We start from the raw sequence: 55,837 nt of genomic DNA, 5'->3' as shown, positions 1-55,837 counted from the left end.
CGTACAACGGCCGGGCGTAGCGCACCAGTTGCGAGCCGTTGCTGGTCATGCACAGTTCGCGCAACCCCGGCAGTGCCGCCAGGCGCTCGCACAGGCCGACGATGCCGGGCCGCACCAGCGGCTCGCCGCCGGTCAGGCGCAGCTTGCGCACACCGCCGGCGACGAACAGCCGGGCGACCCGCTCGATCTCCTCCAGGGTCAGCACCTGCTGGCGCGGCAGGAAGCGCATGTCCTCGGCCATGCAGTAGACACAGCGGAAGTCGCAACGGTCGGTGACCGACAGGCGCAGGTAGTCGATCTGTCGGCCTTGGCCATCGATCCAGTCGGTCATGTCCTGGGTACTCCGATTGATGTGCGGGAGGGAGAGGGAAACATCGGCACCGAAGGCTATTGCACCAGCGCCCCATCCGCACCCTCGAAGGCGAAGCCCTCGATGCAGGCGTCTCCCGCCAGCACGCCGATGTACTGTCCCACCGCTCGCTGCAACACCTGCGCTTGCAGGTGCGCGGCGATCTGTGCGCGGGCCGCGTCGAAGTCGAGCGGCTCGCCGCCTTCGCGCGCCAGCAGTTCCACCACATGCAGGCCATAGCGGCTTTCCAGCGGATGCTCGAGCAGCCCGGGCGCGCGGCGCAGCAGGCGCTTCTCGAATTCGGGGACGGTCTGCCCCGGCTCGATCCAGCCAAGGTCGCCACCCGACTCCTTCGACGGGCAGGCGGAGAAACGCCGGGCCAGGTCGACGAAGCGCTCGGGATGCCCGCGCAACTCGTCGAGCAGCTCCGCGGCCTGCTTGCGCGCCGTCTCGCGGCCTTCCAGGTCGTCCGGCGCGCAGGCCAGCAGCACATGGCGCAATTGCAGGCGCCAGGGGCCGAGCAGGCGCCCCGGATTGGCCGCGTACCAGGTCCGGCAGGCGTCTTCGTCGGCTTCCGGGACCTGCACCTCTTCCTCCAGCAATTGGCGGATGCGCGCTTCCTCCGGCGTCTCGCCGTCTTCGCAGCGGGCCTCGATGCCCAGCGCGTCGGCCCGTTGCAGGAGCAACTGGCGGACGATCAGCGCACGGCAGGCGGCCTCCAGCGCCAGCGCATAGCTGTCCGCCGGGTGGTATTGCAGTTCGCGGGCCAGCAGGTCTTCGCCGATGGCCATGCCGTTGACCTTCAGTTGCGGCAGTTCGACCTTCTCGACGCGTTCTTCGTAGTGGGAGCAACTCATGATCGATCACCTCGGTTCGGCGGGCCGGCGCCGGATGCGCCGGCCGCCCAGGGTTCAGGCAGGACGTTTCTGACGCACGATCTGGTAGCGCCGGCCCAGGTACCACACCGGCGCGCTGACGATGTGCACCAGGCGGGTGAAGGGGAACAGCACGAACAGGGTAAGGCCCAGGCCGACGTGCAGCTTGTAGACCAGGCCCACCGGCGCGATGGCCTCGGCCGCCGCCAGCGGACGCAGGGTGACGATGGCCTGGGCCCAGTCGGCGAGCATCACCATCACCGAGCCATCCATGTGATGGGTCGAGGCGACGATGGTGGAGAGGCCGAGGATCAGCTGGGCGTAGAGCACCAGCAGGATCATCAGGTCGGAGGCGTTGCCAGTGGCGCGCACCCGTGCGTCGGTCAGGCGGCGCAGGATCAGTCCGCTCAGGCCGATGAAGCAGAGCACGCCGAAGAAGCCGCCGGAGACCATCGCCAGCAGTTGCTTGTTCTCGGTGCTGATCAGGTGGTGGTAGACCGAGGCCGGGGTCAGCAGGCCGACGAAGTGGCCGGCGAGGATGAACAGCACGCCGACGTGGAACAGGTTGCTGTATACCCGCATGCCCTTCTTGCTGAGCATCTGGCTGGAACCGGCCTTCCAGGTGTACTGCGAGAGGTCGAAGCGCGCCCAGCTGCCGACCAGGCAGATCAGCAGCGCGACATAGGGATAGATCCCGAAGAACAGAAGATTGGTCGACATGCTCAGACTCCTTCGCGGGCCGCGCGGTACTGCATCTGCGGTACCGGCTGGGCGACCCATTGCAATGGTTGTTCGGTGGACGCCGTTGGACGGCGGCCGCTGCTCGACGGGCAACCGCCGGCGGGGTCGGTGAAGCTCACCGGGGTTTCCTCCCAGGCCCGGTCGATGGCCTCCAGGCTGTCGTCGCGCTGTTCCTGGGCCTGGTCGCGACGCAACGCGCCGAGGTCCGGGCGCTCGCCGCCGAGTTCCAGCAACGCCTCGAAAATCGCCGCATAGGCGCTGCCGCGTTCCTCCAGGCGCAGCGCCAGCAGGCCGAGGATGTGCGCCACTTCGGCGAGCCCTTCGCTGGCCGCCGCGAACGGCAGCAGCGACAGGTATTCGAGGTACAGCGGCAGGTAGTCCGGCAGCTCCGGTACGTCGATTTGCAGGCCGGCCCCGGTATAGCGGTCGAGCAGGTCGACCATCGCCTGGCCACGGTCGCGGCTCTCGCCGTGGACGTGCTCGAAGAGCAGCAGCGAGACCGAGCGGCCGCGCTCGAAGAGACCGTCGTAGCGCGCCTGGACGTCCAGCAGGTCGCCCTGGCAGAGCTCGTTGAGCAGCGCCGCGAGGCCGTCGCGCAGCGCTTCCGGCAGTTCGCAGGTGCGGATCAGCGCATGCAGGCCGAGGCTCTCCTCGCGCAGCTCGGCGCGTGGATAGTCGAGTAGCAGGGCGAGCAGGCGGAACAGTTGGCTGTGATCGTTCATGGCGCTCACTCCTGGATCTGCACGACCTGGATCACGTCGCGGCGGTTGGTCGGCTTGCCGCCGAACAGGTTGACGGCGGAGTTGCTGCCGCCGGAACAGCCGTTGCCGAAGCTGAAGCCGCAGCCGGAACGCTCGGCGAAGGCATCGGAAAGCGCTTCCTCGCGGTGCGCGCTGGGGATCACGAAGCGATCCTCGTAGTTGGCGATGGCCAGGTAGCGGTACATCTCCTCCACCTGCTCCACGCTCAACCCGACCTTGGCCAGCACCTCCAGGTCCTGGCGGCCTTCGACGTGCTCGGCGCGCTTGTAGGCGCGCATCGCCAGCAGGCGCTTGAGCGCCAGCAGCACCGGCGCGGTGTCGCCGGCGGTGAGCAGGTTGGCCAGGTACTGCACGGGGATGCGCAGCGACTCGACGTCCGGGATCACCCCGTCGCTGCCGATGTGCCCCTCGGCGGCGGCGTTCTGGATCGGCGACAGCGGCGGCACGTACCAGACCATCGGCAGCGTGCGGTATTCCGGGTGCAGCGGCAGGGCCAGCTTCCAGTCCATCGCCAGCTTGTACACCGGCGACTTCTGCGCCGCCTCGATGACGCTGTCGGCCACCCCATCCTTGCGCGCCTGGGCGATCACCGCCGGGTCGAACGGATCGAGGAAGATCTCCAGTTGCTTCTCGTACAGCTCGCGCTCGTTCTCGCAACTGGCCACTTCGTGGATACGGTCGGCGTCGTAGAGCAGCACGCCGAGGTAGCGGATGCGCCCGACGCAGGTCTCCGAGCAGACGGTGGGCTGGCCGGCCTCGATGCGCGGGTAGCAGAAGATGCACTTCTCGGACTTGCCGCTCTTCCAGTTGAAGTAGATCTTCTTGTACGGGCAGCCGGAGATGCACATCCGCCAGCCGCGGCACTTGTCCTGGTCGATCAGGACGATGCCGTCCTCCTCGCGCTTGTAGATCGCCCCGCTCGGGCAGGACGCCACGCACGCCGGGTTCAGGCAGTGCTCGCAGAGGCGCGGCAGGTACATCATGAAGGTGTTCTCGTACTCACCGTAGATGTCCGCCTGGACCTGGTCGAAGTTCTTGTCCTTGCGCCGCTTGGCGAACTCGGTGCCGAGGATCTCCTCCCAGTTCGGGCCCCACTCGATCTTCTCCATGCGCTGCCCGGAGACCAGCGAGCGCGGGCGCGCCACCGGCTGGTGCTCGGCCTTGGGCGCGGTATGCAGGTGCTGGTAGTCGAAGTCGAACGGTTCGTAGTAGTCGTCGATCTCGGGCAGGTCCGGGTTGGCGAAGATGTTCGCCAGCACGCGGAACTTGCCGCCGATGCGCGGGCGGATCGAACCGTCTGCCGCGCGCACCCAGCCGCCCTTCCACTTCTCCTGGTTTTCCCATTCCTTCGGGTAGCCGATCCCAGGCTTGGTCTCGACGTTGTTGAACCAGGCGTACTCCATGCCTTCGCGGCTGGTCCAGACGTTCTTGCAGGTGATCGAGCAGGTGTGGCAACCGATGCATTTGTCGAGGTTCAGCACCATGCCGACTTGCGAACGAATTTTCATGGCGTCTCTCCTCAAATGTCCTGGGGCAGCGGTTGCGGCAGGGCGTCGCCGCCGAGTCCGCCGTGGCGGGGTTCGTCCAGCCAGTCGACCTTGCTCATCTTGCGCACCACGACGAACTCGTCGCGGTTGCAGCCGACCGTGCCGTAGTAGTTGAAGCCCCAGGCCTGCTGGGCGTAGCCGCCGATCATGTGGGTCGGCTTGAGCACCACGCGGGTCACCGAGTTGTGGTGGCCGCCACGGGTGCCGGTGGTCTCGCTGCCGGGTACGTTCACGATGCGTTCCTGGGCGTGGTACATCATCACCATGCCGTCCTTGACCCGCTGGCTGACCACCGCGCGGCAGGTCGCCGCGCCGTTGGCGTTGAACACCTCGACCCAGTCGTTATCGACGATCCCGGCCTTGGCCGCGTCGTGCTCGCTGAGCCAGATGATCGGACCACCGCGCGACAGGGTGAGCATCAGCAGGTTGTCGCTGTAGGTGGAGTGGATGCCCCATTTCTGGTGCGGGGTGATCCAGTTCAGGGTGATCTCCGGGTTGCCGTTGGGCTTCCTGTTCAACAGTTTCTCGGTGGTCCGGGTGTTGACCGGCGGCCGGTAGCTGACGAAGCCTTCGCCGAACGCCTGCATCCACGGGTGATCCTGGTAGAACTGCTGGCGACCGGTGATGGTGCGCCACGGGATCAGCTCGTGGACGTTGGTGTAGCCGGCGTTGTAGCTGACGTGCTCGTCCTCGAGGCCGGACCAGGTCGGGCTGGAGATGATCTTGCGCGGCTGCACCTGGATGTCGCGGAAGCGGATCTTCTCGTCTTCCTTGGGCAGCGCCAGGTGGGCGTGCTCGCGGCCGGTGATCTTCGACAGCGCTTCCCAGGCCTTGACCGCGACCTGGCCGTTGGTTTCCGGAGCCAGGGCGAGGACCACCTCGGCGGCGTCGATGGCGCTGTCGATACGCGGCCGGCCCTGGCTGACGCCGCTCTCGACCACGCGATGGTTGAGGTCGCCGACCAGCTTCACTTCCTTCTCGGTGTTCCAGCCGATGCCCTTGCCGCCGTTGCCCAGCTTGTCCAGCAGCGGACCGAGCGAGGTGAACTTGCGGTAGACGTTCGGGTAGTCGCGCTCGACCAGGTGCAGCGTCGGCAGGTTGCGTCCCGGCACCGGCTCGCACTCGCCCTTCTTCCAGTCATGGCCGTCGCCGCCGAACGGCTGCGCCAGCTCGGTGGGGGTGTCATGCAGCAGCGGCACCGTGACCAGGTCCTGCTCCACGCCGAGGTGGCCTTCGGCGACGGCGGAGAACTTCTTGGCGATGGCCTTGTAGATCTCCCAGTCGCTCTTGGCTTCCCAGGCCGGATCGGTGGCCGCCGACAGCGGATGGATGAAGGGGTGCATGTCGGAGGTGTTGAGGTCGTCCTTCTCGTACCAGGTAGCGGTCGGCAGGACGATGTCCGAGTACATGCAGGTGGAGGACATGCGGAAGTCCAGGGTGGTGACCAGGTCGAGCTTGCCCTCGGCACCGTCGTCGACCCAGTCGACCTCGGTGGGACGCGGACCGCCGGCCTTGCCGAGGTCATCGTTCATCACCCCGTTCTTCGCCCCGAGCAGGTACTTGAGCATGTACTCGTGCCCCTTGCCGGAGGAGCCCAGCAGGTTGGAGCGCCAGATGAACATGTTGCGCGGGAAGTTCTGCGGATCGTCCGGCGATTCGCTGGCGAAGCGCAAGCCGCCGCTCTTCAGTTCGCGCACCACATAGTCGGCGACCAGCAGGCCGGCGGCCTCGGCCTCGGCGGCGATGCGCAGCGGGTTGCGGTTCAGTTGCGGCGCCGACGGCAGCCAGCCGAGGCGTTCGGCCTGGATGTTGTAGTCCAGGGCGTGTTCGGCGAAGCGGCTGGCGTCGGCCAGCGGCGACAGCACCTCGTGCATCGACAGCTTCTCGTGGCGCCATTGCGAGCTGTGCAGGTAGAAGAAGCTGGTGCCGTTCATCTGCCGCGGCGGCCGGCTCCAGTCCAGGCCGAAGGCCAGCGGCGCCCAGCCGGTCTGCGGGCGCAGCTTCTCCTGGCCGACATAGTGCGCCCAGCCGCCGCCGCTCTGGCCGATGCAGCCGCACATCATCAGCATGTTGATGACCGCGCGGTAGTTCATGTCCATGTGGTACCAGTGGTTCATCGCCGCGCCGATGATCACCATCGCCTTGCCGCGGGTCTTGTCGGCGCTGTCGGCGAACTCGCGGGCGACCTGCGTCGCGCGCGCCGCCGGGACGCCGGTGATGCGCTCCTGCCAGGCCGGGGTATAGGGCGTGTCGGCGTCCTCGTAGGAGGTCGCCACGTTGTCGCCGCCCAGGCCGCGGTCGATGCTGTAGTTGGCCATCTGCAAGTCATAGACGGTGGCCACCCGCAGGCGCTTGCCGTCCGCCGCGACGATCTCGCGGAACGGCACCCGGCGCAGCAGTACCTCGTCGTTGGCGACGCCCTTGAAGTGCGGGTGCTCCTGCCCGGCGAAGTACGGGAAGGCCACCTCGCAGGCATGTTCCGGGCCATCGAGCAGCGACAGTTGCAGGCGCGTCTGGTCACCGCTCCTGCCGTCCAGCTCGGCGATGTTCCACTTGCCAGACTCGCCCCAGCGGTAGCCGATGGCGCCGGTGGGCGAGACCAGCCCGCCGCTGCGCTCGTCGTAGGCGATGGTCTTCCACTCGGGGTTGTTGTCCTGGCCGAGGTTGTCCGCCAGGTCGGCGGCGCGCAGGTAGCGGGTCGGCTTGAACGCGCCGCCGGCGTGTTCTTCCAGCAACACCAGCATCGGCATGTCGGTGTACTGGCGGCAGTAGTCGACGAAGTAGGCGCTCGGCCGGTCGAGGTGGAACTCCTTCAGGATCACGTGACCGAAGGCCATGCCCAGCGCGGCGTCGGTGCCCTGCTTGGGGTTGAGCCAGAGGTCGGTGAGCTTGGCCACCTCGGAATAGTCCGGGGTGATGGAGACGGTCTTGGTGCCCTTGTAGCGCACCTCGGTGAAGAAGTGCGCGTCCGGGGTCCGCGTCTGCGGCACGTTGGAGCCCCAGGCGATGATGTAGCTGGAGTTGTACCAGTCGGCCGACTCCGGCACGTCGGTCTGCTCGCCCCAGATCTGCGGGCTGGCCGGCGGCAGGTCGCAGTACCAGTCGTAGAAGCTCAGGCAGACCCCGCCGATCAGCGACAGGTAGCGGGCGCCGGCGGCGTAGCTGACCATCGACATGGCCGGGATCGGCGAGAAGCCGATCACCCGGTCCGGACCGTAGGTCTTGGCGGTGTAGACGTTGGCCGCGGCGATGATCTCGGTGACCTCGTCCCAGCTGGAACGGACGAAGCCGCCCAGGCCGCGCTGGCTCTTGTAGCTCTTCGCCTTGGGGGCGTCCTCGACGATGCTGGCCCAGGCGTTCACCGGGTCGCCGTGCTGCGCCCGCGCCTCGCGCCAGAGCTTGAGCAACGGCTTGCGCACCTTCGGGTACTTCAGGCGGTTGGCGCTGTAGATGTACCAGGAATAGCTGGCCCCGCGCGGGCAGCCGCGCGGCTCGTGGTTGGGCAGGTCCGGACGGGTGCGCGGGTAGTCGGTCTGCTGGGTTTCCCAGGTGATCAGGCCGTTCTTCACGTAGATCTTCCAGGAGCAGGAGCCGGTGCAGTTCACCCCGTGGGTGGAGCGCACGATCTTGTCGTGCTGCCAGCGCTGCCGGTAGGCACCTTCCCAGGCGCGGCTCTCGTTGCTGGTCTCGCCGTGGCCATCGGCGAATTCGCCCTGCTTCTTCTTGAAGAACTGCAGGCGGTCGAGCAGGTGACTCATCTTGATCTCCTCACCCGGTCTGTGCCGGGCGTTACAACGCTAATCAGGGGTTGCCGCGGGCTGCTGCCGACGGACTCAACAGGGACTCTCCGCACCCTTGCGCGCGTACCACCACCAGGTGGCGACGATGCAGCTCAGGTAGTAGGCGATGAACACGTAGAGGGCGCCCTCGGCGCTGCCGGTCATGTGCAGCGAGGTGCCGAACGCCTTCGGGATGAAGAACCCGCCGAAGGCGCCGATGGCGGCGGAGAAGCCGATCACCGCGGCCGACTCCATGCTCGCGTTGCGCGCCGCGCCGGCTTCGTCGGCCTGGCCGTCGCGCACCCGCCGGGCCCACTCGTTGCGGAAGATCACCGGGATCATGCGGAAGGTGGAGCCGTTGCCGATGCCGGCGAAGAAGAACAGCAGGATGAAGGCGCCAAGGAAGCCGAAGAAGTTGCCCTGGCCGCCGTCGCCCGGCAGGAAGGCGATCACCGCGAACACCCCGCCGATCATCAGCGCGTAGTTCCACAGGGTGATCCGCGCGCCGCCGAACTTGTCCGCCAGCCAGCCGCCCAGGGGCCGGCTGAGGGCGCCCACCAGCGGACCGAGGAAGGCGTATTGCAGCGGGTTGACGTCGGGGAACTGGGTCTTGCTGAGCATCGCGAAGCCGGCCGAGAAGCCGATGAACGAGCCGAAGGTGGCCACGTACAGCCAGCACATCAGCCAGTTGTGCTTGCGCTTGAAGATCACCGCCTGGTCGCGGAACGAGGCCTTGGCGTCGGCGATGTCGTTCATCCCGAACCAGGCCGCGACCGATACCACGGCGATGAACGGCACCCAGATCCAGCCGGCGTTCTGCAGCCACAGGCGACCGCCGTCGCCGAGCTGCTGCGGCTCGCCGCCGAAGGCGCCGAACAGGCCGCCGGCCACCGCCAGCGGCACGGCGAACTGCATCACCGAGACGCCGAGGTTGCCGAGCCCGGCATTCAGGCCGAGGGCGGTGCCCTGCTGGCTCTTCGGATAGAAGAAGCTGATATTGGACATGCTCGAGGCGAAGTTGCCGCCGCCGAAGCCGCAGAGCAGCGCGATCAGGGCGAACACCCAGTACGGGGTGCTCGGGTCCTGCACGGCGAAGCCCAGCCAGATGCACGGGATCAGCATCGAGGCGGTGCTCAGGGCGGTCCAGCGACGACCGCCGAAGATCGGCACCATGAACGAATAGAACACCCGCAGGGTGGCGCCGGAGATCGACGGCAGCGCCGCGAGCAGGAACAGCTGGTCGTTGCTGAAGGCGAAGCCGGCGCTGTTCAGGCGCACAGTCACCGTGCTCCAGATCATCCACACGGCGAAGGCGAGCAGCAGCGCGGGGATCGAGATCCACAGGTTGCGGCTGGCGATGCGCTTGCCGTTGCGCGCCCAGAACTCGGGGTCCTCGGGGCGCCAGTCGAGCAGCAGCGGTCCCCGTGCGGCTTTCAGTTGGGTATTGGCGATCATGCCCATGACGGCATTCCTCAGGAGTGGGTGGGAAGGGTGGGAGGAAGGTCGACGTCGGCCGAGGCGGCCTGGCCGTCGATGCGGCGTTGCTGCTTGATCGCGTAGTGCATCCAGACCATGCAGACCACGGTCAGGCCGAACAGCAACATGAAGCAGGAGGAGCGCACGCCGATGTGGTCGGCGGCGTAGCCGAACAGGATCGGCAGGCAGAAGCCGCCGAGGCCGCCGATCACCCCGACCATGCCGCCGACGGTGCCCATGTTGCTCGGGTAGTAGTCGTGGATGATCCGGTACACGCTGGCCTTGCCGAAGCCCTGGGCAATGCCGACGACGAACACCAGGAAGGTGAACAGCCAGACGTTCAGGCCGATGCCCAGGCTGAGGTCGCCCTGGATGCCGTGGATGGTCATGGTGGTCTGCGGGTAGGAGAGGAAGAACAGGCACACCAGGCAGACCCAGAACACGCCCCAGTTCACCGAGCGCGCGCCGTAGTGGTCGCTGAACCAGCCACCGAGGGCGCGGATCAGGCCGGACGGCAGGGTGAACAGCATGGTGATGAAGGACGCGGTCTTCAGGTCCAGGCCGTATTCGGCGATGTAGTACTTCGGCAGCCACAGGGCCAGGGCGACGAAGCCGCCGAAGACGAAGAAGTAGTACAGGCCGAAGCGCCAGACGCGCAGCTCGGCGAGCGGCGCCAGTTGCTTGGCCAGGGTCGGCCGCTGGCTGGCCTCGGCGGCACCCTTGAGGTGCGCCGGATCGGTCCAGGTGAACAGCCAGAACAGCACGGCGGTGACCAGCATGGCTACCGAGTAGACCTGCGGCACCATGCGCCAGCCGAAGGCGACCACGATCATCGGCGCCACCAGGTTGGTGATCGCCGCGCCGGCATTGCCAGCACCGAAGATGCCCATCGCGGTGCCCTGGCGCTCCTTCTCGAACCAGGCCGAGGTGTAGGCGATGCCGACCGCGAAGGAGCCGCCGGCCAGGCCGACGAACAGGCCGAGCACCAGGTAGTGCCAGTACTGGCTGGCGAAGGCCAGGCCGTAGATCGGGATGGCCACCAGCAGCATGTGGATGAAGAACACGATGCGGCCGCCGAAGCGGTCGGTGATCAGGCCCAGCGGCAGGCGCACCAGGGAGCCGGTGAGGATCGGCAGGGCGACCATCAGGCCGAACTGGGATTCGCTCAGGCCAAGCTCGTCCTTGATACGGATGCCGATGATCGAAAACATCGTCCACACGGCGAAATTCACCGCGAAGGACAAGGTACTCATACCGAGGACGGAGTACTGTTTCTGACGTAGGGAAGCCATGGCTAAACTCTCTGCACGGACAGCGTTCAGCGAGAGCCTAGGGAAGGTGTTCCTATGCAAATTTGATAGGAATCAATGAAATACCGGCCGTTCCGTGCCTAGATGCGCGCCCCTACCTCGAAAGAGGTACGGCTGAAATTATTGCGCAACTCACTGTTTTAAAAGGCTTTTCTCATGAACAAGGCGACCGCGCCGGACGCTGACCAGCGGGACAGATTCTTTGGAGGTAGTGACAGGGCCGGAAAGCCGATCCTGCGCCGCTCCCTGGTAGTCCGCTTCGGCTGCTACCTCACCCTGCTGGTATCGCTGGCGCTGATCGGGATGTTCAGCGCCCTGCTCTTCGCCGACTACACGCACCAGGACGCCGCGGTGATCAACCACGCCGGCTCGTTGCGCATGCTCACCTACCGGGTCGCCCTGGAGCCCAGCCTGGAAGGCCGCCAGGCGCTGCTCGGGACCCTCGGCGAACGCCTCGACAGCGGCGACATCCGCCGCCTGCTGCAACGCCAGGACGCCGACGACCCGATCCGCCAGTTGCACCAGGAGCTGCGCGAGGGCCTCGCGCGCCTGGACCCGCGCGCGCTGCCCGGACGCGCCGTGCTGGACGCCTACGTCGGCGACATCGACCGTTTCGTCGGCATCCTCCAGGCCAAGGCCGAGCGCCGCTCGCAACTGCTCAGCACGGTGCAGGGCCTGTGCCTGTTCCTCAGCCTGCTGGTGGTGTTCGTCACCCTCTACGACCTCAGCTATCACGTCATCGGCCCGCTGCGCGAACTCACCAGCACCGCCCGCCGCCTGGGCCGCGGCGAGCTGGACGCGCGGGTCACCTACAGCGGCGAGGACGAACTGGCGCAACTGGGCGAGCGCTTCAACCAGATGGCCGGCGAGCTGAAGAGCATCTACGGCGACCTGGAAGAGCGCGTGGAGGACAAGACCCGCGCCCTCTCGCAGAGCCACCAGCGCCTCGAACTGCTCTACGCCAGCGCCCGCCGGCTAGGCGAGAACCCCTACGACAGCCGCACCCTGCAACCGCTGCTGAACCAGTTGGAGAAAGTGCTCGACGCCGGCCGCGTGACCCTCTGCCTGAACAAGGACGGGGTCGAGCGCGCCTACAGTTCGCTGACCACCACCGAGCGCCCGGCGGACTTCTGCCTGCAGGGCGACTGCGGTAGCTGCCGCGAGCAGGCCAGCGCCTGCGACCAACCCTCGTCCCTGGCCCAGCCATTGCTGATGCAGCCCTTGTCCATCGCCGGCCACCGTTTCGGCGAACTGTTCATCGAAAGCCGCAGCGGCCGCCTGGAGAACTGGCAGCAGCAACTGATCGAGACCTTCTGCGACAACATCGCCCGCACCTTCGCCCTGTCCCTGCAACAGGAACAGGAAAGCCGCCTGGCCCTGTTCGCCGAGCGCGGCACCATCGCCCGCGAACTGCACGACTCGCTGGCACAGTCGCTGTCCTACCTGAAGATCCAGGTCAGCCGCCTGGGCACCCTGCTCAAGCGCGAGGCGCCGGCGGAGAAGATCGAGGACACCCTCGACGAACTGCGCGAAGGCCTCAACGGCGCCTACCGGCAACTGCGCGAACTGCTCACCACCTTCCGCCTCAGCCTCGACGAGCCGAGTCTGGAAGCCGCGCTGGGGAACGCCGTGGCCGAGTTCGGCGAGCGCGGCGAGGTGACGATCGAACTGGACAACCGCCTGCAACACGTGCCGCTGAGCCCCAACGAGGAAATCCACGTCCTGCAGATCGTCCGCGAGGCGCTTTCCAACGTGGTTCGCCATTCGCAGGCGCAACGGGCCTGGGTGCGCCTGAGCAGCCAGGCCGACGGCCAGGTGAGCATCGCCGTCGAGGACGATGGCGTCGGCTTTGATCCGCAGCAGAACCGCAGCGGCCATTATGGGCTTACCATCATGCAGGAGCGCGGCCAGACCCTCGGCAGCCAGTTGCGCTTCGAAGCGCGCGCACCTCACGGCACGCGAGTGCTCTTCAGCTTCGTGCCGACCGCCCTGCAACCCTCCGCCGCCAAGGAGCCGACCCCATGACGGACATGCCAGCCACCGCCGACGAACCGGTTCGCCTGCTGCTGGTGGACGACCATCCGATGATGCGCAAGGGCGTCGCCCAGTTGCTCGAACTGGAAGACGACCTCAGCGTGGTCGGCGAGGCCGGCAGCGGCGAGGAAGCCCTGCGCCTGGCCGCCGAGCTGGACCCGGACATGATCCTGCTGGACCTGAACATGAAGGGCATGAACGGCCTGGACACCCTGCGCGCGTTGCGCGAGGCCGGAGTCGACGCGCGCATCGTGGTGTTCACCGTGTCCGACGACAAGGGCGACGTGGTCAACGTCCTGCGCGCCGGCGCCGACGGCTACCTGCTCAAGGACATGGAGCCGGAGCGCCTGCTCGAGCACATCCGCCAAGCCGCCACCGGACAGATGACCCTCAGCCCGCAGTTGACCCAGATCCTCGCCCAGGCCCTGCGGGGCGACGACCGCTCGAAGAGCCTCGACGAGCTGACCGAGCGCGAACGGCAGATCCTCCGCCAGATCGCCCACGGCTACAGCAACAAGATGATCGCGCGAAAGCTGGACATCACCGAAGGCACGGTGAAGGTCCATGTCAAGCGGGTGCTGCACAAGCTCGGCATGCGTTCGCGGGTCGAGGCCGCGGTGTGGGCGGTGGAGAACGACCTGGTGTGAGCCGCGCGCGGGCTTGATTCCGGTCAAGAAATCCACCGCGGCGCTGCGTCGATACTGGCGGCTTCCTTCCACGAGGCGCCCGTCATGATGTTCGAACGCAGCCCCGACGATCCCCTTCCCCTGGTCTACGCCTGCTCCGGCTGCTCCAACGTGGCGCAACTGGCCAACGATCTCGCGCTGCGCCTGGATCGCGCCCGGCTGGCGGAGATGTCCTGCATCGCCGGAGTCGGCGGCGACGTCCCGCTGCTGGTCCGCCGGGCCCGCTCCGGGCGACCGATCCTGGCCCTCGACGGTTGCCCGCTGCATTGCGTGAAAGGCTGCCTGGCGCGCCACGAGGTAGTCCCGACCCTGCACCTGACCCTCAGCGAACACGGCCTGAAGAAGCGCTACGGCGAGGACTGCGAGGCGCAGGACGCCGAGCGCCTGTTCGTCGAGCTGGAGCGTCTGCTGACGCCGGGCGGCAAGCGCCGCTGCGAATGACGGCGAGGCCGGGGGCGGCGGCTATCCCCAGCCTGCCGAAACCCGCATCCCCGCCTTTCGGCCTCCCTCGCGCATATCGCGGCGCCTCCGCCGCGTAAGCGTGCCCGTACCGCCTGCGATACGCAGCAGTGCGCTAGGATGTCCCCTCGGCTTCGAAGAAAGGACATTTCAATGCTGATCGGTGCGCTGCTGGTTCTCACCTGGGTCATCCTCCTCGTCCGATACCCGGCCAAGGCCCTGCCGGTCTCCCTGGCGGCTCTCGCCGGGCTGGGCCTGGTGGCGGCCTGGGTGATCTGGCAGGACAACGACGAAAGCCGCCACCTGCAACGCCAGGAACTGCGCCTGAGCTATGCGCCGGAACGCTGTCCGGTGGACCGGCCGCTGGCGGTCGAACTGAAGAACGGCAGCGACCGTCCGTTGCTGGAGCTACGCTGGAGGATCGCCGCCTACCGCCCCGGCGACAGCGTCAACCTGGCCGACACCAACTTCGACAGCCCGCGCTACCGGGCGCCGAACGCCCTGCTCGGCGGCGACAGCTGGCACGATTGCCTGCCGCTGCCGCCGCTGCGTCCGGGCTATCGCGCCAGCACCCTAGAATTCCGCGCCGAACGCCTGGACGGGCGTTTCGGCAACTGACCGAGGGAGGACCCGATGGAAACCCGCCCTCTGTTCGACCAGGGCTCCGCTGCCTACGCCAGCGCCCGCCCGCGTTATCCCGATGCGCTCTACCGCCATCTCGCCGGGCTCTGCGGCCAGCGCCGGCGCGCCTGGGACTGCGCCACCGGTACCGGCCAGGCCGCGCTCGGCCTGGCGCAGTACTTCGGCGAAGTCCTCGCCAGCGACACCAGCACGCAGCAGATCGAACACGCCGTTGTCCATCCGGGTATCCGCTACAGCGTGCAGGACGCCGAAGCCACCGACTATCCCGACGCCGCCTTCGACCTGGTCTGCGTAGCCCAGGCCTGGCACTGGTTCGACCATTCGCGCTTCAACCGCGAGCTGCTGCGCGTGCTGCGTCCCGGCGGCGTGTTCGCCGCCTGGGGCTACGGCTGGTTCAGCATCGACGCGCAGATCGATGCCGCCATCGACGAGGAATACCTGCGCCCGATCGGCCCGTACTGGGCGCAACAGAACCGCCTGCTGTGGAACGCCTACCGGGATGTCGAGCTGCCGCTGGGCGAACTCCCCGCGCCGGCCTTCGTCATCGAGCAACAATGGAGCCTGGCCCGGTTGTTCGACTACATGGCCACCTGGTCGGCCAGCCGCCTGTGCCGCGAGGCGCAGGGCAACGCTTTCGTGCGCCAGGCCCTGCAACGGGTCGCCGCGCTCTGGGGCGAGCCGACCTCGACACGCAGGGTTCGCATGCCGCTGGCGCTGCGGATCGCGCGCAAGGACGCCTGACCGAGCCTTCGAGCGGTTTTCCGCGGCCGGCGAATCCAGTACGGTAGGCCGCCCTCCTTCCAACTCCCAGCCAAGGAACGCTGCCCATGAGCCAACCCGTCGCCTTCGTCACCGGCTGCTCCAGCGGCATCGGCCGCGCCCTCGCCGACGCCTTCCAGCGCGCCGGCTACCGGGTCTGGGCCAGCGCGCGCAAGGAGGACGACGTGCGTGCCCTGGCCGAGGCCGGCTTCCAGGCGGTGCAACTGGACGTCAACGACGCCGCCGCGCTGGCCCGTCTGGCCGAGGAACTGGAAGTCGAAGCCGCCGGCCTCGACGTGCTGGTCAACAACGCCGGCTACGGCGCCATGGGTCCGCTGCTGGACGGCGGCGTCGACGCCATGCGCCGGCAGTTCGAGACCAACGTGTTCGCCGTGGTCGGCGTGACCCGCGCGCTGTTCCCGCTACTGAGGCGCAAGTCCGGCCTGGTGGTGAACGTCGGCAGCGTCTCCGGCGTGCTGGTCACGCCCTTCGCCGGCGCCTACTGCGCCTCCAAGGCCGCGGTGCATGCGCTGAGCGATGCCCTGCGCCTGGAGCTGGCACCGTTCGGCGTCGAGGTGCTGGAAGTGCAGCCGGGCGCCATCGCCTCGAACTTCGGCGCCAGCGCCAGCCGCGAGATGGACAGCGTGGTCGACGAACGCTCGCCCTGGTGGCCGTTGCGCCGGCAGATCCAGGCGCGCGCCGCGGCATCCCAGGACAATCCCACGTCCGCCGAAGACTTCGCCCGCCAGTTGCTCGCCGCCGTGCAGCGCCGTCCGCGCCCGCCGCTGGTGCGCATCGGCAATGGCAGCCGGGCCCTGCCGGCGCTGGCCCGCTGGCTACCGCGCGGCCTGCTGGAGCGGCTGCTGAAGAAGCGCTTCGGTCTCGACACGCGCCTCTGAAACCGCCAGGAGATACCGCCATGGGCGACCGCCTTGCCGTACCCATCCGCTACTACGCCCTGGCCGGGATCGCCGCGGCGATCCTGCTCAACGTGCTGCTGCGCGGGGTGGTCCGCTTCGGCGGCCTGCCGGCCAGCCTGCTGATCGCCGCGCTGGTCGCCGGCGGCCTGGCCTGGTGGTTCGCCCGCGCGCAGCGGCGCTGGCCGACCTGGGGCGAGCGCTTGCGCCTGGTCGCCCTGTATGGCGGAGTGCTCGGGGTCCTTTACCTGCTGCTGGTCGGCCTCGCCTCGCTGAAAGGCGATCCCAGCCCGGCGGCACTGCTCATCGTGGTGCTGCACTACCTGTGCTATCCGGCGCTGTTGCTGGTGTTCTTCTCCGGCAGGGTCTATGGATTCTTCCTGCGCTGACAGGTGAGGCTGCCTCAACGAATTCTTCACATTCTCTTCAGCTCGGCTTGACCCGCCCTCGCCTAGTGTTGGCCACCCACCGCACGAGGCCGACATGCACCGTTCACCGCTCGCCTGGCTCCGCCTGCTCCTCGCCGCCGTGCTCGGCGCCTTCCTGCTCGGCGGCCCGCTGCATGCCGCCGAGACTGCCGCCACGCGTTCGCCAGCCTGGGCGCAAGCGGTCGACCCGTCGATCAACCTCTACCGCATGAGCCCCACCCTCTATCGCAGCGCGCTGCCCAACGCACAGAGCGTCGCGCTGCTGCAACGCCTGCAGGTGAAGACGGTGGTCAGCTTCATCAAGGACGACGACCGCGCCTGGCTGGGCCAGGCTCCGGTGCGGGTGCTCAGCCTGCCAACCCACGCCGACCGGGTCGACGACGCCGAGGTGCTCAGCGTCCTCCGCCAGTTGCAGGCCGCCGAGCGCGAAGGCCCGGTACTGATGCACTGCAAGCACGGCAACAACCGCACCGGACTGTTCGCCGCCATGTACCGCATCGTCGTGCAGGGCTGGGACAAGCAGGCCGCGCTGGAGGAAATGCAGCACGGCGGTTTCGGCGACGAGGACGACATGCGCGACGCCAGCGCCTATGTGCGCGGCGCCGACGTCGACGGCCTGCGCCTGGCGATGGCCAACGGCGAATGCAGCCCGTCGCGCTTCGCCGTCTGCCATGTGCGCGAGTGGATGGCCCAGGCGCTCGACCGGCCGTAAACACGCGCAGGGCCGAAAGGCTTGGTCCCGTCACGCAAGTTTGGCACCCTTGGGACTCGCCGCCGCACGCGGCGGCCCACTTCGACAGCCGCGACGAGACTCCCATGAGCGATGCCCCGACCTCCCCGCGCTTCAGCGCCGCCACCAGCACCCGCCTGCTCGACCATGCGCAACTGGAGGCGCTCTGCGCCGACTATGACGGCTTCCTTCTCGATCTCTGGGGCGTAGTGATGGACGGCGCCGAGGCGTTCCCCGGCGCCCTTGCCTGGCTCGCCCAGCGGCACGCCGAAGGCCGCCCGGTCTGGTTCCTCAGCAACTCGTCCAGCAGCGTGGTGGAAATGAGCGCCGGGCTCGAGCGCCTGGGCATCCGGCGCGACTGGTTCGCCGGCATCACCACGTCCGGCCAGTTGACCATCGACGCCCTGCTGCAAACCGCCGAATACCGGCGTGGCGGTATCTACCTGGCCGGCGTCGGCCTGGCCCAGCAGAGCTGGCCGGCGGAAATCCGCGAGCGCTTCGTCGAGGACATCGCCCAGGCGGCGCTGATCGTCGGCGTCGGCAGCTTTCCCCAGGATGAACTGGAACAGCGCTTCGCGCCCCTGCGCGGCGCCACCGACCTACCGTTCCTCTGCGCCAACCCGGACCGCGTGGTGGTTTCCGGCGGCCGCACGGTATACGGCGCGGGCATGCTCGCCGAGCTGTTCAGCGAGGAAGGCGGCCAGGTCAGCTGGTACGGCAAGCCCGACCCGGCGGCCTTCCGCATCGCCCAGCGGCAACTGGAAGCGCGCGGCGCGCGGCACATCCTGTTCGTCGGCGACTCGCTGGTGACCGACGTCCCCGGCGCCCTCGCCGCGCGCATCGATACGCTCTGGCTGGGCGCCACCGGCATCCACCGCGAAGCCCTGGGCGCCGAGTTCAACGGAGCACTCGACGAGGAGCGGGTCAGGTCGCTGCTGCACGGCTATCCGATCCGACCGCACTTTGCCGCGCCAGGGCTGGTCTGACCCTCAAAGGTCGGAAAAAGGATGCACGCATGCACTGGCTGGACTACCTGCAATGGCCCGCCATGCTGGTCACGGTGGTGGCCGCCTGGCTGGTGGCGTCGGCGCATCGGCGAAGACGCAAGGTCGGCTTCTGGGTGTTCCTCGCCAGCAACCTGCTGTGGATCGCCTGGGGCCTGTACGCCCAGGCCTATGCGCTGATCCTGCTGCAGGTCTGCCTGGCGGCGATGAACCTGCGCGGCACCCATCGCAACGAAGCGCCACAGGACAGCGCCTGATGGCCGCCAACGAAAACGCCCGCCATGACGGCGGGCGCTCGCTTTGCGAAGGCTGCGCTCAGTGCGCCCCCTCGCTTTTCTCCAGCGGCTGGCCGGCGTAGATACGACGCACCAGCGGGCCGATGGAAAGCCCCTGGAGCAGGATCGATACCAGCACCACGATGTAGGTCAGGCTGAGGATCAGGTCGCGCTCCGGCCCCAACGGCAGGGACAGCGCCAGCGCCACCGAGACGCCGCCGCGCAGCCCACCCCAGACCAGGATGCGGATGGTGCCCGCCGGTACCTGCCGGTTGGCGCCACGGAAACGGCGCAGGACCAGGATCGCCGGGCCCACCGTGAGCAGGCGCGAGACCAGCACCGCGCCGCCTAGGGCGAAGGCCGCCGCCACGTGCAGCCAGGAGAACGGCAACAGCAGCAGCTCCAGGCCGATCAGGGCGAACAGCAGGGCGTTGAGGATCTCGTCGATCAGTTCCCAGAACTTGTCCACGTAGCGCCGGGTCTCGTCCGACATCGCGTAGTGGCGTCCGTGGTTGCCGATGATCAGCCCGGCCACCACCATCGCGATCGGCGCCGATACGTGCAGGCGCGCGGCCAGCGCGGCACCGCCGATGACCAGGGCGAGGGTCAGCATGACCTCCACCTGGTACTGGTCGATGCCGCGCATCATCACGAACACGCCGTAGCCGAGCACCGCACCGAAGACCACGCCGCCGATGGCTTCCTGGACGAAGAGGATCGCCGTGGCGCTGACCGTGGGCGCCTCGCCGAGCTGGAGGATGCCGAGGATGATGGCGAACACCACCACCGCGGTGCCGTCGTTGAACAGCGACTCGCCGACGATGGTGGTCGCCAGCGGTTTCGGCGCGCCGGCGGACTTGAGGATGCCGAGCACGGCAATGGGGTCGGTCGGCGAGATCAGCGCGCCGAACAGCAGGCAGTAGATGAAATCCACCTGCCAGCCGAACAGCGGGAAGGTGTAGTAGGCCAGGCCACCGATGACGAAGGTGGCGATCAGCACCCCGGCGGTGGCCAGCAGGCCGATCGGCCACTTGTAGCTGCGCAGGTCGGAGAGGTCGACGTGCAGTGCGCCGGCGAACAGCAGCGCGGGCAGGAACCAGGTCATCAGCACTTCGGAGAAGTCGATGCGGCGGATGATTTCCTGCATCTCCACCTCGAGGATCGGATAGCCCAGTTCCGACAGCCCCTGGACGATCAGCGAGAACACCAGCGCCGTGGCCATCACGCCGATGGTCGGCGGCAGGCGGATAAAGCGGTAGTTCACGTAGGTGAGCAAGGTGGTCAAGGCAATGAATGCCGCGACGAGATCGAGCATGACGCGGGGTACTCCCTTAGCAGAAGGTAAAACACCTACCCCAAAAGGCCGATCCGTGAACCGTGGGGTGCGAATGTCTGGAAAAGCCCGAGAAAATTTCGGAACCCGCATCATAACCGCAGAAAAGCCCTGGACGTCCAGCGCACCGATACGGTGCATGGCGCGCCGCCGACACGGCAGCGCCATTATCGACCGCTTCCCCGGGAAAATTTCTTCGTTCGCCGCCAGCCCAGGCGAGACGGCGGCTGCGGCCGCTTGCCCAGGCCCGGTCATGGCACAAGCATGGCCGTTTCGTTGAACCTCCGCGAACGACGAACGGTCAACCCTTTCAGGGTCGGGAATTCGGTGCCCATCCGAAGCCTTTGATTTCCGGCCTGTTTCCGCGCTTCGACGAAGCGCCCGACAGCGTAGCCAACGCTCATTCCGAAGGGAGTCCCGACCATGGTGAAAACCTGTGGCAAGGCCCTGCTCGGCCTCTGCGCCGCAGCCGCCGTACTGGCCTTGCTGATCCACTGGATCACCCCCGCGACCATCCTCCACTACCGCGAGGACCTGCTGTTCTACTTGCAGGCCCACCTGGTGCTGGTCTTCAGTTCGATGGCGGCCGCCCTGCTGGTCGGCGTGCCGGCCGGCATCCTGCTCAGCCGTCCCGGCATGCAGGCCCAGGCCGAACGCCTGATGCAGGTGTTCAACGTCGGCAACACCATCCCGCCGCTGGCGGTGCTGGCCATCGCCCTGGCGATCATCGGCATCGGCAACGGCCCGGCAATCCTCGCCCTGTTCCTCGCCTCGCTGCTGCCGATCGTGCGCAACACCTACGAGGGCCTGCGCAATGTCTCGCCGGCGCTGAAGGAAGCCGCCACCGGCATCGGCATGACGCCCAACCAGGTGCTGCTGCGGGTGGAACTGCCGAACGCGGTGCCGATCATCGTCGGCGGCGTGCGCGTGGCCCTGGCGCTGAACGTCGGCTCCGCGCCGCTGGCGTTCCTGATCGGCGCCAACAGCCTGGGCAGCCTGATCTTCCCCGGCATCTACCTGAACAACCACCAGCAACTGCTGCTCGGCGCCGCCTGCACGGCGCTCCTCGCCCTGCTGCTGGACGCCCTGGTGGTGCTGTTCAGCCGCATGTTCCTGGAACGCGGCCTGACCGCCAAGGAGGCCTGATGAACCGACTGATCCGCTCACTCTGCCTGGCCTGCGCCGGCCTGTTCGCCGCCGGCCTGGCGCAGGCGGAAACCCTGCGCATCGGCGGCAAGACCTTCACCGAGCAGCGCATCCTCACCGCCATCACCGCGCAGTTCCTGCAGAAGCGCGGCTACGACGTGACGGTCACCACCGGCCTGGGCAGCACCCTGGCCCGCGCCGCCCAGGAAAGCGGTCAACTGGATATCGTCTGGGAGTACACCGGCTCGTCGCTGATCGTCTACAACCACATCGACGAGAAGCTCGACGCCGCGGCTTCCTACCGCCGGGTCAAGCAACTCGACGAAGCCCAGGGCCTGGTCTGGCTGAAGCCGACCCGCTTCAACAACACCTATGCCCTGGCCATGCCCGAGGAACAGGCCGAGCACCTGGGCATCCAGAGCGTCAGCGATCTCGCGCGGGTGCTCGCCGAACAGCAGGAGGCCGAGCCCGGGAGCACCCACCTGTTCGCCATGGACCCGGAGTTCGCCGGCCGCCCCGACGGCCTCGGCCCCATGAGCGAGCTGTACGGCCTGCACTTCACCCGCAACGACATCCGCCAGATGGACGCCGGGCTGGTCTACACCGCGCTGAAGAACCGCCAGGTGTTCCTCGGCCTCGTCTACACCACCGACGGCCGCCTGAAGGATTTCAAGCTGCGCGTGCTGAAGGACGACAAGCAGTACTTCCCCTTCTACAACGCCGCCCCGGTGGTGCGTAAGGAGGTCATGCAGCGCCATCCGGAGTTCGCCACGCTGTTCGATCCGATCATCGAGCGGCTCGACGACGCCACCATGCAGGCGCTCAACGCGCGGGTCGATATCGAGCAGCAGACGCCACAGAAGGTCGCCGCCGACTTCCTCCGCGAACACCACCTGCTCGACGACGGCCAGGCCGGCCAGGGAGGTAGCCAGTAATGGACTTCTTCAGCGTGCTTTCCCATCTCGACTGGTCCCAGGTCGGCCAGCTCACCCTCCAGCACCTGCTGCTGGTACTGGTCGCCGTAGGCCTGGCGATCCTCGTCGGCGTGCCGCTGGGCGTGCTGATGACCCGCTTCACGTGGCTGGCCGGCCCGTTGCAGGGCGCCGCCACGGTGATGCTGACCATCCCCTCGATCGCCCTGTTCGGCCTGCTGATGCCGGTCTACTCGGTATTCGGCCAGGGCCTCGGGCCGCTGCCGGCGATCACCGCGGTGTTCCTCTATTCGCTGCTGCCGATCCTGCGCAACACCTACCTCGCCCTGACCGGCGTCGAAGCGGGCATCCGCGAGGCCGGCAAGGGCATCGGCATGACCTTCTGGCAACGCCTGCGGATGGTCGACATTCCCCTCGCGGTGCCGGTGATCCTCGCCGGCGTACGCACCGCCGTGGTGATGAACATCGGCGTGATGACCATCGCCGCGGTGATCGGCGCCGGCGGCCTGGGCGTGCTGATCCTCACTTCCATCAGCCAGAGCAACATGCCGATGCTGGTGGTCGGCGCGGTACTGGTCAGCCTCCTGGCCATCGCCGCCGACCTGCTGCTGCAATGGCTGCAACGCATCCTCACCCCCAAGGGACTGCGCGCCAGCGCGCACTGACAGGAGCCGAACATGATCGAACTGGACAAGCTCAGCAAGACCTTCACCCAGAAGAACGGCAAGGAGTTCCGCGCCGTCGATTCCGTCAGCCTGACCGTGGAGAAAGGCGAGATCTGCGTCTTCCTCGGCCCCTCCGGCTGCGGCAAGACCACCACCCTGAAGATGATCAACCGGATCATCCCGCCGACCTCCGGCCGCGTGCTGATCGACGGCCAGGACACCGCGGACCTCGACGAAGTCACCCTGCGCCGCCACATCGGCTACGTGATCCAGCAGATCGGCCTGTTCCCGAACATGACCATCGAGGAAAACATCATGGTCGTGCCGCGCCTGCTCGGCTGGGACAAGGCGCGCTGCAAGGAGAAGGCCCGCGAGCTGATGAGCATGGTCAAGCTGGAGCCCAAGCAGTACCTGCAACGCTACCCGCGCGAACTCTCCGGCGGCCAGCAGCAGCGCGTCGGGGTAATCCGCGCGCTGGCGGCGGACGCGCCGCTGCTGCTGATGGACGAGCCGTTCGGCGCGGTCGATCCGATCAACCGCGAGTCGATCCAGAACGAGTTCTTCGAAATGCAGCGCAAGCTCGGCATGACCGTGATCATGGTCAGCCACGACATCGACGAAGCCATCAAGCTGGGTGACAAGGTGGCGGTGTTCAAGAGCGGCCGGCTGCTCCAGTACGACCACCCGGATACCCTGCTGGCGCACCCGGCGGACGAGTTCGTCAGCGCCTTCACCGGCCAGGACAGCACGCTCAAGCGCCTGCTCCTGGTGCGCGCCGAGGACGCCGCCGACAGCAGCCTGGTCACCGCCCGGCCGCAGACCCCGGTGGCCGAGGCGCTGGAACTGATGGACGAGAACGACCGGCGCTACCTGATCGTGGTGGATGACCAGGGCAAGGGCCTGGGCTACGTGCGACGCAAGGACCTGCGCCGCCAGGAGGGCACCTGCGCGCCGTTCGTCACCCCGTTCCGGGTCACCGCCAGCCACGACGAGCACCTGCGCATCCTGTTGTCGCGGATGTACGAGTTCAACAGCTCCTGGCTGCCGGTGCTCGACCCCGACCAGCAGTTCCTCGGCGAGGTCACCCAGGAATCCATCGCCGACTACCTCAGCTCCGGCCGCTCGCGCGGCGGCAAGGGCCTGATCGTGTCGCCGGCCGAACAGGTCGGGGCCTAGGCCGCCGGGTGGATATTCACCGCCGGCAGCCGCCAACCGCAGCGTATTCCTGGCGAGTGGCGCCCTCTTCCGCCCCGCCGAAACGAAAAAGCCCGGCATCCGCCGGGCTTCTCCCTGCCCCTTCCACTCAACCGGCCCGCCCCGGCGCCTGCGCCGCCGAGGCCTGGTCGTCGCGCCCTTGCGGCTTGACGATCACCGTGCAGGTGATCCCCGCCGAGAGCAGCACGCCGTCCGGCACTTCGTCGATGTGTACCCGCACCGGCACGCGCTGGGCCAGGCGCACCCAGTTGAAAGTGGGGTTGACGTCGGCGGTCAGCTCGCGGCTTTCCGGGTTGTCGCGGTCGTAGATGCCGCGGGCGATGCTTTCCACGTGGCCCTTGAGGTGTTCGCCGCTCATCAGCTGCATGTCCACCGGGTCGCCTTCGCGGATGTACGGCAGCTTGGTTTCCTCGAAGTAGCCGTAGACCCAGTAGGAGTTCTTGTCGATCACCGCCATCTTCGCCTCGCCGACCCGCGCGTAGTCGCCACGGTGCACGTTGAGGTTGGTGACGTAGCCGTCGACCTGCGCCACCACCCGGGTGCGCTCCAGGTTCAGGCGCGCGGCGTCGAGCTGGGCCTTGGCCTGCTCGTAGTCGGCCATCGCCGCGGCGGCGGTGTTGTGGGCGTCGTCGCGGCTTTCGCGGGAGACCACCATCTCATCCATTTCCGCGCGCCGCCGGGCGTTCAACTGGCGCATCTCCAGGGTCGCCTTGCGCGAGGCAACCAGCGACTCGGCCTGCTTCACCGCAATACGGTAGTGGTCGGGGTCGATCTGCATCAGCAGGTCGCCTTTCTTCACCAACTGGTTGTCGCGCACCGGGACGTCGACGACGATCCCGGAAACGTCGGCGGCGACATTGATCACGTCGGCGCGCACGCGACCGTCACGGGTCCAGGGGGTGTCCATGTAGTTGACCCACAGGGTCCGCCCGATGAATACGGCGACCAGCAGGATCAGCAGGGTCGCCAGCAGGCTGATTACGGATTTCAAGGTCATGGTCGGCTCACGATAACGAAGAGGTGCGCTACCGCCTCAGCGGTAGATGGTCAGGGACAGGCCGCCGTACAGGCAGGCGAACAGGCTGACCCGGAACAGCGCCGGGTGCCAGGTGAAGCGATACAGGCCAACCGAGGCGAAGATCCGGTCGAGCCCCCAGGTGAGCGCCGCGGCGATCACGAACAACAGCGTCAGGGTCGGCATGTAGACCCCATGGATGGCGATTTCACGAGGCATGGACGGTACCTTGGCCGCTCGTCCGGCCGGCCAGTTCGGTCAGTGGCGAGGTCGGCGCGAGCAGGGAAGAACGGATGAAGTGCAGGTAGCTGCGCACCCGCCGTAGCGGCGAGCTGTCGAAGTGCGGCGCGCAGGGTTCGTCGGTGTGCCTGGCCGCGTGGATGGCCTGGTCGACAGCCGCCAGGGCGCGCTCCAGGTTCTCCGCACCGGGGCGCACGAACAGCCGGATCAGGGCCCGCCCCATGGCGCGGATCGCCTGGCGCCAGGGCATGGCCTCGGCGTAGCAGGGTTCGTCCGGCAGGCGCTCCTGCTCGCGACGCAGCTCGATGATCGCGTGGCCGACCTCGAGCACCAGGAACATCCAGCGCAGCAGCCCGCGCTGCACGTCCGGGCGCCCGGCGGCGACGCCATAGGCCTGGTTCAGCAGGTCGCGGGTACCGCTTTCGAAGGCCGAGCCAAGCCCCCTGCTCCTGCCGCTGATGGCGAACACCACGCGCATCCGCAGGTCGCGCTCGAGGCGCTTCCACAGCCAGGCGCTGTTGGGCGGCAGAATGACCGCGGCGGCCGCGGCCGAGAGCAGCATCGAGAGGATCAGGGCGATGTACTCGTTGATCACGTGGGCCGGGTCGTAGACGGTCAGGTTCGCCGGCACCGAACCGAAGCAGAAGAACACCAGCAGGCCGAGACCGTAGCCGGCCCACTGCGGCCGCGAGGAGATGAACGCGCCGAGGGCGAACACCGGCGCCAGTACCAGGCATAGCAGCGGGAAACCGTCGATATGCGGGTAGACGAAGAACATCTCGCTGAAGCCGAGCAGCGCCGCCGCCATGGTGCCGATGGCCATCTGCATGGCGACCTTCTTCGGGTTCGGCGCCGCCGAGGCCAGCGCCGAGACCGCCACCGCGTTGAGGGCGAAGGTGCCGCCGCTGGGCCAGGTGCTGTAAATCCAGAAACAGCCGAACAGCAGGATCATCAACCCGGTGCGCATCCCCGCCACTGCCGCCGCCACCGCGTTGGCCTTGGCGGTGAAGGCGTCCTTCCACTGCTCGCGCTCGTGGCGGTGGGCGGCCAGCGAGGCATGGGTCAGGGCGTAGTCGTGCATTTCCTCGGCGAAACGGTAGAGCAGCTCGGCGGCGGTATTGAAGTCCAGCCGCGCCTCTTCGCCCGGCTCCCGCGCCAGCAGCTCGCCGCGCGCCTGGCGGATACGCGCCATCAGGCGTTCGCGGCAGTCGGCGAGGCGCTGGGCGAAGCGCTCGGCGTCATGGTCGGTGACGGCGCGGCCACGGATCTCCTCGAGCAGCCCGGTGATTTCCTCCAGGCACGGCTCGAACGCATCCAGCACCTGGGTGGAGCCCTGCGCGCGCAAGCGTTCGAGCAACTGGTGGAGGGCGTGGAAACGGGTATTCATGGCCATGAACTCGCTGCTCAGGCGAATCAGCCGGCCATTGCGCAGGCGCATGTGCGGATCCTCGAAGGCGCTCGCCGCGCGCATCGTCTCCAGGCCCACGGCCTGGGCGGCGAAGGCCACGTTGCTGCTTTCGAAGCGCTCGCGCCCGCCGACCCCGCGCAGGCTGTCGAGGACGAACGCGGCGAACAGGCCGAAGCGCACGTACAGCGCATTGCGCATCGCCGCGCTGGTGGTCTGCGGCATGATCACCGCGCTGACCACCCCCGAGCAGAGGATCGCCAGGCTGATTTCCAGGACCCGCCAGATCGCCTGCATGAAGGCGCCTTCCGGATGGCTGGTGGCGGGGATGCCGATCAGCGTCGCGGTGTAGCCGGCGAGCACGCAGGCGTAGGAGCGGAAGTCACGGTAGCGGGCGGCCCCGGCGGTGCAGAGGCCGATCCAGATCGCCGAGCTGAGCAGGAACAGCACTCGCTCCTGGGCGAACAGGGCGATCAGGGTGACCATCACGCTGAGGCCGACCAGGGTGCCGAGGATGCGGTAGAAGCTCTTGGCGAACACCTGGCCGCTCTGCGGCTGCATGACGATGAACACGGTGATGGTCGCCGTGCTCGGCTGCGGCAATTCCAGGCGCATCGCCAGCCAGAGGGTCAGGAAGGCCGCGCAGAGCACCTTGAACACGTAGATCCAGGTCGCCCCGTCGCTGCGCGCCCACTCGGCCAGCGCGCGCCGCCACTCGTCGCGGCTGGGCAGGGCGAAACCAGCGGAGCGGCCGCTCATCGCGAAGACACCGCTCTGACCGGGACGTTCTCCGGCGCCAGCTTCCGCTGCACCGGCGTATCGGCGCCGGCCCCGACGCCGCCGCCGAGGGCGGTGAGCAGGCTGGCATGGGCGGCCAGCCGGGCGGCCTGCACCTGCTCCTGGACCAGTTGCTGCTGGAACAGCCGGGTCTGCGCGTTGAGCACGTTGAGGTAATCGGTGAGGCCGCGCTGGTAGGCCAGGGTGGCGATATCGTAGGTCTTCTGCGCGGAAGCCACCGATTGCGCGGCGAAGTCCTTCTGGATGTCCACCGAATGCAGGCGGATCAACTGGTCGGAAATGTTCTTCAGCGCATCCACCAGGGTCTGGTTGTATTGCTCCACCGCCGCGTCGTAGCCGGCCGCCGCCTCGCCCAACTGCGAACGCAGGCGGCCGCCGTCGAAGATCGGCAGGGTCACCGCCGGGCCGGCGCTGTAGGTGTACTTGGCGCTGCGGAAGAACTCCAGCATGCCGCCGCCGACGGCACTGAAGCCGACCGAGGCCATCAGGTCGACGTTGGGGTAGAAGTCGGCGCGCGCCACGTCCACGCCCTTGGCCAGGGCGGCGACCTGCCAGCGGCGGGCGACCACATCCGGGCGGCGACCGAGCAGTTCGGCCGGCAAGGCGCTGGGCAGGCTCGGCTGCGCCGCCAGGTTCAGGCTTGGCCGGCGGATCGTGCGGCCTTCGCCCGGGCCCTTGCCGGCCAGGGCGGCGAGCAGGTTGCGGGTGAGCTGGATTTCTTCGTCGATCACCTCGATGCGGCGCTCGGTCTCGGGCAGCGGCACTTCCGCCTGGCTGACCTCGAAATGCGTGCCGATGCCGCCGCGCAGGCGACGCTGGGCCAGGGCGAGGATGTCGCGCTGCTGTTGCAGCATGGCCTTGGCGATGTCCATCTCGGCGTACTGCAACGAGAGCTGGACGTAGGCGCGGACGATGTTGCCCTCCAGCTCGAGCTGCGCCTGGCGCGCCTCGGCGGCGGCCATGTGGGCCAGGTCGACGGCGCGCTCGCTGTCGCTGCGGTCGCGCCCCCAGAGATCGAGCTTGTAGTTCAGGCCGATCTCGGTGGAGTTGTTCCAGGAAGTGGTCCGCGCCAGGTCGCCGGGGCCGTAGAAATAGTCGTCCGGCCAGCGGTGGCGGACCAGCGAGCCCTTGCCCTCGATCTGCGGCGACTCGATGGACTCCACCAGCCCGGCCATGGACTTCGCCTGGCGTACCCGCGCATGGGCTACCGCCAGGCCTGGATTGCCGTCCAGCGCCTTCTCGATCCAGGCGTCCAGCTGCGGATCGGCATACACCTTCCACCACTGCGCCTGCGGCCAGCCGGCCTCGCGGGCGGCAGCCTGGATCGCATGGTCGGTGGCCAGGGCGTTGGCGTCGAGCGTGGCGGCCTCGGGGGCGATATCGCCTGTACTGACACAACCGGATATTGCGGAGAAAACGACGAGAAAACCGACGAAGGAGCCGACCAAGGTCAGTTCCTTCCTGAGAGCACGCGGCACGTTGTCTGATCCTGGAGGGGCGAAGCACGGAATTTGAACGGTACGGGCGCCGTTCAACCCGCTCGAGCGTTCGTGCGCTCGGGGGCCGATGAATTTTAAGAGGCTGGCGGCTGCTGATAAGCTGGCTCAAGTGCGATTGTTTATTGCGTAATGTGAAATAATCCGCCCTCGCAACAATCTGACACACTTCTGCGCGTGCCTAGGAGGCCCCGTCGATGGACACCCTGCAAAACATGCGAGCCTTCGTCTGCGTGGCGGAAACCGGAAGCTTCACCGCGGCGTCCCAGCAGCTCAACACCACCACCGCCTATGTTTCGCGGGCGGTGGCCAACCTCGAGACGCACCTGCGCACCCGCCTGCTCAACCGTACCACTCGTCGCATCGCCCTCACCGAGGCCGGCCAGCGCTACCTGCTGCGCTGCGAGCAGATCCTCGCCTACGTCGAGGAAGCCGAGGCCGAAGCCAGCGACGCCCATGCCCGACCCGCCGGCAAGCTGAAGCTGCATTCGATGACCGGCATCGGCCAGCACTACGTGATCCGCGCCATCGCCGGCTACCGCCAGCAGTACCGCGACGTGACCTTCGACCTGACCATGGCCAACCGCGTGCCGAACCTGCTCGACGAGGGCTTCGACGTGGCCATCGTGGTGGCCTCCGAGCTGCCCGATTCCGGCTTCATTTCCCAGCGCATCGGCGAGACCTACAGCATTCTTTGCGCCTCGCCGGAGTACCTGCGCCTGAACGGCACGCCGAGCGAGCCTTCGGAGCTGGCCAGCCACGACTGCCTGCGCCTGGTCAGCCCGGTGGTGCCGCTGGATCGCTGGCTGTTCGACGGTCCCAACGGCCAGGAAATGGTCTCCATCGGCGCCTCGCCGTTCCAGGTCAATGTCGGCGACGCCATGACCGAGGCAATCCGCTCCGGGCTGGGCATCGGCATCCTGCCGGTGTATTCGGCCATCGAGGACCTGGGCAAGGGCACCCTGGTGCGGGTCCTGCCGCAACACCGCCTGCAACAGCTCAACGTCTATGCGCTGTACCCTTCGCGGCAGTATCTCGACGCGAAGATCAAGACCTGGGTGGAATACCTCAAGGAAAGCCTGCCCCGCCTGCTCCAGCGCGACGAAGCGGCGCTGGTGGAGCTGGGCCTGGAACTCGGAAGACCCTCCTGAGCCGATAATCGCCCGCCCAGTGGCGGGCCCCTGCCCGCCGCTTCGATGGCGGTGGTATGGTCGGCGCTTTCGCTCCCGCTTGCAGAGTCCCGTCATGAAAAAGAACGTCTTCGTCTTCAGTCGCCTCGCCCCCGAGCATCTCGAACGCCTGCAATGCCAGTTCAACGTCCGCGTGCTCGAACCGAAACAGGGCGACATCGACGCCCAGTACGCCGCCGCCCTGCCCGATACCCACGGCATGATCGGCGTCGGCCGGCCGCTCGGCGCCAGGCAACTGGAACAGGCGATGCAGCTGGAAGTCATCTCCAGCGTCTCGGTCGGCTACGACAACTATGACCTGGACTACCTGAACCGCCGCGGCATCGCTCTCACCAACACGCCCGACGTCCTCACCGAGACCACCGCCGACCTCGGCTTCGCCCTGCTGATCAGCGCCGCGCGACGGGTCGCCGAGCTGGACGCCTGGGTCAAGGCCGGGAACTGGAAGCGCACCGTCGACGCCCCGCAGTTCGGCACCGACGTGCATGGCAAGAAACTCGGCATCCTCGGCCTCGGCCGGATCGGCGCGGCCATCGCCCGGCGCGGCCGTTTCGGCTTCGGCATGCAGGTGCTCTACCACGGCAACAACCGCAAGCCGGAACTGGAACAGGAACTCGGCGCGCGCTTCCTCGGCTTCGACGAACTGCTCGGCGAGGCCGACTTCGTCTGCGTGGTGGTGCCGCTGGGAGCGCAGACCCGGCAGTTGATCGGTGCGCGCGAACTGGGCCTGATGAAACCCTCGGCGATACTGGTCAACGTCGCCCGCGGCCAGGTGGTCGATGAGGCCGCGCTGGTCGCCGCCCTGCGGGAGAAGCGCATCCTCGGCGCCGGCCTGGATGTCTACGAGAAGGAACCGCTGGCCGAATCGCCGCTGTTCGCCCTGGACAACGTGGTGACCCTGCCGCACATCGGCTCGGCCACCCACGAGACCCGCCGGGCCATGGCCGAGCGGGCGCTGCAGAACTTCGAGGCGGCCTTGCGCGGCGAGCGGCCGCTGGACCTGGTCAATCCGCAGGTGTGGCGACGCGGCTGAGCGCGCCTCCCTCTCCGCTAGGTCGAGCGCGCCGGCCCGGCCAGCGCCGGCGCCTTCGGCTTGCGGAACACCAAGACGTTGCCGAGCATCACCAGGACCAGCCCGGCCAGCGCCGGTGCGGTCCAGCGGTAGCCCTCGGCGAAGGCCGAGATGTTCAGCGCCACCACCGGGAACAGCACGGTGCAGTAGGCGGCGCGATCCGGGCCCATGCGCCCGACCAGGGTCAGGTAGGCGGTGAAGCCGATCACCGAGCCGGGGATCGCCAGGTACAGCAGCGAGCCGACGTAGCGCGCGCTCCAGTCGAAATTCAGCGGCACGCCCTGGAACAGGCACAGCGCCAGGAGGATCAGGGTGCCGTAGAGCATGCTCCAGGCATTGCCGGTGAGCGGGCGGATGCCGGCCTTCTGTTGCAGGCTGGAAAGCATGTTGCCGGTGGAGAAGCACAGCGTGCCTAGCAGGGCCAGGCCGAGGCCGTAGAAGGTTTCCGGGGTGGCCTGGTGACCCACCAATTCCGGCCAGAACAGCAGCCCCAGGCCGAGCAGGCCGAGACCGCCACCGGCCATCACGTTCGACGCGATGCGCTGGCCGAACCACAGGCGGGCGTTCAGCGCATTCCACAGGGTGGCGGTGGAGAACACCACGGCCACCAGGCCGCTGGGAATCCACTGGCTGGCGGTATAGAAGCAGATGAAATTCAGGCAGAACAGGCATACGCCCTGGGCCATGCACAGGCGTTGGCCCCGTGCGTCCAGCCTTTGCAGGCGGCGGCCGAGCAGCAGCACGGCGAACAGCACCAGCGCCGCCAGGGCGAAGCGGTAGGCGATCGACAGGGTGATCGCCACCGGGCCCATCTGCAGCTTGATGGCGATCCAGGTGGTGCCCCAGATGAGCACGGTGAGCAGGTACAGCGAAAGATTCATGGCGACTCCGCAACGACAGGATGCCGTCAGTCTGCGGGCGAGGCCGGGCGCGACCATTGTCCATTCTTGCGCTTTTCATCCGCCGCCTCTCGCGGCAGCGTCCGGGCGCGGGTAGCATGGCCGGCATGCACCAACCCAGTGATTTCCAGGTATTCCGCACCCTCGACCGGACCTCCAATGCGCGCCTGCTGCGCAGCAGCACGCTCAGCGACGGCCTGGCGCTCGCCCATTGGTACCGCGACGAAGCGGAGATCCTCGGCTACAGCGACCCCGGCCATCACACCCTGTCGCTCTACCTGCAGGGCGGCTGGCAGACCTTCCGCCGCGATCGTCCCGGGCTCTATGGCGGCCCCGACCGCTTCTGCGTGATGCCGGCCGAACACCACTCCGACTGGGCGGTGACACGCGGCCTGGGCTTCATGCACCTGTACATCAGCCCGGAACGCCTGGCCGGCGCGGCGGTACGCACCCTCGATTGCGAACCACGCAGCCTGCAACTGGAGGAGCGCACCTACATCCAGGACGAGCCGCTGGCCGCCCTGTGCCGGACCCTGGAACGACAGGACTGGAACGAACCCGGCGAGCGCCTGCTATGCACCAGCCTCGCCCACCAGGCGGTGGACCACCTGCTGCTCACCGGGTGCGGCAGGCGTACCGACGTACGCTGGCAGGGCGGGCTGGCCGCGCACGTGCGGCGGCGCCTGGCCGACTACATCGAAAGCCACCTGGAGCAGCCGCTGGAACTGGGGTCGCTGGCGGAGCTGGCGGCGCTCTCCGAGTACCACTTCGCGCGCATGTTCCGCGTATCCTTCGGCCTGCCGCCGCACCGCTACGTGCTGGAACGACGCCTGGCGCGGGCCCGCGACCTGCTGGCGTACTCCGCGCAGCCGCTCCAGGAGGTCTCGCTGGCCTGCGGCTTCGCCAGTCCGAGCCATTTCAACCGGCGCTTCCGCGAAGCCCATGGCGCCACCCCGGGGCAGTACCGCGCCGCCCTGAAAGCCTCCTGAAAGCCAGGCGCCGACAGCCTGCGGTTGTAGGCAGGCATTCCCGCAGCATAAAATGATAACTATTATCATTCGTTAATCCTTCTGCTCCGGGAATGTCCAGGTGTCGAGCGCCGACCTCGCCCATGCGGCCGCGTTGCATACCCTCTACAGCGACCACCACCACTGGCTCACGGGCTGGCTGCGGCGCCGCCTCGGCTGCCCGCAGAACGCCGCCGACCTGGCCCAGGACACCTTCGTCAAGGTCCTGGTTTCGCGCCAGGCCGCGCGCATCGACGAACCGCGCGCCTTCCTCACCACCATCGCCCGCCGCGTGCTGTGCAACCACTACCGCCGCCAGGACGTCGAGCGCGCCTACCTGGAAGCCCTGGCCAGCCTGCCCGAGCGGGAAGTCCCCAGCGAAGAGACCCGCGCCATCGTCCTGGAGACCCTGGTCGAGCTGGACCGTCTGCTCGACGGTCTGCCGCCGCTGGCCAAGGAGACCTTCCTGCTGGCCCAACTCGACGGCCTGGGCTACGCCGAGATCGCCACGCAGCTGGGCATCTCCCTGAGCAGCGTCAAGCGCTACATGCTCAAGGCTGCGCAACGCTGCTACTTCGCCGAGCTGCCATGAGCCTGCCCGCCGCACCCAAGGTGCCGCCGCAGGTGGCTGAACAGGCCGTGCGCTGGCTGGTCGAGCTGCAGGGCGGCGCCGACGACGAACGCCTGCGCCAGGCCTGGCAGCGCTGGCGCCAGGCGGCCCCGGAACACGAGCAGGCCTGGCGCCACATCGAGGCGGTCAACCAGCGCCTGGCCGGGATAGGCACGCCACTGGCCCTGGCCGCCATCAACGCACCGCATTCGCCGCAACGCCGGCGCGCGCTGAAGACCCTGCTGCTGGTCCTGGCCGCCGGCGGCAGCGCCTGGGGCCTGCGCGAGAGCGGCAGCCTGCAGCGCTGGAGCGCCGACTATGCCACCGGCGTCGGCGAACGCCGGCGCCTGGCCCTGGCCGACGGCAGTCGCCTCGAGCTGAACAGCGACACGGCGGTGGATGTCCGCTTCGATGCCGGCGAACGGCGCCTGCTCCTGCTGCGCGGGGAAATCCAGCTCAGCACCGGCCACGACCCGCGCCCGCTGCACGTGTACAGCGCGGAAGGCCGGCTGCGACCGGTGGGCACCCGGTTCGACGTGCGCCAGTTCGCCGGACGCACCCGCGTCGCCGTCCACGAAGGCGCGGTACAGGTGGAGAACCGCGCCGGCCAGGGCCTGCTGTTGCCCAGCGGCCGGCAACTGGACTTCGACCGCGAGCGACTCGGCGCTCCGCAGCCGCTGCCGGTCGGCAGCGGCGCCTGGACCGACGGCATGCTGGTGGCCGCCGGCATGCGCCTGGACGAATTCCTCGCCGAAGTCGCGCGCTACCGCCCCGGCCGGCTGGGCTGCGACCCGCGCATCGGCGGCCTGCGGATTTCCGGCAGCTATCCGCTGGACGATAGCGAGCGGATCCTCGCCACCCTGCCGGCGGTGCTGCCCGTGGAGGTACGGCGCGTCACCCGCTACTGGGTCGGCGTGCACCCGCGCGAATGAGCGGAAAGATATTTCCGCGCACCTGAGCCTTTTTCCCCACCTCGCGTGACAGAGGAGGAAAGCCAACCTCGAAAGATCCACTGGAGTGTCCCTCATGTCCCCGTCACGCGCCCTGTCGCCGCTCAGCCGCGCCCTGCTCCTCGCCTGCCTCGGCGGTCCCGTCCTGGTTTCCGCCGGCAGCGCCTGCGCCGCCGAGATCCGCACCGATGCCCGCCAGTACTACCGCCTGCCTGCCGAGCCGCTGGAGCAGGCGTTGAACCACCTAGGCCGCCAGGCCGGCGTGCTGATCGCCTTCAGCCCGGAACAGACCGCCGCGCGACGCAGCCAGGCGCTGGACGGCGAGTACACCCTGGAGGAAGCCCTGGCCGCCCTGCTCGCCGGCTCCGGCCTGGAGGCGCGCGCCCGCGGCGACGGCGCCTACACCCTGGAAGCGCTGCCGGTGGAAGACCCGGCCAACCTGCAGGCGCTCACCGTGGTCGGCGACTGGCTGGCCGACGCCAGCGCCGCCGACGTCTTCGAGCATCCCGGTGCGCGCGACGTGGTCCGCCGCGAGCAGTTCCAGGCCCAAGGCGCGTCCAGCACCCGCGAAGTGCTGGAGCGCATTCCCGGGGTCAGCGCGCCGCTCAACAACGGCACCGGCAGCCACGACCTGGCATTGAACTTCGGCATTCGCGGCCTCAACCCGCGCCTGGCGTCGCGCTCGACGGTGCTGATGGACGGCATACCGGTGCCCTTCGCCCCCTACGGCCAGCCACAGTTGTCGCTGGCGCCGGTGTCCATCGGCAACATGGACGCGGTGGACGTGGTCCGCGGCGGCGGCGCGGTGCGCTACGGGCCGCAAAACGTCGGCGGCATCGTCAACTTCGTGACCCGGGCGATCCCCGAGGACTTCGCCACCAAGCTCGACGTGCACAGCGAACTCAGCCCCAGCTCCAGCCAGGACGGCCTGAAGACCACCCACAACGTGCTGATCGGCGGCACCGGCGCCAACGGCCTCGGCGGCGCCCTGCTCTACTCCGGCACCCGCGGCGGCGATTGGCGCGAGCACAGCGATACGCGAATCGACGACCTGATCCTCAAGGGCCGCTTCCAGCCCAGCGACGAACACGCGTTTTCGGCGATGACCCAGTACTACGACGGCGAGGCCGACATGCCCGGCGGCCTCGGCACCGCGGCCTACCGCGACGACCCGTACCAGTCGACCCGTCCCTACGACAAGTTCTGGGGCCGCCGTACCCTGGCCAGCGCCAGCTACGAATACACCCCCAACGCCAGCCAGAAGCTCAACGTCACCGGCTTCTTCACCAAGACCCTGCGCAGCGGCTACCTCGACCAGGGCCGCAACCTCACCCTGTCGCCGCGCGAATACTGGGTGCGAGGCCTGGAAACCCGCTTCAGCCAGGGCTTCGAGCTGGGCGAAAGTCGCCACGAAGTGGGCATCGGCCACCGCTACGTCAACGAAGCCAGCCACGAGCTGCGCTACTGGACCCGCGCCGACAGCGGCCAGCTACCCAGCACCGGCAGCCGCAACGACCGCGACACCCGCGGCAGCACCGAAGCCAACGCGTTCTACATCGACGATCGCATCGACATCGGCAACTGGACCATCACCCCCGGCATCCGCTACGAGAAGATCGATTCCGAACAGAAGAACCTGCTGAAGAACAGCAAGGACAGCGGCCGCTACAACGCCTCGCTGCCGGCGCTCAACGTGATCTACCACCTCACGCCGAGCTGGAACCTCTACGCCAACACCGAGGGCTCGTTCGGCACCGTGCAGTACAGCCAGATGGGCAAGGCGGTGCGCAGCGGCGACATCGAGCCGGAGAAGGCCCGCACCTGGGAACTCGGCAGCCGCTACGACGACGGCATCCTGCGCGCCGAACTGGGCGCCTTCCTGATCAACTTCGACAACCAGTACGAGAGCAACCAGCAGACCGACAGCGTGACCGCCCGCGGCAAGACCCGGCACAAGGGCATCGAGGCGGCGATCGCCTACGACCTGGCCGATCTCGACCCGCTGCTCTCCGGCTTCGACATCTATGCCAGCTACGCCTACGTCGACGCGAGCATTCGCGAAGACGGGCCGAACAAGGGCAACCAGGTGCCGTTCTCCTCGAAGCACAAGGGCACCCTTGGCGCCAACTACCGCACCGGCGCCTGGAGCTACAACCTCGACGGCAGCTTCCAGACCAGCCAGTACGCCGACAACGCCAACACCGAGAGCGAAAGCGCCGACGGCAGCACCGGGCGGATCGCCGGCTGGATGGTCTGGAGCGCGCGCGGCACCTACGACTTCGGCCCGCAACTGAACGACCTCAAGCTCGGCCTGGGGGTGAAGAACCTGTTCGATCGCCGCTACTACACCCGCTCGTTCGACGACAACAACAAGGGCCTCTACGTCGGCCAGCCGCGCACCCTGTACGTACAGGCCTCGGTCGGTTTCTGAAGAAAGACCGCGGGAGCGCATGGCGCAACGGCGGACGATCGCCAGCGATCATCCGCCCTCCCCGCCGCCGGGCCTGGTTACCCTCAGGCCCGGCGTCACTTCCAGTTCGGATCGCTCTCCAACTGTTTCATCAGCAGCTCGCGGACCTGCCTGGAGGGTTCGCCGTACCAGCGATAGGTGGCGTACTTGCTCGGCGTCTGCATGACTTCGGCGGGCTCGTCCGGCAGGCTCACCTGCAGCCCGTAGGCGGCACTCTTGTCGCCGCGGAACGCCACCAGCAGGCGGTTGTTGCCGCAATCGTGGGGTTTGCAACTGTTGGCCAGGACGTAGGGCTGGCCCTCCAGGCTCAGGCTGGTGGACGGGGAACTCGGGCCGCTGGCGTCGGAAACCCATTTCGGCACGTCGCTCTCGCCCTTGAACATGGCATGCCAGGTGGCCTTGTAGCCGGGCTGGCCGAGCAGTTCGAACAGCCGCGGCTGCTCCTCGGCCTGCGCCGGCGCCCAGTGCAGCGCCGCGCCCAGCAACGCCAGGGAGAGCAGTCTGGATACTCCGTTCATGGTGATTTCCTTCGATCGGGTGAAATGAAAGCAGTCTATCCGGCGGTGGCCGCCGCTGGCTGCTTGGAACGGCACGACTGCGACAAGTTCGCTGTCCACCGGCAATTCCATCGATCGCCGGATGACAGGCATCCCGACGCGCCGCGTTTTACCGCTATAATCCCGCGTTTTTCCGGGCCGTCCCGCGCCCACGCCAACGGATTCCAGCAGGCACGCATCCATGACCACTCAGGCCGCCGAAGTCGCGAAGCGCCGTACCTTCGCGATCATTTCCCACCCCGACGCCGGTAAGACCACCATCACCGAGAAGCTCCTGCTGATGGGCAAGGCGATCGCCGTCGCCGGTACCGTGAAGTCGCGCAAGTCCGACCGCCACGCCACGTCCGACTGGATGGAGATGGAAAAGCAGCGCGGCATCTCCATCACCACCTCGGTGATGCAGTTCCCCTACCGCGAGCACATGATCAACCTGCTCGACACCCCCGGCCACGAAGACTTCTCCGAAGACACCTACCGCACCCTGACCGCGGTGGACTCGGCGCTGATGGTGCTCGACGGCGGCAAGGGCGTCGAACCGCGGACCATCGCCCTGATGGAAGTCTGCCGGCTGCGCGACACGCCCATCGTCAGCTTCATCAACAAGCTCGACCGCGACATCCGCGACCCCATCGAGCTGCTCGACGAGATCGAGGCGGTGCTGAAGATCAAGGCCGCGCCGATCACCTGGCCGATCGGCTGCTACAAGGACTTCAAGGGCGTCTACCACCTGGCCGACGACAGGATCATCGTCTACGTCCCGGGCCACGGCCACGAGCGCATCGAGACCAAGGTCATCGAAAAGCTCGACTCCGACGAAGCCCGCGCCCACCTCGGCGATCTCTACGACAATTTCGTCGAAGAGCTGGAGCTGGTGCAGGGCGCCTGCCACGAATTCGACAAGGACGCCTTCCTCAAGGGCGAGATGACCCCGGTGTTCTTCGGCACCGCGCTGGGCAACTTCGGCGTCGACCAGGTCCTCGACTGCATCGTCGACTGGGCGCCGCAGCCGCTGTCGCGCGCCACCCACGAACGCAGCGTGGAGCCGACCGAGGAGAAGTTCTCCGGCTTCGTGTTCAAGATCCAGGCGAACATGGATCCCAAGCACCGCGACCGCATCGCCTTCATGCGCATCTGCTCGGGCAAGTACGAGAAAGGCATGAAGATGCGCCACGTGCGCCTGGGCAAGGACGTGAAGATCGCCGACGCGCTGACCTTCTTCTCCTCCGAGCGCGAGCAACTGGAAGAGGCCTATGCCGGCGACATCATCGGCCTGCACAACCACGGCACCATCCAGATCGGCGACACCTTCAGCGAAGGCGAGAACTTCGGTTTCACCGGCATCCCGCACTTCGCCCCGGAACTGTTCCGCCGCGTGCGCCTGAAAGACCCGCTGAAATCCAAGCAGTTGCGCCAGGGCCTGCAGGAACTGGCCGAGGAAGGTGCGACCCAGGTGTTCTTCCCCGAGCGCAACAACGACATCATCCTCGGTGCGGTGGGCGTGCTGCAGTTCGACGTGGTCGCCAGCCGCCTGAAGGAGGAATACAAGGTCGAGTGCGCCTACGAGGCGATCAACGTCTGGTCGGCACGCTGGATCGAGTGCGATGACGAGAAGAAGCTCAAGGAGTTCAAGGACAAGGCCTTCGAGAACCTCTCCGTGGACGGCGGCGGGCACCTCACCTACCTGGCGCCGACCCGCGTCAACCTCAGCCTGATGGAAGAACGCTGGCCGGACATCCGCTTCCGCGCGACGCGCGAGCATCACTGATCGCACGGGAGGAGCCAGGAACAGCCTACCTGTCTCCTCCCGCGGCGGTCTCGGCGCAGGGCGGATAACCGTATCGCGGCTATCCGTCGCTCCAGCGCGGTATCGGCGGACAGCCCCTGCGCAGGCAAAGCGAACGCGACGCTGTGCGAAACGCCTCCTTCCCTCTTCCCAGGCTCCCCTCCCCATCGCGCCATCGCTCCGTACGCCTGCGCCTTTCGCAGGCGGGTGACGATACTTCCAGGTAGGAAATCCCTTCAAGCGCAACCAGGCAAGGACGCGGTAGCCCAAGCCGTTTCCGAAGGTGCCTCCTGAGCAGTTCAGATAGGTTGTCCGCCCCCGAGTGGCACGGCAGAGTGCCAGGGTTTATCTCATAGGGACTTGAGCATGAGCGGCAAACCCGCTGCGCGCCTGGGCGATCCGACCGCGTGTCCGCTACCGGGCCACGGCAGCAACCCAATCGTCGGCGGCTCGCCCGACGTCTTCTTCGACCATCGGTCCGCCGCCCGCCAGGGCGACGCCACCGCCTGCGGCGCCACCCTCAGCGCCAACGTCATCGCCAACGTACTGATCAATGGCAAGCCCGCCACCGTGGTAGGTAGCGTCGGCACCCACGGCAACCTGGTGGTCGGCGGGGCGGGCACGGTGCTGATCGGCAACAGCGGCGGCGGCGCACCCGCTCTCGCCCTCGCCCCACCGAAGCTGTGCCTGCAATGCCTGCTGCTGGCGGCACGCCGCAACCAGGCCCTGGTGCCCCTGGAAAGCCTCGGCGGCGCACCGTGAGCCGGCTCCAGCCGGCGCTCGCGGCGCCTACGCCGGACAGCCGCCTGTTCGCCCTGGCGGACGGCGCCCGCTACCTGACCCTGGACACCCGCCTGGAAAAGGCCGCGGGGGAAATCCGCTCGCGCTGGCTGCTGGCCGGGAGCGAGCTGGACGAAATCGCCCATGCCGGGCCGGTCCTGATCGAATTCATGGACAGCGCCCCGCTTTCGTCATCGGGCGAGTTCCTCGGCTGGCTGCGCGACTGGGACCGCCGCTCGCCCATGGCCTCCTGGCTGTGGAGCCGGGCGTCCTTCGAAAACCTCGCGAAACACTTCGCCGGGCTGCTCTTCACCCGCATGCCCGACGGCCGCCGGGCGCTGTTGCGCTACTACAGCCCGGAAGTGCGCCGGGCGCTGGAACAGGTCATGACCGCGCGGCAATGGACGCAAGTGATGGCGCCGCTGGAGCGTTGGCAGGTCTGGCAGCCCCTGCAGGGCGGCTACCTCGTCTATGACCGGGAAACGGAGCGGACCGCCGATGCTTGAACTGGATGCCGGCCAACTGGATCGCCTGCAGCGGGTCCGCGACGACGAAGTCATCGAGCGGGTCCTGCTGGAGGTACGCCGGGAGGCTCCCGCCTGGCTCGAACGACGCGGCCTGCTGCCCGCCATCCGGCAACTCGGCGAGCTGCGCGCGACGGCGCTGGAACTGGGTATCGAAGAGCCCGGGACGATCGAACGCTTTCTTCTGCACGGCCTGGCCTTCCCCGCTTTCCAGGACACGCCGGCGTTTCTCGCACACATGCGCCGGCCGCTGGCGGACAGCCCGGAACAACGCTTCCAGGACTACGAACGGATCGTCGAGTTTCGCCTGGCCAGCCAGAAATGGCGCGCGTACGAAACCTCGGGGAGACCGGCATGAGCGGCATAGGCGCGCTTTTCCGACCGCTGCCCCGCATGGGTCCGCGGCTGCCCTTCGAACTACCCGCGCCGCCCCGGCCGCACTTGCCGATGCCGGCGCCGCGCCCGCTGCCGCGACCGGCCCCCGGCGCGCTGCCCAGGCCGGTACCGCGTCCGATGCCGGTTCCGCAGACCCTGCCCAGGACCGAGACCGGCACGCTGAGCCGCGACCGGACCCGGGAAGCCGAGCGCGATTGCAGCAAGAGCCAGGGCCGCGACAAGGACTGCGTGGAGTGCCCGCCGTCCCGGGGCGAAATGGCCATCGCCAATAACGGCAAGGGCCACAGCATGTCGGACCTGTCCGCGCGCTACCAGCAGTGGGTGACCAATTTCCCGTTTCCCCACGAATGGTTCTGGAGCGGCACCTGGTGGGACGGCTTCGACGAGCCGCGCTGCACCCTGCTGGAGGCGAAGGCCAACTACGCCTTCCTGTTCGTCCCGCTGCTCGGCGTGCCCAGGCCCTGGGCGCGGGCCAAGGTGAAGTCGGACCTGCTGCAGAAGGCCGAGGTCCACAGCGACAAGGCCCGACCGACCCCGCCGGTGTTCGTCGAATGGCACTTCCTGCAGCGGATCGTCTACGAGTACTGCGCCGCGGAGTACCTGCGCATGGGACTGGCCAACCTGAAGGCATTCTGGAATCCGATGCCGGGAACGGACGAGCACGACGACTACCAGGAAACCCGCGCGAAGGAACAGGAAGAGATGAAAAGGTTTTGCGAAGAGAACCCGGGGTATTGCGCATGACGGACGCCAAGGCTTTCAGGCGCTACATATTCGAGCTGTACTTCGATCCGGCACGGCTCCTCGCACTGGACGACGACCAGCACCTGCAACGGATAGAACGCTTCCTCGATGCCCTCGCGCCCCTCCATCCGGTGCTGGAGAACTGGTACCTGTGCGGCGACTCCCTGCGCGATGCCCTCAGCCACAACGTCACCGAGCACCGCCAGGATCTCGCCAAGGCCCTGTCGCGTGACCGACGCACCCGGGCGGTGGAACTGGTGCTATGGAACGGCGAGGAGGATCCGCTCAAGGGCGGGTTGTCGCTGGACTACGAGGCCAGCGGCAGGGCCGTCTCGTCCAGGCTCCAGTTGGAAGATGCCGGCAGCCTGCTGCAAGTGTTCGACGCACCGGCTTCCTCCTTCGTCGCGATCTTCCTCGCGGCGCTGGAAATCTGGCCCGAAACGACCTGGGGCATGCTCGCTCCGCATGCGTACTTCATACACCAGCGGACCTTCCCGGACCGCCGCAGCATCGGCTGGATCGGCTTCTGCCCGCATCCGCTAAGGGCCACGGACTTCCCGGCGGCTACGGAGCTGGTCGACATTCCCGGCCGTGGCACCCTGCTGCTGAACGGCCGCGAACCGATGGACGAAACCCGTCGCGAACATTTCGAGCGCGTCGGCGAAGCGGACATCAAGCTGATGGAACTGGGCTACCTGCCGCCGCTGCGCGGCTGACGACGTACGAACCTGGTGGGGCCTCCGTTCCGTGGGGCGAATACGCCACCGGCGTAATCCGCCGGCATCCCGCCGCAACGGCGGATAACCGCAGGCGGTTATTCGCCCTACCAGGCCCACGTGCCACGCAGCAAGGCCACCCTGGAGTGACCTCCGTTCCGTGGGACGAATACGCCACCGGCGTTATCCGCCGAGATCCCGCCACGACGGCGGATAACCGCAAGCGGTTATTCGCCCTACCAGGTCCACGTGCCACGCAGAAGGCCACCCTGGAGGGGGCTCCGTTCCGTAGGGCGAATAACGCCACCGGCGTTATCCGCCGATATCCCGCCGCAACGGCGGATAGCCGCAAGCGGTTATTCGCCCCACCAGGCCCACGTGCCACACTGGAAGGCCACCCTGGAGGGGGCTCCGTTCCGTAGGGCGAATAACGCCACCGGCGTTATCCGCCGGCATCCCGCCGCAACGGCGGATAACCGCAAGCGGTTATTCGCCCTACAGGCCCACGTGCCATGCAGAAAGGCCACCCGAGGGTGGCCTTTCTGCATGGCGACCAACGCCACGGGCGCTATCCGCTGCCTACCTGCGGTGCTTCTTCATCGCCACCCGGCGCAGGTCGATACCGATCACCACCGGGTCGTGGTCGGAGGCCCGGTACGGCTCGGCGTTGTACAGGCTGTCCTGCTGCCGAGGGGTCTTGAACTCGACGTTGTAGTCCAGCACCCGGGGCTCGTCGGCGTTGATGTGCCACTCCACCGCGCCGCGTACCTGGCGCGCCAGGCTGGCGTTGGCGAGGGCGTGGTCAAGGTAGCCGGACTGCCCGGAGAACACGTAGGAATAGCCCTTTCCTGCGCCCGCCTGACGCGCCACCAGGTCGGTGTAGCCGGCGCTGCGGATGACGTTCACCGGGTCTTCCTTGGCATAGGAATTGAGGTCGCCGATGATCAGGCGATCAGGCTCCTTGGCGCCCGTCGGATCGCCCGCCAGCCAGTCCACCAGGGCCTGGGCGGCGCGCGCCCGGGTCAGGTTGCAGTTGCCCTGGCCGTCGCCGGTGTCCGGGTCGCCGTCGCAGGCCGAGCCCTTCGACTTCAGGTGGTTCACCGCGATGGTCAGGCGTTCGCCGCCATTGATCTCCTGGAAGGTCTGGGCCAGGGTCGGACGGTTGCGGGTGTCGTCGAACTCCGGGTTCACCGAACTGTCGAGCACCGCCGCGGATCGATAGGTGCGGACCTTGTCGCCGCGATAGATCAGCCCCACGGCAATTTCGTCGCTGCCCAGCTTCGCCCGGTTCGGGTTGACGAAGGCATAGCGCTGGCCCTGGGGCAGGCTGGCGTTGAGGCCGTTGACCAGGTCGGCGATGGCGCTGAACTCGCCGTAGCCGTCGTTCTCGATCTCCATCAGGCCGACGATGTCCGCCTTCGAGGCGAGGATCGCCGCGACGATCTTCGCTTTCTGCCGTTGGAACTCCTCGGCCGTGTTGGCTCCGCGCGAGGTGGGGAAACCGCCGCCCTTGCCATCGCCGTTGAAGTAGTTGAGCACGTTGAAGCTGGCCACCCGCAGGCGCCCTTCCACCGCCGGCTGGGCCGGACGCGGATTGGCCGCCTCGAAGGTCGGCGTCTGCAACGGCTGGATACGGTAGCTGCCGGCCGAGTAGTCGAGCACGCCGTCGATGGCGCTGGTACGGTCGCCGACGCGCAGGCTGTTGTAGGCGCTCAGTTCCGGTGCCGGGTAGCGGATCGGGTCGGGGTTCTGCCCGCTGCGGCCGTCGTCGAGGAGAATCCGGTCGAGGTCGTTGCGCGCCTGCATGGCCTTGGCCTGTTCGCCGGGAGCCACCACGTTGGTCGGAGTCATCTGGCGGCCGCCGGAGGACAGCAGGACCTCGCCGTAGCGGCCGAGGTTGTAGACCTCGTTGACGGTCAGCGTCTGGCGGAGCTGCACGCGCATGCCTTCGTAGCGCTCCAGCGCATCGGCGCTGGCCAGCGGCAGGCTGATGCCGGCCGGCGTCGGCAAGGCCACGCCGCTCGCCAGGACGCTGACCTGCAGCGGCCCGACCAGTTCGGTGAGGCCGTTGAACTCGCGGACCTGGCCGGTCACCCGGACGCGGTCGCCGAGCTTGACGTCGCTGCCGTTGCCGCCGTCGTAGACGAAGATGCCTTCGGAGGTCGCCGGGTCGCCGTCCACCGTGGCATCTTCCTGCTGCACGTAGAAGCCCTTCAGCTCGCTGGCGTTCTGGAAGTCGCCGACCACCACGCCCTCGATGGCGACCCGCTGGTTCACCAGCGGACTTTCGGCGCCGGCGCCCTGCACCTCGTGGATCGGTCGCAGGCCGGCCTCCTCGCCGCCGCCGGGCTCGCCAGCGCCATGCTGGCCGAGGTTGGCGAAGGTGTCGCGCGGGTAGCCCAGCCATTGCGCCGCCGGGTCGAAGGCGTCGCTGGGATCGCTGTCGCCGTCGCGGATGTCGGCCTTGCGCACCAGGCTCCGGTCGAGGGTCTGCACATCGCCGCTGCCCCAGGTCGTGCCGGGGTTGAAGCCGACCTGGCCGAGGCTGTCGAGGATCTCGCCGCTGCGCCGGCGCAGCAGCACCGCATCGTTGCCATTGAACCAGCTGCCTTCCACCCGCTGGCTGGCCAGCGCCAGCAACGCCGGGTCGGCCACGCCGTTGGCGAGGACGAAGGTCTTGCCCGGCGCCAGGCTGCCGCTCAGGTCGATGCTGCGGCCCGCCGCGCTGGCGCCGTTGAAATAGAACTCGACGCGGTAGGCGGAGAGGTCGAGGACCTGGCTGCCGCTGTTGTAGAACTCCAGCGCCTTGTTGTTGCCGCTGCCTTCGACATACTCGGAGATGATCAGCTCGGCGGCGTTGGCCACCGGCAGGCCCAGCAGGGCCAGGCCGCCCAGCAGGGCGGCGTTACGCAAGGGGTGCATCGGGATACTCCTTTATCGGAATGGGGTCGCCGCGGCTCAGGCGCCGTCGGGCTGCAGTTCCTGGGAAAACACCGGCTCGCCGTCGAGGTCGCGCAGGGTGACGGTGAGCGCGCGGCTTTGCGCATCGATCTCCACCTCGCCGAAGAACTGGTAGCCGGCGAAGGGGGAACTGTTCTGGACCAGCGGGGCCTTCTGGAACATCACCTGCGGGCCGAACGTGCCATCCAGCGCGTTGGGTCCGAAACTACCGGCATTGAGAGGCCCGGCGACGAACTCCCAGAACGGCGCGAAGTCCTTGAACGCGGCGCGCTCCGGGCTGTAGTGGTGGGCTGCGCAGTAATGCACGTCGGCGGTCAGCCAGACGGTGTTGCGCACCTCGGCGCGCTGGACGAAGCGCAGCAGGTCGGCGATCTCCAGCTCGCGGCCGAGGGCGGCGCCGTCGTTGCCGTTGGCGATGGCCTCCCAGCGGTCGCGACCCTGGGCGTCCTTGCCATCGGGCACGCAGAGGCCGATCGGCATGTCGGCGGCGATCACCTTCCACTGCGCACGCGAACCGCGCAACTCGCGCTTGAGCCATTGCAACTGCTCACGGCCGAGGAAATCGGTGGCGGCGCTGCGCCGCGCCTGCAGGTTGGCGCTGTTGCCGCCGCGGTAGCTGCGCATGTCGAGGACGAACACGTCGAGCAAAGGGCCGTAGGCGACCTTGCGGTAGATCCGCCCGTCGCGCCCCTGGCGCTGGAAGCGCAGCGGCGCGTATTCGAGGAACGCCTGGCGTGCACGGGCCGCCAGCACGTCGATGTCCTTCACCTGGTAGCGCTCGTCGAGCTGCTTGCTGGAGGACCAGTTGTTGGTGGTCTCGTGGTCGTCCCATTGCCAGATCTGCGGCACCTCGGCGTTGAAGCGGCGCAGGTTGTCGTCGAGCAGGTTGTAGCGGTAGTTGCCGCGGAACTCGTCGAGGGTCTCGGCGACCTTGCTCTTGGCCTCGGTCACCCGGTTGCGCCAGATGCGCCCGCTCTCGGTCTCGATGCGTTCGGGGATCGGCCCATCGGCATAGATGGTGTCGCCGCTGTGCAGGAAGAAATCCGGCTGGCGCCGGCGCATGGCTTCGTAGATACGCATGCCGCCGATATCCGGATTGATCCCGAAACCTTGCCCGCAGGTGTCGCCGCTCCAGACGAAACGGATATTGCGCGCCTCGCTCGGCGCACTGCGCAGGTGGCCGAACCAGGGCTTGCTCAGGCTGCCGTCGCGGGCATCCTCGAAGCGCACCCGGTAGAAGATCGACTGGTCGGCCGGCAGGCCACGCAGGTCGATGCGCGCGGTGTAGTCGAGGCGCTCGTCGGTGACCGGCGAGACCAGCCGACGCGGCTCGCTGAAGACGCTACGGGTGTCCCATTCGACGATCATCCGCGCCGGGCGGTCGGTGCGGCTCCAGACCAGCGCGCGGTCGCCCTGCACATCGCCGGATTGCACGCCATCGGTCAGCTTCGGCCGCGCCCTGGGCGAGGCGATCACCGCCGGCGCGCCCAGCGCCGGCAACAGCAGTCCAGCGCCCAGGCCTTGCACGACGCGACGGCGCTTGAGGTCCATCCCACTCATACCGGAGTTCTCCGCAGGCTTCACGAAGGTCCGGTTTACCGGGGCAAGTTGACAGGGGCGTTACGGGGACAGACAGGCTATCCGTTTGGTCAGGGGAAACGCCCATTCGCTCCGCGCCGCCCATGCGGCAACGAACCGGGCGTTGCCTCGCTGAAAAGAGCCTCAGTGAGTTTCAGGCTTCAGGGAATACACCCAATCGGAGGGGCGCGCCCAGCGACATTGGCGTCGCTATACGCCCCTTTCCACCGACCTCAGCCGCCCCGCGCCCCCTGGACCGGCCCCTGGGGCGCCTCGCCGCGCTCCTCCTGCACTGCCCGCCCGGCCCGTTCCACGGCGTTCCACAACCAGGGCGGCAGGTGCTCCGGGTCGAGGCTGTCGAGGAGGTTCTTGACCGCCAGGCCCAGCTCGGTGTCGCCCTCGATCACCAGGCGGCGGCGGAAGAACAGGGTATCCGGGTCCTCATGCCGGCTGGCCAGCAGCAGGAAGTCGCGCCAGTCGCCACGGATGGTCACGCTGGCCCGTGGCCGTTCGACCAGGCGCAGGCCGCCGGGCACCCGGGTGACGCACCAGCCGACGCCGAGGTCCCTGACTTCCAGGCGCAGCCAGCGACCTTCCAGCAGGTCGAAGGCGCCCTCCTCCAGCGGCTGGGCGAACAGCCGGTTGGCGACCCGTTGCAGGACCAGGTGCTGGAGCCCGCGCGGAACCTTCGCCGCCAGCGGCAACAGGCGTCCGGCGACGCCGAGGAGCAGGCGTTGGCGGTTCAGCATAGCCCTGCCTCCTCTGCCCGCAGCATCCCCGGCCGGCCGTGCCAGTAGCCGTTGCAGCCTTCCACGGCGAGCGGCGGAGCGGCACCCTTGCGTACCCGGTCGAAGGCCGCGATCACCTCGGCCATGCCCTGCGCCCGAGGGCTCAGGCGTAGCAGGTCGGCGCCGCTATGTTCCAGCGAGCGGTAGTCGGCCAGCAGGTTGCTGACCTTGCCGGACATGGTTTGGATGCCGTTGAGGGTGAACAGCGCCTCGCCCTCCTGGCTGAGCAGCGGGATACCTTCGGGATACTGCTGGCAGCAGAACTGGCAGTCGTCCTTGGGCCGGTTCTCCGCCCGCGCGGTGAAGCAGCGCGCCGAGTAGGCCAGCGGCAGGTGACCGTAGGCGAAGACCTCGGTCTGCAATTGCTCCAGGCCCAGCTGCGCAGCCTGGTCGAGCACCCCGCGCAGCAGCTTGCCGGAGACTTCCACCGGCGGAATCCAGCGGCGCATGCCCCAGGAATACAGTTCGGCCAGGGCATGACCGTTGTAGAGGTTCAGCGCCGGACCGCCGACAAAGGGCACGCCGCGCTGGCTGAGGTAATAGACGGCGGCCATGTCGTTGGCCTCGACCCGGAGTACGCCGTTCTCGCATAGCCGGCGCAGGCTGGACAGCTCCGAAGCGGCCTCGATCAGCGCCAGCCCGGAGAGCACCAGCTCGGCACGGGTCGCCTGCGCCAGCTCGCGGGCCAGCGCCTGCCAGTCATTCAGGGACAGCGCCCGGCGCTTGGCGCAGACGGTCTCGCCGAGGTAGATGACGTCGAGCGGCTGGCTGGCCATCTCGGCGTAGAAATCGAATATCTGCCGCTTGTCCCAGTAGAACAGCAGCGGTCCCAGGCTCAGTTTCATCGCGGCGGTCCTCACTGCCAGGAACGGTGATAGGCGCCCAGGGTGGTCTGGTGCCCTTCGGAAAGTCCGGCCAGCGCGCGCTGCCATTGCGGCTGCACGCTATAGGCGCCCGGCGCGCTGGCGTAGCTGTCCAGCGCCTGGCGCCAGACCCGGGTGACCTGCTCGACGTAGGCCGGGCTGCGCTGGCGGCCTTCGATCTTCACCGCCGCCACGCCGATTTCCGCCAGTTGCGGGACCAGGTCCAGGGTGTTCAGGCTGGTCGGTTCCTCCAGCGCATGGAAGCGCTGGCCATTGACCAGGAAACGGCCCTTGCAGAGGGTCGGGTAGCCGGCCGCCTCGCCGGCGGCGTAGCGGTCGATGAGCACTTCGTTGAGGCGCGAGGTCAACCCCTCCGGTTCCTCGCTCCAGCGCACCGCCCTGGCCGGCGAACAGACGCCGCAGAGGTTCGGCGACTCGCCGGTGACGTAGGAGGACAGGTGGCAGCGGCCCTCGGCCATGATGCACAGGCTGCCGAAGGCGAACACCTCCACCGGCACCGGGCTACCGGCCGCCACCTGGCGTACCTGCGCCAGCGATAGCACGCGGGGCAGGACCGCGCGACGGATGCCGTAGCGTTCGTGATAGAGGGCCAGGGCCGCGGCATTGGTTGCCGAGCCCTGCACCGACAGATGCAGGTTGAGCCGCGGATGACGCTTCGCGGCATAGCCGAGCACCGCCACGTCGGCGGCGATCAACGCATCGACGCCGAGGTCGGCGGCCTGGTCCACCGCGCGCTGCCAGCGCTCCCAGCCCTGCGCGCTGGAATAGGTGTTGACCGCTACGTAGAGCTGCCGCCCGGCCTCGTGGACTCGCCGCAGGCCTTCCTGCAACTGGCGTTCGTCAAGGTTGAGGCCGGCGAAATGGCGGGCGTTGGTGTCGTCGCGGAAACCGACGTAGATGGCATCGGCGCCCTGTCGCAGGGCCGACTTCAAGGCGGGCAGGCTGCCCGCCGGACAGACCAGTTGCATGGGGTTGCTCCTCTGGCGAAAAACGCGCTCCGCGGCAGTGGGCAACCCCGGGGCACAGGCGCCACACTCTAGAAAGACGCTCCCGGTCGGCGCTTGACCGGGATCAAGAAGGCCTCAGGCCATCAGTGCGGAGAACGGCAGAAAGTCGATCGCATCACCCACGCCCAGGGTGGCGCCGCGCTCGATCACCGCCAGCCCGTCCGCCCAACTGGCGGCAAGCAGCATCGCCGAGCCCTGCTGCGGGTGGATTTCCACCCGCCCCCGTTCATCGAGCCGCGCCCGCAGGTACTGGCGACGCGCCCGCGGTTGCGGCCAGTCGAAGGCCGCCGGCAACGCCAGCGGCCGCGGCACTACGTCGAACAGTCCCTGCTGGCGAAGCAGGAACGGACGCGCCACCAGTAATGCGGTGACCAGCGCCGCCGCAGGGTTGCCGGGCAGCCCCAGCCAGGGCTTGCCGGCCACGGAGCCGAAGGCGAACGGCTTGCCCGGCTGGATCGCCAGGCGCCACAGGTTGACCTCGCCAAGCTCGGCGATGGCGCGCTTGAGGTGGTCTTCCTCGCCTACCGAGACACCGCCGCTGGTGACCAGCGCGTCCCATTCGGAGGCCGCCAGGCTGAGCGCATCGCGGCTGGCCACCAGTTCGTCGGCGAGCACTTCCTCGTCGTGCACCTCGAAGCCGAGACCGCGCAGCAAGGCGCCGATGCAGTAACGGTTGGCGTTGTAGATCTGCCCGGCCAACAGTGTCTGGCCGGGCTCGCGCAATTCGTCGCCGCTGCTCAGCAGGCCGATGCGCAAGCGCCGACGCACCGAGACCGTGGCGACGCCGAGACTCGCCAGCAGGCCGAGTTCCTGCGGGCGCAAGCGCTGTCCGGCACGCAGCACCGGCGCGCCGCGACGCAACTCCTCGCCGCGCCGGCGCACATGCTGGCCGGCGCTCACCGGCGGCAACTGCACGCGCTCGCCGTCGACCACGCAGAGTTCCTGCGGCACCACGCAGTCGGCGCCGGTCGGCAGCGGCGCGCCGGTGAAGATCCGCGCCGCCTGGCCCAGCGGCAGGCTCATGCCGCGGGTGTCGCCGGCGGCGATCCGCGCGCCGACCGTCAGGCTGCCGCCGCTGCGCGGCAGGTCGGCGGAGCACAAGGCGTAGCCGTCCATCGCGCTGTTGTCCCAATGCGGCAGGTCCATCGGCGCCAGCAGGTCCTCGCCGAGCACTCGTCCCAGCGCCCGCTCCAGGGCCAGGCTCTCGCAGGCTGGCGGGCGCGGCGCGCGCGCCAGCAGTTCGGCCAGCGCCTCGTCGAGCGGGCGCAGTTGGCCGCCATCGCAGGCGCAAGCGCTCACGAGCGGCACCCGCAGCCGGCCACCGGCGCCACGGCTGGCGGGGTCTTCAGGTGCGGGACGAAATTGCACGGGCGGGTGCGGCTGTCCAGTTGCGCCAGGAGAATCTCGTTCCAGGCGGTACGACAGGCGCCCGGCGAGCCGGGCAGGCAGCACACCAGGGTACCGTTGCTGAGCCCAGCCAGCGCCCGCGACTGGATGGTGGAAGTGCCGATCTCGCGCTGCGAGACCTGGCGGAACAGTTCGCCGAAGCCCTCGACATAGCGCTCGAACAGCGGCCCGACCGCCTGCGGGGTGTTGTCCCGCGCGGTGAAACCGGTGCCGCCGGTGATCAGGCCGACCTGTACCTCGGGGTCGGCGATCCAGGCCGAGACCACCGCGCGGATCTGGTAGATGTCATCGGTCTTCAGGCTCCGCTGGTGCAGGCGATGACCGGCGGCCAGCAGCGCGTCGGCGAGGGTCTGGCCGGAAGTATCGGTTTCCAGGGTACGGGTGTCGCTGACGGTGAGGATGGCGATGTTCAGCGGCTGGAAGGTGGAGGTGGCCAGGTGGCTCATGGAAGGGGTCCTAGGAACGGGCGATGCCTCAGCCTGAACCGCGGGCCCCCGGCTGGCTATTCCTCCGAAGAGGTAAGCCGGCGGCGCGAGGAGGTAGACGTCACTCCTCCCAGCGCTGCGCGGCGGCCTGGTCGCTGCAGCGGCCTTCGACCCAGCGCGGGCCTTCGGCGGTGTCTTCCTTCTTCCAGAACGGCGCGCGGGTCTTCAGGTAGTCCATGACGAAGTTGCAGGCGTCGAACGCCGCCTGCCGGTGGGCGCTGGCGCAACCGACGAAGACGATCGGCTCGCCCGGCTCCAGGCGGCCGATGCGGTGGAGGATCTCCAGGCGCAGCAGCGGCCAGCGCTGCCCGGCCTCGGCGGCGATCTTGCCGAGGGCCTTCTCGGTCATGCCCGGATAATGTTCGAGGAACATCCCGCCGACCTCGCGACCGTCGTTGAAGTCGCGCACGTAGCCGACGAAGCCGACCACCGCGCCGATGCCGACGTTCTGCGCATGCAGGGCGTTAAGCTCCTGCCCCGGATCGAAAGCGGCCTGCTGGACGCGGATGGCCATGGGTTCAACCTCCGGTGACGGTGGGGAAGAAGGCGACTTCGTCGCCGTCCTGCAACGGCTCGTCGAGGCCGCACAGTTCCTGATTGCGCGCACACATCAGGTTCTGCTCGCCGAGGGTACGCTCCCAGGCCCCGCCGCGCTCCACCAGGAGCTGGCGCAAGGCGCCGAGGGTCGCCAGCCCGGCGTCCCAGTTCAACTGCTCGCCGTCGATGCCTAGGGCTTCGCGGTAACGGGCGAAATACTGCACGCGGATCATGCCTGCCCTTCCTCCTCTTTGCGGTAGTGGCCGCTCTTGCCGCCGAGCTTCTCCAGCAACTGGACCTGCTCGATGACCATCCCGCGGTCCACCGCCTTGCACATGTCGTAGATGGTCAGGGCCGCGACGCTGGCGGCGGTGAGCGCCTCCATCTCCACGCCGGTCTGCCCGGCCAGCCGGCAACGCGCGCGGATGCGCACGGCGTCCGGCGCCTCGGCCTGCAGTTCGAGCTTGACGCTGGTGAGCAACAACGGATGGCACAGCGGGATCAGTTCGTGGGTGCGCTTGGCCGCCTGGATGCCGGCGATCCGCGCCACGGCGAAGACGTCGCCCTTGGGATGGCCGCCGTCCTGGATCAGTTGCAGGGTTTCCGGGCGCATGCGCACCACGGCCTCGGCCGTGGCTTCACGGGAGGTCACGGCCTTTTCCGTGACGTCGACCATGTTGGCGCGGCCCTGGGAATCGAGATGGGTCAGCACGTGGGTGCTCCTGGAAGAGGATACTGGCCAGTCATTGTAAGCCCTGGAGGGCATGACGCGATGCCTGGGGGAGGTTCGGAAGGGGGATGATTGTATACATAAAGAGGTAGGGCAGGCCGGCGCAAGGCGCCTCATCCCGATCGGGTAACGATGCGGGCCCGGTCCCCGGACCGGGCCTGGCAGGATGTATATCCCGCCCGGCTTTTTCAACCGGGCGGGATATCGGCCGGCGATTGCCGCCGGCTACTTCACATGTGCGCCTCGGCGTACTCCGCCAGCACCGAGCGCGGCACCCCTTGCAGGGTCACGTGCACGCCGTGGGGGAAGTCCTTGAAGCGTTCGGTGAGGTAGGTCAGGCCGGAGCTGGTGGCGGACAGGTAGGGCGTGTCGATCTGCGCCAGGTTGCCCAGGCAGATCACCTTCGAACCGCTGCCGGCGCGGGTGATGATGGTCTTCATCTGGTGCGGCGTGAGGTTCTGGCATTCGTCGATGAGGATCAGGCTCTGCTGGAAGCTGCGCCCGCGGATGTAGTTCAGCGACTTGAACTGCAACGGCACCTTGCTGAGGATGTAGTCGACGCTGCCATGGGTGCATTCGTCGTCCATGTGCAGCGCTTCGAGGTTGTCGGTGATGGCGCCGAGCCAGGGCTCCATCTTTTCCGCCTCGGTGCCGGGCAGGAAGCCGATGTCCTCGTCCAGGCCCTGCACGCTGCGGGTGGCGATGATGCGCCGGTAGCGCTTGCTGACCATGGTCTGCTCGATGGCCGCGGCGAGCGCCAGGATGGTCTTGCCGGAACCGGCGGCACCGGACAGGTTGACCAGGTGGATGTCCGGGTCGAGCAGCGCGTACAGCGCCAGCGACTGGTACACGTCGCGTGGCCGCAGGCCCCAGGCTTCCTGGTGCAGGAGCGGCTCCTGGTGCAGGTCGAGGATGGTCAGCTCGTCCTGCTGGATGCCCTTGATCCAGCCGACGAAGCCCTGTTCGTCGACGATGAACTCGTTGATGTGCACCGCCGGCAGGTTGTCGGTGAGCTGCACGCGATGCCAGGTACGGCCGTGGTCCTGGCGGGTCTCGACCTTGCTCACGCGGTCCCAGAAAGAGCCGGCGAGGGAATGGTAGCCGCGCGACAGCAGGGCCACGTCGTCGATCAACTGGTCGGTGTGGTAGTCCTCCGCGTCCACCCCGCAGGCGCGCGCCTTCAGGCGCATGTTGATGTCCTTGGTCACCAGCACCACGCGCACGCCGCTGTGGCGGCTCTTCAGCTCGACCAACTGGTTGATGATCTTGTTGTCGTTGAGGTGCTCCGGCAGCCAGGTGATGGGCTCGGCACGCTTGCTCATGAGGATCGACAGGCTGCCGCTGGGGCCGTTCTTGCCACGCTGGATCGGTACCCCTCCCTCTACCTGCTCGGGCGTGGCCTCGCCGAGTACCTGGTCGATCAGGCGGATGGCCTGGCGGCACTCGGCGGCGATGGTGTGCTTTCCGGTCTTCAGCTTGTCCAGCTCTTCGAGCACCGTCATCGGGATCGCGACGCGGTGTTCCTGGAAGTTCAACAGGGCATTCGGATCGTGGATCAGGACATTGGTATCGAGGACGTACAGGGTGGGCTGGGTGGGGCGGGAACGTCCGTGGTCATCCATACGCGATCACCTTCTGCTAAGGGCCTGGCGACGGAATGCCGGGTCGGCGCTCCGCCGGGGGGCGAGCCGCCTTCTCTCTTCCGGTGGGGAGAGCCTGACAGCAGAGGTGAGGGCCGGGGCCGCCACCTGTGCTGCAGGGTTCGGCGGTCTACGGTTCCACAAATACCGCAAAAAATATGACGGTAAAAAGTACTTTTCGTCATCAGCAGGTTTTTTTTCCGCAAGCGACGAAATACCTTGGCGCAGCCCTTCGCGAGGTCTAGTGTTATCGGTCCCACCCCTGTGAAAACCCTCCGCTTTTCCGTGCCGCAACGGTTTTCCAGCGCCATTCCCCCTCCCCCCTGCCCCTGCGACATAAAGCCGCCACTGCGCCCTGCGCCGCCTTCCTGTATGAATCCGGGGCTTGACCTTGACACGATGTCAAGGCTGAACCTGGCGACAGATCTCACCGGCGCCTCCCAGGGCGCCTGCGGTGCCACTTCTGTCCATTCCAAGGAGGACTCATGAACAGCGCCACGCTAACCGAGCTCGATCTGCCGGTCAGCGGCATGACTTGCGCGTCCTGCGCCGGCCGTGTCGAACGAGCCCTGAAGAAAGTGCCCGGGGTCGCGGCCGCCTCGGTCAACCTGGCCAGCGAGCAGGCCCGCGTACAGGCCCCGGCGGACAGCCTGCCGGCCCTGGTGGCGGCGGTCGAGCAGGCCGGCTACCAGGTTCCGGCGCGCAGCCTGGAACTGTCCATCGAGGGCATGACCTGCGCCAGTTGCGTCGGCCGGGTCGAGCGGGCGCTGAAGAAGGTGCCCGGCGTACGCGAGGTCAGCGTCAACCTGGCCAGCGAGCGCGCCCACCTCGAGTTGCTCGGCGCAGTGGACAGCCAGGCCTTGCTACAGGCGGTGGAACAGGCCGGCTACAAGGCCCGCCTGCTCGACGCGGGGCAACCACGCCAGGACGATGCCGAGCGCCGCCTGCGCCGCGAACGCTGGTGGGTTATCGCCGCGCTGTTGCTGGCGTTGCCGCTGGTGCTGCCGATGCTGGTGGAATGGGCCGGCCTGCACTGGATGCTGCCGCCGTGGGCACAGTTCCTCCTGGCGACCCCGGTGCAGTTCGTCATCGGCGCGCGCTTCTA

Annotated in this window: 53 protein-coding genes (2 of these 53 only partly in view); 27 read left to right on the top strand and 26 right to left on the bottom strand. The window is 67.9% G+C overall.

The genetic code is table 11. The features are described 5' to 3' along the window. The 8 genes from moaA to JHD77_RS28230 form a co-directional block, all read right to left on the bottom strand. On the bottom strand, positions 1-331 hold the 5' end (the start) of the coding sequence (gene moaA, locus JHD77_RS28265; RefSeq protein ID WP_003092949.1) for a GTP 3',8-cyclase MoaA. It extends 659 nt beyond the left edge of the window; the window shows 331 of its 990 coding nt (coding positions 1-331); its start codon is at positions 329-331; its stop codon lies beyond the left edge, outside the window. A 56-nt stretch (positions 332-387) separates the two neighbouring features. Then, positions 388-1,206 carry a peptidylprolyl isomerase gene (locus JHD77_RS28260; RefSeq protein WP_003105307.1) on the bottom strand — a complete coding sequence of 273 codons (819 nt, stop codon included), beginning with the start codon at positions 1,204-1,206 and terminating at the stop codon, positions 388-390. A 54-nt stretch (positions 1,207-1,260) separates the two neighbouring features. Next, complete coding sequence (gene narI, locus JHD77_RS28255; protein ID WP_003092953.1) at positions 1,261-1,944, bottom strand: respiratory nitrate reductase subunit gamma; 684 nt, start codon at positions 1,942-1,944, stop codon at positions 1,261-1,263. Between the two features lie 2 nt (positions 1,945-1,946). After that, complete coding sequence (gene narJ, locus JHD77_RS28250) at positions 1,947-2,687, bottom strand: nitrate reductase molybdenum cofactor assembly chaperone (RefSeq protein WP_003092956.1); 741 nt, start codon at positions 2,685-2,687, stop codon at positions 1,947-1,949. 5 nt (positions 2,688-2,692) lie between these two features. Then, positions 2,693-4,234, bottom strand: coding sequence for a nitrate reductase subunit beta (gene narH, locus JHD77_RS28245; protein ID WP_003092958.1), 1,542 nt, complete (start codon positions 4,232-4,234; stop codon positions 2,693-2,695). 11 nt (positions 4,235-4,245) lie between these two features. Beyond that, positions 4,246-8,031: a nitrate reductase subunit alpha gene (locus JHD77_RS28240; protein ID WP_031755950.1), complete on the bottom strand. Its 3,786-nt coding sequence runs from the start codon at positions 8,029-8,031 to the stop codon at positions 4,246-4,248. Between the two features lie 75 nt (positions 8,032-8,106). Next, complete coding sequence (gene narK2, locus JHD77_RS28235; protein ID WP_003105301.1) at positions 8,107-9,513, bottom strand: nitrate/nitrite transporter NarK2; 1,407 nt, start codon at positions 9,511-9,513, stop codon at positions 8,107-8,109. An 11-nt stretch (positions 9,514-9,524) separates the two neighbouring features. Beyond that, entirely contained in the window at positions 9,525-10,820 is a 1,296-nt protein-coding gene (locus tag JHD77_RS28230; protein WP_003105298.1) for a nitrate/nitrite transporter, read from the bottom strand. Between the two features lie 174 nt (positions 10,821-10,994). Here JHD77_RS28230 and narX point away from each other — a divergent pair, with 174 nt between their 5' ends. The 10 genes from narX to JHD77_RS28180 all read left to right on the top strand — a co-directional run bounded on the left by narX (position 10,995) and on the right by JHD77_RS28180 (position 18,754). Next, entirely contained in the window at positions 10,995-12,863 is a 1,869-nt protein-coding gene (gene narX, locus JHD77_RS28225; RefSeq protein WP_003105296.1) for a two-component system sensor histidine kinase NarX, read from the top strand. After that, entirely contained in the window at positions 12,860-13,519 is a 660-nt protein-coding gene (narL, locus tag JHD77_RS28220; RefSeq protein WP_003092968.1) for a two-component system response regulator NarL, read from the top strand. The genes narX and narL overlap by 4 nt, the downstream gene beginning before the upstream one ends. Positions 13,520-13,603: 84 nt before the next feature. Next, complete coding sequence (anvM, locus tag JHD77_RS28215; protein WP_003092971.1) at positions 13,604-13,999, top strand: anaerobic/virulence modulator AnvM; 396 nt, start codon at positions 13,604-13,606, stop codon at positions 13,997-13,999. Between the two features lie 171 nt (positions 14,000-14,170). Then, a complete protein-coding gene (locus JHD77_RS28210) occupies positions 14,171-14,635 on the top strand; it encodes a hypothetical protein (protein ID WP_031755948.1) in 465 nt (154 codons plus the stop codon). Between the two features lie 15 nt (positions 14,636-14,650). Then, positions 14,651-15,400: a class I SAM-dependent methyltransferase gene (locus JHD77_RS28205; RefSeq protein ID WP_031755946.1), complete on the top strand. Its 750-nt coding sequence runs from the start codon at positions 14,651-14,653 to the stop codon at positions 15,398-15,400. A gap of 86 nt (positions 15,401-15,486) precedes the next feature. Beyond that, positions 15,487-16,317 carry an SDR family oxidoreductase gene (locus JHD77_RS28200; RefSeq protein WP_003119258.1) on the top strand — a complete coding sequence of 277 codons (831 nt, stop codon included), beginning with the start codon at positions 15,487-15,489 and terminating at the stop codon, positions 16,315-16,317. Between the two features lie 20 nt (positions 16,318-16,337). Further along, the gene (locus JHD77_RS28195) at positions 16,338-16,724 is read left to right on the top strand and encodes a hypothetical protein (protein ID WP_003113771.1); all 387 of its coding nucleotides are present in this window, start codon (positions 16,338-16,340) and stop codon (positions 16,722-16,724) included. Positions 16,725-16,818: 94 nt separating this feature from the next. Further along, positions 16,819-17,475, top strand: a complete 657-nt coding sequence (tpbA, locus tag JHD77_RS28190) for a tyrosine phosphatase TpbA (protein ID WP_003105672.1) — start codon at positions 16,819-16,821, stop codon at positions 17,473-17,475. 104 nt (positions 17,476-17,579) lie between these two features. Then, positions 17,580-18,479 (top strand): TIGR01459 family HAD-type hydrolase, encoded by a 900-nt coding sequence (locus JHD77_RS28185; RefSeq protein WP_049950144.1) that lies wholly within the window; start codon positions 17,580-17,582, stop codon positions 18,477-18,479. Positions 18,480-18,508: 29 nt separating this feature from the next. Next, positions 18,509-18,754, top strand: a complete 246-nt coding sequence (locus JHD77_RS28180) for a YgjV family protein (RefSeq protein ID WP_003092978.1) — start codon at positions 18,509-18,511, stop codon at positions 18,752-18,754. A gap of 58 nt (positions 18,755-18,812) precedes the next feature. Here the strand turns inward: JHD77_RS28180 and JHD77_RS28175 are convergent, their stop codons facing one another. Beyond that, the gene (locus JHD77_RS28175) at positions 18,813-20,087 is read right to left on the bottom strand and encodes a cation:proton antiporter (RefSeq protein ID WP_003105667.1); all 1,275 of its coding nucleotides are present in this window, start codon (positions 20,085-20,087) and stop codon (positions 18,813-18,815) included. A gap of 441 nt (positions 20,088-20,528) precedes the next feature. On the opposite strand from JHD77_RS28175, the gene JHD77_RS28170 reads away from it, so the two are divergent. The 4 genes from JHD77_RS28170 to JHD77_RS28155 are packed head-to-tail and all read left to right on the top strand — an operon-like array spanning position 20,529 to position 24,024. Next, positions 20,529-21,251 carry an ABC transporter permease gene (locus tag JHD77_RS28170; protein WP_003092982.1) on the top strand — a complete coding sequence of 241 codons (723 nt, stop codon included), beginning with the start codon at positions 20,529-20,531 and terminating at the stop codon, positions 21,249-21,251. Continuing rightward, entirely contained in the window at positions 21,251-22,186 is a 936-nt protein-coding gene (locus tag JHD77_RS28165; protein ID WP_003113769.1) for a glycine betaine ABC transporter substrate-binding protein, read from the top strand. Before JHD77_RS28170 ends, JHD77_RS28165 begins: the two co-directional genes overlap by 1 nt. Then, a complete protein-coding gene (locus JHD77_RS28160) occupies positions 22,186-22,848 on the top strand; it encodes an ABC transporter permease (protein ID WP_003119254.1) in 663 nt (220 codons plus the stop codon). Before JHD77_RS28165 ends, JHD77_RS28160 begins: the two co-directional genes overlap by 1 nt. Before the next feature lie 12 nt (positions 22,849-22,860). Beyond that, complete coding sequence (locus tag JHD77_RS28155; protein WP_003113768.1) at positions 22,861-24,024, top strand: osmoprotectant ABC transporter ATP-binding protein OsmV; 1,164 nt, start codon at positions 22,861-22,863, stop codon at positions 24,022-24,024. Positions 24,025-24,151: 127 nt separating this feature from the next. Here the strand turns inward: JHD77_RS28155 and JHD77_RS28150 are convergent, their stop codons facing one another. The 4 genes from JHD77_RS28150 to JHD77_RS28135 are packed head-to-tail and all read right to left on the bottom strand — an operon-like array spanning position 24,152 to position 28,969. Next, positions 24,152-25,060, bottom strand: a complete 909-nt coding sequence (locus JHD77_RS28150; RefSeq protein WP_003113767.1) for an efflux RND transporter periplasmic adaptor subunit — start codon at positions 25,058-25,060, stop codon at positions 24,152-24,154. Between the two features lie 36 nt (positions 25,061-25,096). Beyond that, on the bottom strand, positions 25,097-25,297 hold the full coding sequence (locus tag JHD77_RS28145) for a DUF1656 domain-containing protein (protein WP_003082823.1): 201 nt from the start codon (positions 25,295-25,297) through the stop codon (positions 25,097-25,099). Then, on the bottom strand, positions 25,287-27,482 hold the full coding sequence (locus tag JHD77_RS28140) for an FUSC family protein (protein ID WP_003119252.1): 2,196 nt from the start codon (positions 27,480-27,482) through the stop codon (positions 25,287-25,289). The genes JHD77_RS28145 and JHD77_RS28140 overlap by 11 nt, the downstream gene beginning before the upstream one ends. After that, positions 27,479-28,969: an efflux transporter outer membrane subunit gene (locus JHD77_RS28135; protein ID WP_003143071.1), complete on the bottom strand. Its 1,491-nt coding sequence runs from the start codon at positions 28,967-28,969 to the stop codon at positions 27,479-27,481. Before JHD77_RS28135 ends, JHD77_RS28140 begins: the two co-directional genes overlap by 4 nt. A gap of 245 nt (positions 28,970-29,214) precedes the next feature. Between JHD77_RS28135 and JHD77_RS28130 the strand changes: the two genes are divergently transcribed. Together JHD77_RS28130 and JHD77_RS28125 are read left to right on the top strand one after the other, a co-directional pair. Beyond that, on the top strand, positions 29,215-30,168 hold the full coding sequence (locus JHD77_RS28130) for a LysR family transcriptional regulator (RefSeq protein WP_191519405.1): 954 nt from the start codon (positions 29,215-29,217) through the stop codon (positions 30,166-30,168). Positions 30,169-30,262: 94 nt separating this feature from the next. Beyond that, on the top strand, positions 30,263-31,240 hold the full coding sequence (locus tag JHD77_RS28125; protein WP_003119251.1) for a 2-hydroxyacid dehydrogenase: 978 nt from the start codon (positions 30,263-30,265) through the stop codon (positions 31,238-31,240). A 17-nt stretch (positions 31,241-31,257) separates the two neighbouring features. Here JHD77_RS28125 and JHD77_RS28120 read toward each other — a convergent pair whose 3' ends face one another. Continuing rightward, positions 31,258-32,160 carry a DMT family transporter gene (locus JHD77_RS28120; RefSeq protein ID WP_003092997.1) on the bottom strand — a complete coding sequence of 301 codons (903 nt, stop codon included), beginning with the start codon at positions 32,158-32,160 and terminating at the stop codon, positions 31,258-31,260. A gap of 125 nt (positions 32,161-32,285) precedes the next feature. Here JHD77_RS28120 and mdrR1 point away from each other — a divergent pair, with 125 nt between their 5' ends. The 4 genes from mdrR1 to fecA all read left to right on the top strand — a co-directional run bounded on the left by mdrR1 (position 32,286) and on the right by fecA (position 37,176). Further along, the gene (mdrR1, locus tag JHD77_RS28115) at positions 32,286-33,167 is read left to right on the top strand and encodes a transcriptional regulator MdrR1 (RefSeq protein ID WP_031634737.1); all 882 of its coding nucleotides are present in this window, start codon (positions 32,286-32,288) and stop codon (positions 33,165-33,167) included. A 100-nt stretch (positions 33,168-33,267) separates the two neighbouring features. Continuing rightward, positions 33,268-33,777, top strand: coding sequence for a sigma-70 family RNA polymerase sigma factor (locus JHD77_RS28110; RefSeq protein WP_003092999.1), 510 nt, complete (start codon positions 33,268-33,270; stop codon positions 33,775-33,777). Beyond that, positions 33,774-34,727 (top strand): FecR domain-containing protein, encoded by a 954-nt coding sequence (locus JHD77_RS28105; protein WP_003113764.1) that lies wholly within the window; start codon positions 33,774-33,776, stop codon positions 34,725-34,727. Before JHD77_RS28110 ends, JHD77_RS28105 begins: the two co-directional genes overlap by 4 nt. Before the next feature lie 94 nt (positions 34,728-34,821). Next, the gene (gene fecA, locus JHD77_RS28100; RefSeq protein WP_025271276.1) at positions 34,822-37,176 is read left to right on the top strand and encodes a TonB-dependent Fe(3+) dicitrate receptor FecA; all 2,355 of its coding nucleotides are present in this window, start codon (positions 34,822-34,824) and stop codon (positions 37,174-37,176) included. Positions 37,177-37,271: 95 nt separating this feature from the next. On the opposite strand, the gene ivy is transcribed toward fecA, so the two are convergent. Next, positions 37,272-37,733 (bottom strand): lysozyme inhibitor Ivy, encoded by a 462-nt coding sequence (ivy, locus tag JHD77_RS28095; RefSeq protein ID WP_003093002.1) that lies wholly within the window; start codon positions 37,731-37,733, stop codon positions 37,272-37,274. A 220-nt stretch (positions 37,734-37,953) separates the two neighbouring features. On the opposite strand from ivy, the gene JHD77_RS28090 reads away from it, so the two are divergent. From JHD77_RS28090 to tsiT, 6 genes are all read left to right on the top strand, one after another. Next, entirely contained in the window at positions 37,954-39,537 is a 1,584-nt protein-coding gene (locus tag JHD77_RS28090; RefSeq protein WP_003093004.1) for a peptide chain release factor 3, read from the top strand. A gap of 384 nt (positions 39,538-39,921) precedes the next feature. Next, positions 39,922-40,317: a PAAR domain-containing protein gene (locus tag JHD77_RS28085; RefSeq protein ID WP_003093006.1), complete on the top strand. Its 396-nt coding sequence runs from the start codon at positions 39,922-39,924 to the stop codon at positions 40,315-40,317. Beyond that, a complete protein-coding gene (locus tag JHD77_RS28080; protein ID WP_003104236.1) occupies positions 40,314-40,841 on the top strand; it encodes a DUF4123 domain-containing protein in 528 nt (175 codons plus the stop codon). The genes JHD77_RS28085 and JHD77_RS28080 overlap by 4 nt, the downstream gene beginning before the upstream one ends. Beyond that, positions 40,834-41,217, top strand: a complete 384-nt coding sequence (locus JHD77_RS28075; protein WP_003104238.1) for a hypothetical protein — start codon at positions 40,834-40,836, stop codon at positions 41,215-41,217. The genes JHD77_RS28080 and JHD77_RS28075 overlap by 8 nt, the downstream gene beginning before the upstream one ends. After that, positions 41,214-41,999 carry a type VI secretion system effector protein TseT gene (gene tseT, locus JHD77_RS28070; protein ID WP_003104240.1) on the top strand — a complete coding sequence of 262 codons (786 nt, stop codon included), beginning with the start codon at positions 41,214-41,216 and terminating at the stop codon, positions 41,997-41,999. Before JHD77_RS28075 ends, tseT begins: the two co-directional genes overlap by 4 nt. Then, complete coding sequence (tsiT, locus tag JHD77_RS28065; RefSeq protein ID WP_004351560.1) at positions 41,996-42,715, top strand: type VI secretion system immunity protein TsiT; 720 nt, start codon at positions 41,996-41,998, stop codon at positions 42,713-42,715. The genes tseT and tsiT overlap by 4 nt, the downstream gene beginning before the upstream one ends. 579 nt (positions 42,716-43,294) lie before the next feature. On the opposite strand, the gene JHD77_RS28060 is transcribed toward tsiT, so the two are convergent. The 11 genes from JHD77_RS28060 to JHD77_RS28010 form a co-directional block, all read right to left on the bottom strand. Further along, positions 43,295-45,637 carry an endonuclease/exonuclease/phosphatase family protein gene (locus tag JHD77_RS28060; protein WP_003104243.1) on the bottom strand — a complete coding sequence of 781 codons (2,343 nt, stop codon included), beginning with the start codon at positions 45,635-45,637 and terminating at the stop codon, positions 43,295-43,297. A 36-nt stretch (positions 45,638-45,673) separates the two neighbouring features. Beyond that, on the bottom strand, positions 45,674-47,236 hold the full coding sequence (locus JHD77_RS28055) for an alkaline phosphatase D family protein (protein WP_003104245.1): 1,563 nt from the start codon (positions 47,234-47,236) through the stop codon (positions 45,674-45,676). A 251-nt stretch (positions 47,237-47,487) separates the two neighbouring features. Continuing rightward, on the bottom strand, positions 47,488-48,003 hold the full coding sequence (ubiT, locus tag JHD77_RS28050) for a ubiquinone anaerobic biosynthesis accessory factor UbiT (RefSeq protein ID WP_003104247.1): 516 nt from the start codon (positions 48,001-48,003) through the stop codon (positions 47,488-47,490). Next, on the bottom strand, positions 47,997-48,887 hold the full coding sequence (locus JHD77_RS28045; protein WP_003104248.1) for a U32 family peptidase: 891 nt from the start codon (positions 48,885-48,887) through the stop codon (positions 47,997-47,999). The genes ubiT and JHD77_RS28045 overlap by 7 nt, the downstream gene beginning before the upstream one ends. 11 nt (positions 48,888-48,898) lie before the next feature. After that, the gene (gene ubiU / locus JHD77_RS28040; RefSeq protein WP_003093020.1) at positions 48,899-49,894 is read right to left on the bottom strand and encodes a ubiquinone anaerobic biosynthesis protein UbiU; all 996 of its coding nucleotides are present in this window, start codon (positions 49,892-49,894) and stop codon (positions 48,899-48,901) included. A gap of 114 nt (positions 49,895-50,008) precedes the next feature. Beyond that, positions 50,009-51,232 (bottom strand): molybdopterin molybdotransferase MoeA, encoded by a 1,224-nt coding sequence (locus tag JHD77_RS28035; RefSeq protein WP_003114306.1) that lies wholly within the window; start codon positions 51,230-51,232, stop codon positions 50,009-50,011. Continuing rightward, positions 51,229-51,786: a molybdenum cofactor biosynthesis protein B gene (gene moaB, locus JHD77_RS28030; RefSeq protein ID WP_003107542.1), complete on the bottom strand. Its 558-nt coding sequence runs from the start codon at positions 51,784-51,786 to the stop codon at positions 51,229-51,231. Before moaB ends, JHD77_RS28035 begins: the two co-directional genes overlap by 4 nt. 100 nt (positions 51,787-51,886) lie before the next feature. Then, positions 51,887-52,339: a molybdopterin synthase catalytic subunit MoaE gene (gene moaE, locus JHD77_RS28025; RefSeq protein ID WP_003093025.1), complete on the bottom strand. Its 453-nt coding sequence runs from the start codon at positions 52,337-52,339 to the stop codon at positions 51,887-51,889. A gap of 4 nt (positions 52,340-52,343) precedes the next feature. Then, positions 52,344-52,595, bottom strand: a complete 252-nt coding sequence (gene moaD / locus JHD77_RS28020) for a molybdopterin converting factor subunit 1 (RefSeq protein ID WP_003093027.1) — start codon at positions 52,593-52,595, stop codon at positions 52,344-52,346. Next, a complete protein-coding gene (moaC, locus tag JHD77_RS28015) occupies positions 52,592-53,074 on the bottom strand; it encodes a cyclic pyranopterin monophosphate synthase MoaC (RefSeq protein WP_003093030.1) in 483 nt (160 codons plus the stop codon). The genes moaD and moaC overlap by 4 nt, the downstream gene beginning before the upstream one ends. A gap of 248 nt (positions 53,075-53,322) precedes the next feature. Next, positions 53,323-54,714 carry a PhoH family protein gene (locus tag JHD77_RS28010; protein WP_003093038.1) on the bottom strand — a complete coding sequence of 464 codons (1,392 nt, stop codon included), beginning with the start codon at positions 54,712-54,714 and terminating at the stop codon, positions 53,323-53,325. A 503-nt stretch (positions 54,715-55,217) separates the two neighbouring features. Between JHD77_RS28010 and copA1 the strand changes: the two genes are divergently transcribed. Then, on the top strand, positions 55,218-55,837 hold the beginning of the coding sequence (copA1, locus tag JHD77_RS28005) for a copper-translocating P-type ATPase CopA1 (RefSeq protein WP_003103003.1). The gene runs 1,759 nt beyond the window's last position; only the first 620 of its 2,379 coding nucleotides appear in the window; the start codon lies at positions 55,218-55,220; its stop codon lies beyond the right edge, outside the window.

It is taken from the genome of Pseudomonas sp. P20, from assembly GCF_016463925.1.
Lineage (GTDB): Bacteria > Pseudomonadota > Gammaproteobacteria > Pseudomonadales > Pseudomonadaceae > Pseudomonas > Pseudomonas aeruginosa.
Note: the sequence above shows the minus strand (reverse complement) of the source record. Positions and strands in the feature narration are given on the sequence as shown.

Bases quoted from the DNA above. Each gene is read 5' to 3' on its own strand.
- moaE (WP_003093025.1), bottom strand. From the start codon at position 52,339: ATGGCCATCCGCGTCCAGCAGGCCGCTTTCGATCCGGGGCAGGAGCTT.
- tsiT (WP_004351560.1), top strand. From the start codon at position 41,996: ATGACGGACGCCAAGGCTTTCAGGCGCTACATATTCGAGCTGTACTTC.
- JHD77_RS28195 (WP_003113771.1), top strand. From the start codon at position 16,338: ATGGGCGACCGCCTTGCCGTACCCATCCGCTACTACGCCCTGGCCGGG.
- fecA (WP_025271276.1), top strand. From the start codon at position 34,822: ATGTCCCCGTCACGCGCCCTGTCGCCGCTCAGCCGCGCCCTGCTCCTC.
- narI (WP_003092953.1), bottom strand. From the start codon at position 1,944: ATGTCGACCAATCTTCTGTTCTTCGGGATCTATCCCTATGTCGCGCTG.
- JHD77_RS28175 (WP_003105667.1), bottom strand. From the start codon at position 20,087: ATGCTCGATCTCGTCGCGGCATTCATTGCCTTGACCACCTTGCTCACC.
- JHD77_RS28200 (WP_003119258.1), top strand. From the start codon at position 15,487: ATGAGCCAACCCGTCGCCTTCGTCACCGGCTGCTCCAGCGGCATCGGC.
- narK2 (WP_003105301.1), bottom strand. From the start codon at position 9,513: ATGGGCATGATCGCCAATACCCAACTGAAAGCCGCACGGGGACCGCTG.
- JHD77_RS28105 (WP_003113764.1), top strand. From the start codon at position 33,774: ATGAGCCTGCCCGCCGCACCCAAGGTGCCGCCGCAGGTGGCTGAACAG.
- JHD77_RS28145 (WP_003082823.1), bottom strand. From the start codon at position 25,297: ATGCCTCGTGAAATCGCCATCCATGGGGTCTACATGCCGACCCTGACG.
- JHD77_RS28180 (WP_003092978.1), top strand. From the start codon at position 18,509: ATGCACTGGCTGGACTACCTGCAATGGCCCGCCATGCTGGTCACGGTG.
- JHD77_RS28045 (WP_003104248.1), bottom strand. From the start codon at position 48,887: ATGAAACTGAGCCTGGGACCGCTGCTGTTCTACTGGGACAAGCGGCAG.
- JHD77_RS28170 (WP_003092982.1), top strand. From the start codon at position 20,529: ATGGTGAAAACCTGTGGCAAGGCCCTGCTCGGCCTCTGCGCCGCAGCC.
- JHD77_RS28010 (WP_003093038.1), bottom strand. From the start codon at position 54,714: ATGGATGACCACGGACGTTCCCGCCCCACCCAGCCCACCCTGTACGTC.
- narL (WP_003092968.1), top strand. From the start codon at position 12,860: ATGACGGACATGCCAGCCACCGCCGACGAACCGGTTCGCCTGCTGCTG.
- JHD77_RS28185 (WP_049950144.1), top strand. From the start codon at position 17,580: ATGAGCGATGCCCCGACCTCCCCGCGCTTCAGCGCCGCCACCAGCACC.
- JHD77_RS28075 (WP_003104238.1), top strand. From the start codon at position 40,834: ATGCTTGAACTGGATGCCGGCCAACTGGATCGCCTGCAGCGGGTCCGC.
- ubiU (WP_003093020.1), bottom strand. From the start codon at position 49,894: ATGCAACTGGTCTGTCCGGCGGGCAGCCTGCCCGCCTTGAAGTCGGCC.
- JHD77_RS28055 (WP_003104245.1), bottom strand. From the start codon at position 47,236: ATGAGTGGGATGGACCTCAAGCGCCGTCGCGTCGTGCAAGGCCTGGGC.
- tseT (WP_003104240.1), top strand. From the start codon at position 41,214: ATGAGCGGCATAGGCGCGCTTTTCCGACCGCTGCCCCGCATGGGTCCG.
- JHD77_RS28260 (WP_003105307.1), bottom strand. From the start codon at position 1,206: ATGAGTTGCTCCCACTACGAAGAACGCGTCGAGAAGGTCGAACTGCCG.
- narX (WP_003105296.1), top strand. From the start codon at position 10,995: ATGAACAAGGCGACCGCGCCGGACGCTGACCAGCGGGACAGATTCTTT.
- moaD (WP_003093027.1), bottom strand. From the start codon at position 52,595: ATGATCCGCGTGCAGTATTTCGCCCGTTACCGCGAAGCCCTAGGCATC.
- JHD77_RS28150 (WP_003113767.1), bottom strand. From the start codon at position 25,060: ATGACCTTGAAATCCGTAATCAGCCTGCTGGCGACCCTGCTGATCCTG.
- JHD77_RS28140 (WP_003119252.1), bottom strand. From the start codon at position 27,482: ATGAGCGGCCGCTCCGCTGGTTTCGCCCTGCCCAGCCGCGACGAGTGG.
- JHD77_RS28160 (WP_003119254.1), top strand. From the start codon at position 22,186: ATGGACTTCTTCAGCGTGCTTTCCCATCTCGACTGGTCCCAGGTCGGC.
- narH (WP_003092958.1), bottom strand. From the start codon at position 4,234: ATGAAAATTCGTTCGCAAGTCGGCATGGTGCTGAACCTCGACAAATGC.
- JHD77_RS28210 (WP_031755948.1), top strand. From the start codon at position 14,171: ATGCTGATCGGTGCGCTGCTGGTTCTCACCTGGGTCATCCTCCTCGTC.
- JHD77_RS28155 (WP_003113768.1), top strand. From the start codon at position 22,861: ATGATCGAACTGGACAAGCTCAGCAAGACCTTCACCCAGAAGAACGGC.
- JHD77_RS28230 (WP_003105298.1), bottom strand. From the start codon at position 10,820: ATGGCTTCCCTACGTCAGAAACAGTACTCCGTCCTCGGTATGAGTACC.
- JHD77_RS28205 (WP_031755946.1), top strand. From the start codon at position 14,651: ATGGAAACCCGCCCTCTGTTCGACCAGGGCTCCGCTGCCTACGCCAGC.
- JHD77_RS28130 (WP_191519405.1), top strand. From the start codon at position 29,215: ATGGACACCCTGCAAAACATGCGAGCCTTCGTCTGCGTGGCGGAAACC.
- anvM (WP_003092971.1), top strand. From the start codon at position 13,604: ATGATGTTCGAACGCAGCCCCGACGATCCCCTTCCCCTGGTCTACGCC.
- ivy (WP_003093002.1), bottom strand. From the start codon at position 37,733: ATGAACGGAGTATCCAGACTGCTCTCCCTGGCGTTGCTGGGCGCGGCG.
- tpbA (WP_003105672.1), top strand. From the start codon at position 16,819: ATGCACCGTTCACCGCTCGCCTGGCTCCGCCTGCTCCTCGCCGCCGTG.
- JHD77_RS28085 (WP_003093006.1), top strand. From the start codon at position 39,922: ATGAGCGGCAAACCCGCTGCGCGCCTGGGCGATCCGACCGCGTGTCCG.
- JHD77_RS28165 (WP_003113769.1), top strand. From the start codon at position 21,251: ATGAACCGACTGATCCGCTCACTCTGCCTGGCCTGCGCCGGCCTGTTC.
- narJ (WP_003092956.1), bottom strand. From the start codon at position 2,687: ATGAACGATCACAGCCAACTGTTCCGCCTGCTCGCCCTGCTACTCGAC.
- JHD77_RS28240 (WP_031755950.1), bottom strand. From the start codon at position 8,031: ATGAGTCACCTGCTCGACCGCCTGCAGTTCTTCAAGAAGAAGCAGGGC.
- JHD77_RS28060 (WP_003104243.1), bottom strand. From the start codon at position 45,637: ATGCACCCCTTGCGTAACGCCGCCCTGCTGGGCGGCCTGGCCCTGCTG.
- JHD77_RS28120 (WP_003092997.1), bottom strand. From the start codon at position 32,160: ATGAATCTTTCGCTGTACCTGCTCACCGTGCTCATCTGGGGCACCACC.
- mdrR1 (WP_031634737.1), top strand. From the start codon at position 32,286: ATGCACCAACCCAGTGATTTCCAGGTATTCCGCACCCTCGACCGGACC.
- ubiT (WP_003104247.1), bottom strand. From the start codon at position 48,003: ATGCTGAACCGCCAACGCCTGCTCCTCGGCGTCGCCGGACGCCTGTTG.
- JHD77_RS28090 (WP_003093004.1), top strand. From the start codon at position 37,954: ATGACCACTCAGGCCGCCGAAGTCGCGAAGCGCCGTACCTTCGCGATC.
- JHD77_RS28125 (WP_003119251.1), top strand. From the start codon at position 30,263: ATGAAAAAGAACGTCTTCGTCTTCAGTCGCCTCGCCCCCGAGCATCTC.
- moaB (WP_003107542.1), bottom strand. From the start codon at position 51,786: ATGAGCCACCTGGCCACCTCCACCTTCCAGCCGCTGAACATCGCCATC.